49 protein-coding genes, 1 pseudogene and 1 riboswitch (1 of these 51 cut by a window edge) are annotated in these 57671 nt (G+C 63.8%); of the genes and pseudogenes, 26 read left to right on the top strand and 24 right to left on the bottom strand.

From position 1 onward, the window contains the following. Positions 1 to 71: 71 nt before the first annotated feature. Entirely contained in the window at positions 72 to 245 is a 174-nt protein-coding gene (locus tag ACFQ6Y_RS16865) for a DUF2613 domain-containing protein (RefSeq protein WP_003945488.1), read from the top strand. A gap of 43 nt (positions 246 to 288) precedes the next feature. Further along, on the top strand, positions 289 to 4608 hold the full coding sequence (locus tag ACFQ6Y_RS16860; protein WP_378635686.1) for an alpha-(1->3)-arabinofuranosyltransferase family protein: 4320 nt from the start codon (positions 289 to 291) through the stop codon (positions 4606 to 4608). 23 nt (positions 4609 to 4631) lie between these two features. Here the strand turns inward: ACFQ6Y_RS16860 and ACFQ6Y_RS16855 are convergent. Continuing rightward, a pseudogene (locus ACFQ6Y_RS16855) lies at positions 4632 to 5681 on the bottom strand (acyltransferase family protein); the annotation flags it as partial. Positions 5682 to 5897: 216 nt separating this feature from the next. On the opposite strand from ACFQ6Y_RS16855, the gene ACFQ6Y_RS16850 reads away from it, so the two are divergent. Then, entirely contained in the window at positions 5898 to 7031 is a 1134-nt protein-coding gene (locus ACFQ6Y_RS16850) for a DUF3068 domain-containing protein (protein WP_378535477.1), read from the top strand. A gap of 169 nt (positions 7032 to 7200) precedes the next feature. Beyond that, positions 7201 to 8157 carry an ABC transporter substrate-binding protein gene (locus tag ACFQ6Y_RS16845; RefSeq protein ID WP_378634834.1) on the top strand — a complete coding sequence of 319 codons (957 nt, stop codon included), beginning with the start codon at positions 7201 to 7203 and terminating at the stop codon, positions 8155 to 8157. On the opposite strand, the gene ACFQ6Y_RS16840 is transcribed toward ACFQ6Y_RS16845, so the two are convergent. Continuing rightward, positions 8138 to 9364, bottom strand: a complete 1227-nt coding sequence (locus ACFQ6Y_RS16840; RefSeq protein WP_378535473.1) for a lipopolysaccharide biosynthesis protein — start codon at positions 9362 to 9364, stop codon at positions 8138 to 8140. The two genes, ACFQ6Y_RS16845 and ACFQ6Y_RS16840, sit on opposite strands and share 20 nt — an antisense overlap. 33 nt (positions 9365 to 9397) lie before the next feature. Here ACFQ6Y_RS16840 and ACFQ6Y_RS16835 point away from each other — a divergent pair, with 33 nt between their 5' ends. Further along, positions 9398 to 11137, top strand: coding sequence for a hypothetical protein (locus ACFQ6Y_RS16835; protein WP_378634830.1), 1740 nt, complete (start codon positions 9398 to 9400; stop codon positions 11135 to 11137). On the opposite strand, the gene ACFQ6Y_RS16830 is transcribed toward ACFQ6Y_RS16835, so the two are convergent. Then, complete coding sequence (locus ACFQ6Y_RS16830) at positions 11084 to 12298, bottom strand: glycosyltransferase family 4 protein (protein WP_378634826.1); 1215 nt, start codon at positions 12296 to 12298, stop codon at positions 11084 to 11086. The two genes, ACFQ6Y_RS16835 and ACFQ6Y_RS16830, sit on opposite strands and share 54 nt — an antisense overlap. Before the next feature lie 173 nt (positions 12299 to 12471). On the opposite strand from ACFQ6Y_RS16830, the gene ACFQ6Y_RS16825 reads away from it, so the two are divergent. From ACFQ6Y_RS16825 to ACFQ6Y_RS16805, 5 genes are all read left to right on the top strand, one after another. Beyond that, positions 12472 to 13242, top strand: coding sequence for a class I SAM-dependent methyltransferase (locus tag ACFQ6Y_RS16825; protein ID WP_378634822.1), 771 nt, complete (start codon positions 12472 to 12474; stop codon positions 13240 to 13242). A 4-nt stretch (positions 13243 to 13246) separates the two neighbouring features. After that, on the top strand, positions 13247 to 14134 hold the full coding sequence (locus ACFQ6Y_RS16820) for an ROK family protein (protein WP_378634817.1): 888 nt from the start codon (positions 13247 to 13249) through the stop codon (positions 14132 to 14134). Positions 14135 to 14273: 139 nt separating this feature from the next. Next, positions 14274 to 15461 (top strand): phosphotransferase family protein, encoded by a 1188-nt coding sequence (locus ACFQ6Y_RS16815; RefSeq protein WP_378634812.1) that lies wholly within the window; start codon positions 14274 to 14276, stop codon positions 15459 to 15461. 1 nt (position 15462) lies between these two features. Then, on the top strand, positions 15463 to 16632 hold the full coding sequence (locus ACFQ6Y_RS16810) for a hypothetical protein (protein WP_378634807.1): 1170 nt from the start codon (positions 15463 to 15465) through the stop codon (positions 16630 to 16632). Between the two features lie 4 nt (positions 16633 to 16636). Then, positions 16637 to 18082, top strand: coding sequence for an aldehyde dehydrogenase (locus ACFQ6Y_RS16805; RefSeq protein WP_378634802.1), 1446 nt, complete (start codon positions 16637 to 16639; stop codon positions 18080 to 18082). A 332-nt stretch (positions 18083 to 18414) separates the two neighbouring features. Here ACFQ6Y_RS16805 and ACFQ6Y_RS16800 read toward each other — a convergent pair whose 3' ends face one another. The 5 genes from ACFQ6Y_RS16800 to ACFQ6Y_RS16780 all read right to left on the bottom strand — a co-directional run bounded on the left by ACFQ6Y_RS16800 (position 18415) and on the right by ACFQ6Y_RS16780 (position 22871). Next, positions 18415 to 19116, bottom strand: a complete 702-nt coding sequence (locus tag ACFQ6Y_RS16800; RefSeq protein ID WP_378634798.1) for a CbiX/SirB N-terminal domain-containing protein — start codon at positions 19114 to 19116, stop codon at positions 18415 to 18417. Beyond that, positions 19113 to 20174 carry an ABC transporter substrate-binding protein gene (locus ACFQ6Y_RS16795; protein ID WP_378634794.1) on the bottom strand — a complete coding sequence of 354 codons (1062 nt, stop codon included), beginning with the start codon at positions 20172 to 20174 and terminating at the stop codon, positions 19113 to 19115. The genes ACFQ6Y_RS16800 and ACFQ6Y_RS16795 overlap by 4 nt, the downstream gene beginning before the upstream one ends. Further along, positions 20171 to 20989, bottom strand: coding sequence for an ABC transporter ATP-binding protein (locus ACFQ6Y_RS16790; RefSeq protein ID WP_378634790.1), 819 nt, complete (start codon positions 20987 to 20989; stop codon positions 20171 to 20173). The genes ACFQ6Y_RS16795 and ACFQ6Y_RS16790 overlap by 4 nt, the downstream gene beginning before the upstream one ends. Beyond that, entirely contained in the window at positions 20986 to 21993 is a 1008-nt protein-coding gene (locus tag ACFQ6Y_RS16785; RefSeq protein WP_378376178.1) for a FecCD family ABC transporter permease, read from the bottom strand. The genes ACFQ6Y_RS16790 and ACFQ6Y_RS16785 overlap by 4 nt, the downstream gene beginning before the upstream one ends. A 115-nt stretch (positions 21994 to 22108) precedes the next feature. Further along, positions 22109 to 22246: riboswitch (cobalamin riboswitch) on the bottom strand. 16 nt (positions 22247 to 22262) lie between these two features. After that, the gene (locus tag ACFQ6Y_RS16780) at positions 22263 to 22871 is read right to left on the bottom strand and encodes a TetR/AcrR family transcriptional regulator (protein WP_378634786.1); all 609 of its coding nucleotides are present in this window, start codon (positions 22869 to 22871) and stop codon (positions 22263 to 22265) included. 52 nt (positions 22872 to 22923) lie between these two features. On the opposite strand from ACFQ6Y_RS16780, the gene ACFQ6Y_RS16775 reads away from it, so the two are divergent. Genes ACFQ6Y_RS16775 through ACFQ6Y_RS16765 form a run of 3 tightly spaced genes read left to right on the top strand, consistent with a single transcriptional unit; the run spans position 22924 to position 25151 of the window. Next, the gene (locus tag ACFQ6Y_RS16775) at positions 22924 to 23862 is read left to right on the top strand and encodes an alpha/beta hydrolase (RefSeq protein ID WP_378634781.1); all 939 of its coding nucleotides are present in this window, start codon (positions 22924 to 22926) and stop codon (positions 23860 to 23862) included. A 10-nt stretch (positions 23863 to 23872) separates the two neighbouring features. Further along, complete coding sequence (locus tag ACFQ6Y_RS16770; RefSeq protein WP_042452614.1) at positions 23873 to 24820, top strand: cation diffusion facilitator family transporter; 948 nt, start codon at positions 23873 to 23875, stop codon at positions 24818 to 24820. A 28-nt stretch (positions 24821 to 24848) separates the two neighbouring features. Further along, a complete protein-coding gene (locus ACFQ6Y_RS16765; protein ID WP_063314961.1) occupies positions 24849 to 25151 on the top strand; it encodes a hypothetical protein in 303 nt (100 codons plus the stop codon). Between the two features lie 58 nt (positions 25152 to 25209). Here ACFQ6Y_RS16765 and epsC read toward each other — a convergent pair whose 3' ends face one another. The 6 genes from epsC to ACFQ6Y_RS16735 all read right to left on the bottom strand — a co-directional run bounded on the left by epsC (position 25210) and on the right by ACFQ6Y_RS16735 (position 31742). Then, complete coding sequence (gene epsC / locus ACFQ6Y_RS16760) at positions 25210 to 25788, bottom strand: serine O-acetyltransferase EpsC (RefSeq protein WP_003945907.1); 579 nt, start codon at positions 25786 to 25788, stop codon at positions 25210 to 25212. Between the two features lie 5 nt (positions 25789 to 25793). Further along, positions 25794 to 26729: a cysteine synthase A gene (gene cysK, locus ACFQ6Y_RS16755; RefSeq protein ID WP_019747115.1), complete on the bottom strand. Its 936-nt coding sequence runs from the start codon at positions 26727 to 26729 to the stop codon at positions 25794 to 25796. A gap of 170 nt (positions 26730 to 26899) precedes the next feature. After that, the gene (locus ACFQ6Y_RS16750) at positions 26900 to 28729 is read right to left on the bottom strand and encodes a phosphoenolpyruvate carboxykinase (GTP) (RefSeq protein ID WP_317551408.1); all 1830 of its coding nucleotides are present in this window, start codon (positions 28727 to 28729) and stop codon (positions 26900 to 26902) included. 277 nt (positions 28730 to 29006) lie between these two features. Next, a complete protein-coding gene (locus ACFQ6Y_RS16745) occupies positions 29007 to 29345 on the bottom strand; it encodes a DUF6802 family protein (protein ID WP_378634770.1) in 339 nt (112 codons plus the stop codon). 131 nt (positions 29346 to 29476) lie between these two features. Next, positions 29477 to 30658 carry a hypothetical protein gene (locus ACFQ6Y_RS16740; protein WP_378635681.1) on the bottom strand — a complete coding sequence of 394 codons (1182 nt, stop codon included), beginning with the start codon at positions 30656 to 30658 and terminating at the stop codon, positions 29477 to 29479. A gap of 151 nt (positions 30659 to 30809) precedes the next feature. Further along, complete coding sequence (locus ACFQ6Y_RS16735) at positions 30810 to 31742, bottom strand: GTPase domain-containing protein (protein ID WP_378634766.1); 933 nt, start codon at positions 31740 to 31742, stop codon at positions 30810 to 30812. Positions 31743 to 31905: 163 nt separating this feature from the next. Between ACFQ6Y_RS16735 and trmB the strand changes: the two genes are divergently transcribed. Genes trmB through ACFQ6Y_RS16720 form a run of 3 tightly spaced genes read left to right on the top strand, consistent with a single transcriptional unit; the run spans position 31906 to position 36333 of the window. Next, positions 31906 to 32664 carry a tRNA (guanosine(46)-N7)-methyltransferase TrmB gene (gene trmB, locus ACFQ6Y_RS16730; protein ID WP_378448806.1) on the top strand — a complete coding sequence of 253 codons (759 nt, stop codon included), beginning with the start codon at positions 31906 to 31908 and terminating at the stop codon, positions 32662 to 32664. Then, positions 32661 to 33368, top strand: coding sequence for an NYN domain-containing protein (locus ACFQ6Y_RS16725; protein WP_378547578.1), 708 nt, complete (start codon positions 32661 to 32663; stop codon positions 33366 to 33368). Before trmB ends, ACFQ6Y_RS16725 begins: the two co-directional genes overlap by 4 nt. 10 nt (positions 33369 to 33378) lie before the next feature. Next, a complete protein-coding gene (locus ACFQ6Y_RS16720) occupies positions 33379 to 36333 on the top strand; it encodes an MMPL family transporter (protein WP_378634762.1) in 2955 nt (984 codons plus the stop codon). On the opposite strand, the gene ACFQ6Y_RS16715 is transcribed toward ACFQ6Y_RS16720, so the two are convergent. Together ACFQ6Y_RS16715 and ACFQ6Y_RS16710 are read right to left on the bottom strand one after the other, a co-directional pair. Further along, positions 36308 to 38185 (bottom strand): DUF2339 domain-containing protein, encoded by a 1878-nt coding sequence (locus ACFQ6Y_RS16715; protein ID WP_378634758.1) that lies wholly within the window; start codon positions 38183 to 38185, stop codon positions 36308 to 36310. The two genes, ACFQ6Y_RS16720 and ACFQ6Y_RS16715, sit on opposite strands and share 26 nt — an antisense overlap. Before the next feature lie 105 nt (positions 38186 to 38290). Continuing rightward, on the bottom strand, positions 38291 to 38863 hold the full coding sequence (locus tag ACFQ6Y_RS16710; protein WP_378535436.1) for a TetR family transcriptional regulator: 573 nt from the start codon (positions 38861 to 38863) through the stop codon (positions 38291 to 38293). Positions 38864 to 39015: 152 nt separating this feature from the next. Between ACFQ6Y_RS16710 and ACFQ6Y_RS16705 the strand changes: the two genes are divergently transcribed. Both ACFQ6Y_RS16705 and ACFQ6Y_RS16700 read left to right on the top strand, forming a co-directional pair. Continuing rightward, positions 39016 to 39543, top strand: coding sequence for a cupin domain-containing protein (locus ACFQ6Y_RS16705; protein ID WP_378634753.1), 528 nt, complete (start codon positions 39016 to 39018; stop codon positions 39541 to 39543). Positions 39544 to 39578: 35 nt separating this feature from the next. Next, positions 39579 to 40031 carry a MaoC family dehydratase gene (locus tag ACFQ6Y_RS16700; protein WP_378535432.1) on the top strand — a complete coding sequence of 151 codons (453 nt, stop codon included), beginning with the start codon at positions 39579 to 39581 and terminating at the stop codon, positions 40029 to 40031. Between the two features lie 4 nt (positions 40032 to 40035). Here the strand turns inward: ACFQ6Y_RS16700 and ACFQ6Y_RS16695 are convergent, their stop codons facing one another. Genes ACFQ6Y_RS16695 through ACFQ6Y_RS16680 form a run of 4 tightly spaced genes read right to left on the bottom strand, consistent with a single transcriptional unit; the run spans position 40036 to position 43837 of the window. Continuing rightward, positions 40036 to 40764 carry a DUF1707 domain-containing protein gene (locus tag ACFQ6Y_RS16695; RefSeq protein WP_378448809.1) on the bottom strand — a complete coding sequence of 243 codons (729 nt, stop codon included), beginning with the start codon at positions 40762 to 40764 and terminating at the stop codon, positions 40036 to 40038. 17 nt (positions 40765 to 40781) lie between these two features. Beyond that, positions 40782 to 41414, bottom strand: coding sequence for a response regulator transcription factor (locus ACFQ6Y_RS16690; RefSeq protein ID WP_047269712.1), 633 nt, complete (start codon positions 41412 to 41414; stop codon positions 40782 to 40784). A gap of 28 nt (positions 41415 to 41442) precedes the next feature. Next, positions 41443 to 42666 (bottom strand): MacS family sensor histidine kinase, encoded by a 1224-nt coding sequence (gene macS / locus ACFQ6Y_RS16685; RefSeq protein WP_378634748.1) that lies wholly within the window; start codon positions 42664 to 42666, stop codon positions 41443 to 41445. Continuing rightward, positions 42659 to 43837: an AI-2E family transporter gene (locus ACFQ6Y_RS16680; RefSeq protein ID WP_378634744.1), complete on the bottom strand. Its 1179-nt coding sequence runs from the start codon at positions 43835 to 43837 to the stop codon at positions 42659 to 42661. Before ACFQ6Y_RS16680 ends, macS begins: the two co-directional genes overlap by 8 nt. 192 nt (positions 43838 to 44029) lie before the next feature. On the opposite strand from ACFQ6Y_RS16680, the gene ACFQ6Y_RS16675 reads away from it, so the two are divergent. Beyond that, positions 44030 to 45508: an adenylate/guanylate cyclase domain-containing protein gene (locus ACFQ6Y_RS16675; RefSeq protein ID WP_021343017.1), complete on the top strand. Its 1479-nt coding sequence runs from the start codon at positions 44030 to 44032 to the stop codon at positions 45506 to 45508. Between the two features lie 9 nt (positions 45509 to 45517). After that, complete coding sequence (locus ACFQ6Y_RS16670) at positions 45518 to 46624, top strand: YbhN family protein (RefSeq protein WP_378634741.1); 1107 nt, start codon at positions 45518 to 45520, stop codon at positions 46622 to 46624. Here the strand turns inward: ACFQ6Y_RS16670 and ACFQ6Y_RS16665 are convergent. After that, positions 46621 to 47301: a FadR/GntR family transcriptional regulator gene (locus ACFQ6Y_RS16665; protein WP_378634736.1), complete on the bottom strand. Its 681-nt coding sequence runs from the start codon at positions 47299 to 47301 to the stop codon at positions 46621 to 46623. The genes ACFQ6Y_RS16670 and ACFQ6Y_RS16665 overlap by 4 nt on opposite strands. Positions 47302 to 47464: 163 nt before the next feature. Between ACFQ6Y_RS16665 and ACFQ6Y_RS16660 the strand changes: the two genes are divergently transcribed. The 4 genes from ACFQ6Y_RS16660 (at position 47465) to ACFQ6Y_RS16645 (ending at position 51800) form a co-directional block, all read left to right on the top strand. Beyond that, positions 47465 to 49201: a 2-isopropylmalate synthase gene (locus ACFQ6Y_RS16660; RefSeq protein WP_378547606.1), complete on the top strand. Its 1737-nt coding sequence runs from the start codon at positions 47465 to 47467 to the stop codon at positions 49199 to 49201. Positions 49202 to 49279: 78 nt separating this feature from the next. After that, positions 49280 to 49828 (top strand): YceI family protein, encoded by a 549-nt coding sequence (locus ACFQ6Y_RS16655; protein ID WP_019747097.1) that lies wholly within the window; start codon positions 49280 to 49282, stop codon positions 49826 to 49828. 64 nt (positions 49829 to 49892) lie between these two features. Then, positions 49893 to 50270 carry a DUF3054 domain-containing protein gene (locus ACFQ6Y_RS16650; protein ID WP_378535419.1) on the top strand — a complete coding sequence of 126 codons (378 nt, stop codon included), beginning with the start codon at positions 49893 to 49895 and terminating at the stop codon, positions 50268 to 50270. Between the two features lie 57 nt (positions 50271 to 50327). Then, positions 50328 to 51800, top strand: coding sequence for a peptide MFS transporter (locus ACFQ6Y_RS16645; RefSeq protein ID WP_378634732.1), 1473 nt, complete (start codon positions 50328 to 50330; stop codon positions 51798 to 51800). Positions 51801 to 51806: 6 nt separating this feature from the next. Here ACFQ6Y_RS16645 and ACFQ6Y_RS16640 read toward each other — a convergent pair whose 3' ends face one another. The 3 genes from ACFQ6Y_RS16640 to ACFQ6Y_RS16630 all read right to left on the bottom strand — a co-directional run bounded on the left by ACFQ6Y_RS16640 (position 51807) and on the right by ACFQ6Y_RS16630 (position 56191). Then, positions 51807 to 52544: a sulfite exporter TauE/SafE family protein gene (locus ACFQ6Y_RS16640; RefSeq protein ID WP_003945554.1), complete on the bottom strand. Its 738-nt coding sequence runs from the start codon at positions 52542 to 52544 to the stop codon at positions 51807 to 51809. Positions 52545 to 52574: 30 nt separating this feature from the next. After that, the gene (locus tag ACFQ6Y_RS16635) at positions 52575 to 54263 is read right to left on the bottom strand and encodes an NTF2-like N-terminal transpeptidase domain-containing protein (protein ID WP_378634728.1); all 1689 of its coding nucleotides are present in this window, start codon (positions 54261 to 54263) and stop codon (positions 52575 to 52577) included. Between the two features lie 107 nt (positions 54264 to 54370). Further along, positions 54371 to 56191 carry a penicillin-binding transpeptidase domain-containing protein gene (locus ACFQ6Y_RS16630; protein WP_378634723.1) on the bottom strand — a complete coding sequence of 607 codons (1821 nt, stop codon included), beginning with the start codon at positions 56189 to 56191 and terminating at the stop codon, positions 54371 to 54373. Positions 56192 to 56287: 96 nt separating this feature from the next. Between ACFQ6Y_RS16630 and ACFQ6Y_RS16625 the strand changes: the two genes are divergently transcribed. Beyond that, the gene (locus tag ACFQ6Y_RS16625) at positions 56288 to 56842 is read left to right on the top strand and encodes a hypothetical protein (RefSeq protein WP_378634719.1); all 555 of its coding nucleotides are present in this window, start codon (positions 56288 to 56290) and stop codon (positions 56840 to 56842) included. Between the two features lie 218 nt (positions 56843 to 57060). Continuing rightward, positions 57061 to 57671: the start of an ABC-F family ATP-binding cassette domain-containing protein gene (locus ACFQ6Y_RS16620; RefSeq protein WP_378634716.1), read on the top strand. It continues 991 nt past the right edge of the window; the window shows 611 of its 1602 coding nt (coding positions 1–611); its start codon is at positions 57061 to 57063; the stop codon falls past the right edge of the window.

Below are 57671 nucleotides of genomic sequence, written 5' to 3'. Positions count from 1 at the left end.
AGCAGTTCGTACGGGCCGGTAAGTCCGTCCGACCGCGAACGACCGACTAACGACCAATTGGGAGATCCGCGATGACGAAGTTCCTTGTCCCCGGTGTGGCCAGCGCTGTCATCGGTGCCGTTCTGGGTGCCGGCGTCATCTTCGGTGTCACGGCCGCCGCGTCGGACAACACTCGTCCCGAGATCGACCGCAGCGGAAACGCAGATTCTTCCGTGCTGAACCAGGTTGAGTACGGCAGCCGCTGAGAGCGCAGGCCTCGCGAGTTCCCGTTCTTCCGCCGACGCAGCGGTGTCTTCGGTAGACACCGCCCCGTCGGCAGAGCCCCTGTCGAAGCGGTGGCTGTTCGGCGCCTCCGTCGTAGCGTTTCTTCTCACTTTTCTGCAATCGCCGGGTCTGATCACCGCTGACACCAAGTACGACCTGACGCAGAATCCGTTCGGTTTCCTCGAACGCGCGTCGCATCAATGGAGTAGTCAGGCCCCGCTCGGCCAGGTTCAGAACCAGGCCTACGGATATTTCTTTCCGCACGGGCCGTTCTTCGCGCTCGGCGAGTTGGCGAACGTTCCGCCGTGGATCACCCAGCGCATCTGGTGGGCTCTGCTCCTGATCGCGGGTTTCTGGGGCATCATCCGAGTTGCCGAGGCTCTCGGAATCGGCAGCCGTAGTTCACGCGGCATCGCAGCGGTTGCCTTCGTTCTATCTCCCCGCGTACTGACCACGCTCGGCTCGATTTCCTCGGAAACCCTGCCGATGATGTTGGCGCCCTGGGTGTTGTTGCCGGTGGTTTTGGCCTTCGGCCCTGTGCGTGGAAACGGAGTCCCTGGACTCCCTAACCGCTCACGGGGGTTGAGGCGGTTGGCCGCACAATCTGCGCTCGCCGTCGCGCTCATGGGTTCGATCAATGCCGTCGCCACCGCCGCGGCCTGCCTTGTCGCGATCATCTGGTGGCTCTCGCACAAACCCAACCGAACGTGGCTGACGTTCACCGCCTGGTGGGCCCTGTTCGTCGCTCTCGGCACCCTGTGGTGGATCGTTCCGCTCCTGCTGCTCGGCAAGATCAGCCCACCGTTCCTCGACTACATCGAGTCCGCCGGTGTCACCACTCAGTGGGCATCGCTCGCCGAGATACTTCGCGGCACGGACAGCTGGACCCCGTTCGTCTCCCCCGAACGCATTGCCGGCGCCGTACTGGTCACCCAGCCCGCAGCAGTCGTCGCCACCGGTCTGGTTGCCGCCGCCGGTCTCGCCGGGCTCTGCATGCGGTCCATGCCTGCTCGCGGCAGGCTGACGCTCATCCTGTTCGTCGGTATCACCGGCCTGGCCGCGGGATACGTGGGTGAACTCAGCTCACCGGTGTCGGAGTCCGTGCGCCTGTTCCTCGACTCGGCGGGCGCTCCGCTGCGCAACGTCCACAAGCTCGAGCCGTTGGTCCGTCTGCCGCTGGTGCTCGGACTCGCACATCTACTCGCCAAAGTGCCGCTACCGGGATCGGTTCCGCTCGCCCGATGGCGACGCGCGTTCGCCCATCCCGAGCGCGAACCGATGGTCGCACTGACCAGCCTGATCCTTGTCGCCCTCACCCTCTCCACCGCCTTGGCCTGGACTGGAAAACTCGCTCCCCGCGGTGCATATCCGGACGTCCCCTCGTACTGGAACGAAGCAGCGCAGTGGCTCGAGGACAACACCTCACCCGGATCGGAAGCTGAACGTGCCCTGGTCGTCCCGGGAGCACCGTTCGGCAGCCAGGTCTGGGGCCTGACGCGTGACGAGCCGCTTCAGGCGTTGGCGAGTACGCCGTGGGCAGTGCGTGATTCGGTCCCGCTGACCCCGCCCGGCGCGATTCGCGCGCTCGATTCGGTGCAACGTCTGATCGCCGACGGACGCCCGTCGGACGGACTCGCGCAGACCTTGCTCGGGCAGGGCATCCACTACCTGGTGATGCGCAACGACCTCGACGGCGAAACGTCGCGCTCAGCCAGGCCGATTCTCGTGCATCAAGCGGTCGAAGGCTCTCCTGGAATCGAACGAGTCGCGCACTTCGGTGAGGACAACAGCCCCGAACCGATCGAAGGGCTGGTCGCGGACAGCGATCTGCGCCCCGGTTACCCGGCCATCGAGATCTTCGAGGTCACCCCGCCGGACGGCACCGCGGCGGTCAGTGGACCGTACTCCGTAGCCCTGAACCAGGTTCCGCGCGTACAAGGCGGGCCGGAATCGACTGTGCGCCTTCACGAAAGCGGGCTGGTTCCGGGGACCGGGCCGATGATTCTGGCGGCCGACGCCGAAGCTGCGGGGCTGCCGGTCGATTCGGTCACCGTCACCGACACCCCACGCGATCGAGAAACCGATTTCGGTCAGGTCGACAACCACAGTTCCGCGCTACGTACCCCCGACGACGCTCGTCGCACCTACAACTTGGTGCCCGACTATCCGGTTGCGAACACGCCTCTCGTGGAAGGCCGCTGGAGCGGCGCTTCGATCACCGTTTCCAGCGCCGCCTCAGATGCCACCCAGCTGGGCGGCACTTCACCGTCGAGCAGTCCCGCGTCGACGGTCGACGGCGATCCGGCCACCGGTTGGTTCAGCAACGGCATCGAACGCGCACTGGGTCAGTGGTTGCAGATCGACTTCGACGCACCGATTTCCAGTGGCCTGCTCCACCTGACCACCAGTGCCGCGGCAATCGGCGCCCCTGTCAAATGGCTCGAGGTCTCGACACCGAACGGCAGCACGGCGGTGAAGGTGGAGCGTCCGGGCGAGCCCATCACCGTCTCGATTCCGGGCGGAAATACGCCGTGGGTGCGAGTCACGGCGACTCACACCGAAAATGGTTCACCCGGAACACAGTTCGGCATCAGTGAACTCTCCGTCGAGGATTTCTCCGACCGCAATGCGCCGAAGACCGTACCGATCCGTTTCGACACGGTCCTGCCGAGTACGCCGACAGGCGCATCCGTGAACGCCTGGAATCTGAGCCAAGAGTTCCCCGGCCGCAATGCGTGCGCGGACTCGACGGACCGCGTGCGATGCAGCAATGCGTTCATGGCGATACCCGAAGAGCCCAGCCGTTTCCAGCGCACACTCACGGTTCCCGAAAACACCGTGGTTGCACCGGCACTGACTGTCCGCGCGCGTCAAGGAAACGCCCTCGAAGACCTCCTTTCCGTCCCCGGCCGAATCACGGCTTCGGGTTCGAGCGACATCGGCGACACCCGCGGATCTGCCTTCGCTGCCACCGACGGGGACGGACGCACCACGTGGTCGGCGCCGCAGCGCACCACCGAGCCCGGTGGCCCGAAACCGACTCTGACACTTACCCTCCCCGAGCCGACCCTGGTCACCGGACTGGACATCACGCGGGGGCTCGGCACCCTCCCGTCGCTGCCGACCAGCGTCGCAGTGAACCTCGGCAACGGCCCGCAGGTCCGAGAGCTCGAAACACCTCAGACCAGTCGAGTTCCCCTCTCCCCCTACGTCACCGACAAGATCGTCCTGAGTATCACCGGTTGGGAGCCGGTCCTCGATCAAACAGCACTCGGCTTCGCCCAGGCGCAGCCCACCGGACTCGCCGAGGTCGGTGTCATCGGGGCCGACGGAACCCCGATCGCCGATTCCGGAGTACAGAACACGGACGCACTCGACAACCGCACCGTCACCGTCCCGTGTGGCGAGGGCCCGACCATTTCGGTTGCCGGACAGCAGTTCCCCACCTCGATTACCGCGACGGCGGCGCAGCTACGCACCGGCGCACCGGTCGAGGCGCTCGCGTGCGGCCCGAACGCGTCGACGCCCCTGCCTGCTGGACAGCCCGAGGTGGTCGTCGAACCCGGCCCGGCGTTCTCGGTCGACAACCTCGACCTGACGGCGGTTGGTCCTTCAGCCGCGCAACGGAATACACCGCTCGAATCGACCGCGTGGACGGCGAATCACCGGGAACTCACCGTCACGAACTCGTCCACCGATCAGCTGATCGTCAATCCCGAGAGCACCAGCATCGGCTGGATCGCCACGGCGCCGGACGGTTCCGAACTGACGCCGGTGGTCGTGAACGGATGGCAGCAGGGCTGGATCGTGCCGGCAGGCACCGCGGGAACCGTCACCATCGACTTCCCCAGTGACCGTTGGTACCGCCTCGGCATCTTCGGCGGACTCGTGTTGCTGATCCCGCTGCTGTTCGCAGCTTTTGTCCCCGCTCGCCGAGAGTCCAAGCCCCTCACACCGCCCCGACCGTGGCGCAGCGTCGCGGCGGGATGGGTGGGCGTACTCGCGGCGGCCACCGTCATCGGCGGCGGAGTGGGAGCGGCGATCGCAGTTGTGTGCTCGATCCTCGGACTTGCCGCGCTGCGAATCTTCGGCCCGGCGCGGACCGCACGCATTCTCGTCGGCACCGCCGGCGTGGCCGCGATGATCGGCATCACGCTGCTCTCGACCGGACCGTGGCGGGCACCGGGCGGCTACTTGGGCGACTCGTTCGCGATTCAGTTCTCGATGTTGGTGGCCTTGGTCGTGACCGGGTTGGCCGCGTTGCCCTTTGCCGGTTCACCGATGTGGCGACGCTTCTCCCACCGCGTCACCGCAACGCGCGCCGGTTCCTCCACCAACGCGTAACTGGCCGAGGCCACAGCGACGCTCAGGACGACCGTGAGGGCCAGGACGTAGAAGAAGCTGCCCGAGAACGGAACTATGCCGAACACGGGGAACACAGCGTTCAGTACGGCCAGGTGCCAGATGAACAGTCCGTAGGACCAACGTCCAATTGCCAGCGCCAAGGGACTGGCCAGGAACCGATGCTGCGATTGATCGCGCAGAACCAGTGGCGCGATCAACGAGAAGCTGATGATCGCGCCAAGTGCAATCTTGATCGCGTACTGCCACGGCTCCGGCCGCACCAGACCTTCGGGCCCGGCCAGATCGGTGCACGAGAGAACGAAGGCGACCAAGGCAACAAAGGTCAGGAGTACCCGACGGTGCGCGAGGCGATGCACCCACGTCGACGGGCCAACTGCCAGCTCGGCCAGGATCATGCCGGCGCCGAACCACGGCAGGTAGCCGGGCAGCCAGTTGTCGTGGTGGATGGCGTCCGGCGTCGGAATCGGAATGAATGCCCACGTCAAGGCCAAGACCGACACCCCGAGCAGAAGCGGCAGCCGGAACCTGGCCGAGTTGCCACGGAGTCGCGCCATCAGGAAAGCGAACAACGGCAGCAGGAGATAGAACGCCACCTCGACCGACAAGCTCCACATCTGTGTGAGCCCCTCGGTGAGTGTCAACGGCACGAATACCTGCGCCAACCCGAGATTCGCCAGCCACACTTGGTAGCCCCCGCCCGCGCCGGGCAGGAACAGCAGGATCAGGACCACTGCCACCCAGTACGCCGGCAGAATGCGCGTCGCGCGGGAGATCCAGTACCGGACGGTCGACTGTGGCTGCCCGATTCCGCGAGCCTTTGCCGCGTGGGGGCGCCACAGCAGAAATCCGGACAAAGCAAAGAACACCGCTACGGCGAGATCGAGTCGGCCGAACGCGCGCCCGATCGCACCCGACTGAGCTTCACCCGTCTGGAACGCGACATGGGTGACGAGGACGCCGAGCGCGGCCAATCCACGCATACCGTCCAAAGCTGGAACGAAGCCCCGAGCCTGTGGCGGGACCGTCTGAGAGGAATTCGTGGAACTGATCATCACGGATAAGTGTGCACCCCAGGCCGATTGAGGGAAACCACCAGGGACTCGCAACAAAATGCCTGGCCAATTCATGCCCTCATGCGACAAACCGGGCCGGTGGACTGTTAGTGTTCTGCCACACATGGTGTCCATCGGGGGCCCCATGCGATCTGCGCAGCTCATATTGTGCCGGTTGGGGAACCTCGAAAGACTTAACGGGTTAGGAGTCACAGCATGGCGGAACGCTCAGGGCCGAGCCGGATACTTCCTTGCATTCTGGTGGGCCTCGGTGCCTTCCTTTTGGCCATCGCCATCCTCATTCCTACCTACACGGTAGGCAAGCTGGAGAAGACGCCACTCGACCTCGAGGTGACCACCGTCGCCACGGGCACCGGTAGCGTCCTCAACTCGGCGGCCCTCCTCGGCGGTAAGGCACAGGTTGACACCAACGTGCCGATCGTCGCTCAGCGCTACGTCACCACGCAGGACCCGTCCGACGCCGACATCATCACCGTCGAAGCCGGCCAGACGGTCCGTCGTACCGACAAGCAGGGCGACACCGGGCTGCTGACCGCAACCCTGGACCGCGTCACGCTCGATCGCGTCAGCTCGATGCCGACCAACGATCCGGTCGGAACCGTCCAGACGTCCAGCGACCAGCCCGCCGAAGAAGTTTCCCGCGACGGTCTGCAGTACAAGTTCCCGTTCAACACGGAACAGAAGAGCTACCCCTACTTCGACCTGAACGCTCGCGCCACGAAGGACATCGACTTCGTCGAAGAGACCGAGATCAACGGTCTGAAGGTGTACCACTTCCAGCAGACGATCGATCCCGTCGACTTGTCGAAGGTCGTCAACTCCCCCACCAACAAGCTGAGCCTGCCCGCCGACACCTGGGGCGTTCCCGGTGGCGCTACTCCGATCACGATGACGCGTTGGTACACCAACGTCCGTGACCTGTGGGTCGAGCCCAAGACCGGCGTTGTCGTCAAGGGCCAGGAGCAGTTGCACCAGTACTACGGACGCAACAAGGATGCCGTCGACGTCGAGGTTCTCAAGGTCACCCTGCCCTTCGACGAAGCGACCATCGAGTACCAGGTCCAGCAGGCACGTGACGGCATGGACAAGCTCTCGCTCTTCGGCCGCACCGTCCCGATCGTGGCAGGTGTCCTCGGCGTCATCGCGCTGATCGCCGGTATCTTCCTCGGCCTTCGCGGCGGCAAGGGCGGAACTCCGGCCCGCGCTGCACACGGCGGAACGAACCAGAATCCCAGCGGCCAGGCCTCGCCAGAGCCGGCTCCGGGTGAGCACGACTGGACCTCGGACGACACTCAGGTGATCCCGCGTCCGGATCTGCGCAAGGACTGATTCAGACAGTAAGTAGAGCGCCCCTTCCACACGGAAGGGGCGCTCTACTGCGTTTCGGGATGTTGTTGCCGGATCGGCGTACGGATTGGCGCGACGGATGGTTCCCTCCGCACGGTCACGGGCTTAGCGTTTTTTGGAAGTCCGGATCACCCCGAGCACGAGGAGCCACATGCCCGCATCAACAGTTCTGGGGTCGCACATCTGTGTCAGCGATCTGACGCGGCGGAGATTCGTGGTCAGTACGGCAGCATTCTCCGGGCTGTTCGCCGCCGGTTGCGCAAGGTCCGCCGGTACCGAGGGCGATGCGTCCGGGATGCGCACGGTCACGACCTCGCTCGGAACCTACGACATTCCGGTGACACCGAAGCGCGTCGTCGCCATCGACTCCCGACTCGACCTCGAACCAGCCGTTGCGATGGGCCTGCCGGTCATCGCGTACAGCTTCGACGCCGCCGAGCCGTGGGTTCCGGCCGATCCCACGGCGCAGGTGTTCGAAGCACCGGTCAACGTCGAGGCAATTCTCGCGCTGGAACCGGACCTGATCATCTGCACCGACATCGGTGAGGCCTCCGACATGTGGCCGCTGCAGCAGTTGAGCCAGACAGCTCCTGTGCTTCCGATGGACTTCACCCGTCCGTGGCGCGAGAACATCGACCAGTTGGCAAGTTGGCTGAATCGCACCGAGAACCCCGAAGTCCGTCAGGTCATCGGAGCGTACGAGGACAAGGCAGCCGGATTGAAGGAACGCCACGCCCGGAGTTTGGCGAGCAAGCAGATCGTGCTGCTGAACTACGTGAATCAGAAGGTCAACGGCGTCAACCGCAAGGGCATCTCCACGCAGGTGGCCGAAGACCTCGGCGTCCAGCTCCAGTGGCCGGTCGAGGGACAGAAGGAGATCTCCACCGAAAATCTGGTGACTTCCCTCGACTCGGCCGACGGAATGATCGTCACCACCGCGCCCGGCGTGGATCCCGTCACCGACGACCGCGCGATGTGGAACCGTATCCGCGCAGTACAAGGCGACAACGTCGTCTACACGGGCGGGAACATCAACTACGGATCCGTCTACACCGCGATGCGCACGCTCGACTACTTCGACGATCTGTTCACGCGTCTGGAGAACTGACGCCGCTGCGAGGGGCCGGCCCGGCGCGGTCGGCACTTCGCACCGCAGCGACGGACACCGCCAACGCCGTCGTCGACGCAACCACGACGGCGACACCGATCAACTCTCCCGGCGTCTTCGCCCACACCAGCATGACCGTCGCCTCCACAGCCAGCCCTGCCCATGCCAGAAGGGCCACTCGTGTGCGTTCTGACGCGATTGCGGACAGCAAAGCACCCTGGAGTACCGCCAGCGCTGCACCGTGCAGGGCGAAGGCCCACAGCATCGGAGCGACGGCGGCGTACGCGTCGCCCACGAGCATCGGCACCAGCGGGCCGGCAACCGCCGCCCCCAGAACCAAGACGGCGCCGATACCGACGAGCACCGCCAGAGCCGAGCGAACCGCCTGCGCCGAGTGCGCCGGGTTCGCCATCTTCGGGTACAGCACGACGCCCACTGCCTGCGGCAGCCAGAACGCGACCTTCGTCGCGACGGCGCCCAGTGCGTAGACACCGGCGTCGTATTCACTGAGGACGACGCGGACGATCAGCAGGTCCAGCGAGGACAACGCGATAAGCGCGAGCTGAACCTGCGACGCCGCGAGCACGGAGACGACGCCGATACGCACCGGCCGGTCCTCGCTCACCGAGACGGTTCGGTCGACCACGCGCACTATCGCCACCAGCACCGCGGTTCCGGCCGCGCCCGCGACCAATGCCGCACCTGCTCCGCCGCCGAATGCCAGAACGATCACTGCCGGAAGGACTTTCATCACCCCGGCGCCGGCGAGTACCGCACTGAGAGTGCCGAATCGACCGTGCCCCTGCAACAACCCCTGCTCCGTGGCCAGCAGAACCAACATGGGCGCGGTCACCAAGGCCGAGAACGCCGCCACGATTCCGGTGTCGAGCAGCCAGGCCATCGCCGGAGCAAGCGCCACCGCGAGGACGGCGACGATCGCCGTGCATCGATACCCCAACGACCGCAACGCATCTGTACTCTTGCCACGCACCGCCTCGCGGGCCACCACCGTCTGCAACGCCAACGCCGGAACCGCAAGTACCAACTGGGCGGCAAGCAGACTCGCGAACTCGCCGTAGCCGACCGGCCCCAACCATCGGCTGGCCAACCACGCCAACAGGTACGACGCGACATTGGCCGTCATCGATCCCACCAAAACCATGCCGACCCCGGCCGCGGCGGCGCGATCGAGTGGTTGGCGAGACATGGCAGTAATGATGCACCACGTATCGTGCGCGTCATGACAGTGCAAGCCGGATACCGCCGTTACCTGCCTGCGGCGTACAGCCTGGCGCTGGCACTGTTGATCCTCGGACCGCTGCTCGGCCCCGGCTACCTCCTGCTGCGCGACGCCGTCAGCACGCCGCGCTCGTACCTGACCGACTCGGCCCTCGGACTCACCGACGCCGCAGCCCGCGCTGTTCCCCAGGACGCGCTGATCGCAGCATTGAGCACCGTGATCGACGGCGGACTGGTGGTCAAGTTCATCCTGCTCGCGGCGCTCTGGCTCGCCGGTTGGGGTGCGGCGCGCATGGTCGCCGTTCTGCTGCCGACTGCCGGTCTCGGTCCACAACTCGTCGCGTCGACGGTGATGCTCTGGAACCCGTATGTGGCCGAGCGCCTGCTGCAAGGACATTGGAGTCTGCTGACCGGATATGCCGCACTGCCGTGGATCGTGTGTGCCGGAATCGGAGTTCGCCGAGCAACGCCCGGATCGTGGTGGGCGTTGGCCGCGTCACTGGCATTCGCGGGCCTGACACCTACCGGCGCTCTGCTCGCTCTGGCGGCTGCCTTGGTGGTGGTTGCCTCCCCAGGAGGGCGCACCTCCGCTCCGAGGCGTATCTGCGGCACTGTCGGGCTCTTCCTCGTCACGGCCTCGCCGTGGTTGGTCGCCACCTTCGTATCCGGAGCAGCAGGCGACGGTTCCGATCCAGCAGGAGTCGCGGCCTTTGCCGCCCGAGCGGAACCCGGACTCGCGACGCTCGGCAGCCTCGCCGGTCTCGGCGGTATCTGGAACTCGGCAGCGATACCGTCTACGCGCACAACACTCTTCGCATTGATCGGAACACTTCTTCTGCTAGTCGTGGTGTTCGCCGGTGTGCCCGCTCTGTGGCGACGACGCCGAAACCCTGTCGCCTCCGGACTCGGCGCGCTGGCACTGTTTGCGGTGCTGGCTCCGACCCTGGGCGCCACCCCGTGGGGAATCGACGTCGGCCGATGGTCGGTCGAGGTGTTCACCGGCGCCGGTCTGCTGCGTGACGCGCAGAAGTGGGTCGCGCTGGCCGTACCGTTCTACGCACTCGCTGCCGCCGCCGCGGTGATGTGGGCAGGCAATCGGTTCACCGTTCCCCGCCCGACATTCTCGATCGTCGCCGTCGTGGTGACGATCGTGGCACTGCCGGATCTGGTGTGGGGCGTCGGCGGCGCGTTGAAACCCGTGCACTATCCCGGGTCCTGGACCGTGGTGGTCGAGCAACTGCAAGACGAAACCGGTGACGTTGCAGTGCTTCCCGCCGGAATGTTCCGTGCCTTCCCCTACAGCGGCGATGCGCCGGTGCTCGATCCCGCACCACGCTTCCTGCCTCTCGACGTTCTGCAGACCGGCCAACTGGTGGTTGCCGGTGGTGCGGTCGGCGGCGAGGGAACCCGAGCCACCCAGGTCGAGGACCTACTGCTGGCCGGCGGAAGTCCTACGCAGTTGGCCGCTCTCGGAGTCGGATGGGTGCTGATCGAGCGCGGGACACCGGGTCAACTCGGCAACTCGGCAACCGCGCTCGACGGATTGGAACAGGTCTTCGCCGACGACGACCTCGAGCTCTACCGAGTACGGGGAGACGTTGCCACACAGGAAGCCTCGACCGGCGCCCGAACTGCCGTCATAGTTGCGCATCTCGCGTGGATACTGATGGGCGTGATCGCGCTGATCTCAGTCGGACTGAACCAGAACCGAATTCGACTCGCGCGGCGCGGCCAGTCCTGAGACCCACCGGCCGTCCTTGTGTGCAGACAGCACCTCCAGGACTCCGGTGCCGGTCTGTTCCCAGGAGAACTCACCGGACCACACGCGAGCTTTCTCACCGAGCACCGTGCGGAGTTCGTGGTCGCGAAGCAGGGTGCCGGCAGCCTGCGTCAGATCAGCGATGTCACCGTCGCCGGCATGCTCTCCGCCGACCAGAAGCCCGGTCACTCCGTCGACGATCGAATCGGTCAGGCCTTTGGAACTGCGGTAGCCGATCGTCGGAACACCGTGCTGCGCAGCCTCGATGACTGCAAGGCCCCATCCTTCTTTTCGCGAAGGCATGAGATGAATCCACGACTGCGCCAGTAGTTCATGTTTGCGAGCCTCGTCGACGTGGCCGTAGAAGGAGACGGCGTCACCGATCCCCAACTCGGCAGCGCGATCACGCAGGTTCTGCTCCCACCAACCACCACCGATGACGTCGAGATGGATGTCAGGAAGCGTCGGCCGCAGCGCCGCGACAGCTTCGAGTGCGTCCTCGATCTGCTTGTGCGGCACCAGTCGCGAGAGAACCGAAATGGTGGGACGCTCGGCTCTGGTGATCGAACCACCCGCGTCGACGCCGACGGGAAGCCGATCGGCACCGTTGCGCACCACGGCAATTCGTTCGCGCTCGACACCGAGGTCTACCAATTCTTCCGCCGAGGGAAGCGACACCGTCAGATACTGACTACGTCGATGGGTGCGCGGTGACAATCGCGATTCGACCCACCAGCCGATCCGACCGACGAGCTTGCCTGCCACCGGCCACTGTTCACGATGGCAGTGATGGACCAGAAGCGTGACCGGCGCACCCGCCACGGTCTTGGAGAAGAAGGGGATGCCGTTCTGGGTGTCGATCACCGCGTCGGGGCGAATGCCCTTCAGCGATCCGAAACCCAGACGCCCAGCGGCAATGGCAGCCAGAGCGCGGGGATACACACTGAAACGTCCACCCGCTCGGCTGATGGTGATGCCGTCACGAACCTCCGACGCGGGCGCTCCGGGATACGACGCCGTCCGCAGCGTCACCTTGATGCCGCGCTCGGCCAACTGGGATCCGACCTGCTCGAGGTAACGCTCGCTTCCACCGCCCTGGGGATGCCCGGTATCGCGCCAGCAGAGCAACAGAACCTCGCGCACGTGCGTTACTCCCTGAGTTGGTCGGTGACCACCACGATTCGGGCGATCCTGCGGGATGCCCCGCCTGACCGGCCGGTAACCCTGCCGAACACCCTAACTGTTCGAGCGTCCGTATTGCCGCGCTCGTGACGGTGTTCGTGGACCGGGCGCCCCAGTGGCTAAAGTTGCTACCCGTGACCAAGCCCGCAGTGACCCGCATTTTCGGCCGACGGGCAACCCTGAAACGCTCGTTCGGCCTGCTCAGCGACTTCCGCCACGAGCAGACCGCACCCGACATCTTCTACGGTGCGCTCGCACGCGACTCCGTCGAATTGATCTCGGACCTGCACGAAGGTCACACCGGGCGCTCCCTCGACGGTCTCACCGTCCTCGACGTGGGCGGCGGGCCGGGCTATTTCGCGGAGGTCTTTCAGGCCGCCGGCGCCCGCTACATTCCCGTCGAACCCGATCCCTCGGAGATGCACGCGGCAGGTCTGACGGTAGGAGGGGCGGTGCGTGGATCCGGTTTGGCTCTGCCGTTCCAGGACTCGTCCGTGGACATCTGCTTCTCCTCCAATGTCGCCGAACATGTCAGTGAGCCGTGGCTGATGGCCGAGGAAATGCTGCGCGTGACCAAGCCCGGCGGCTTGATGGTTCTCTCGTACACCCTGTGGTGGGGTCCGTTCGGCGGCCACGAAACCGGGCCGTGGCACGCGCTGGGCGGCGAGTACGCGGCCAAGCGGTACCTCCGCAAAACCGGACGCGAACCGAAGAACAGATTCGGGGTGTCGTTGTTCAAAGTCGGCGCCACCGACGGCCTACGCTGGGCCCGTGGAACCAGCCAGGGAACATTGCTCGCCGCGATCCCGCGCTACCACCCGTCGTGGGCGTGGTGGATGGTCCGAGTCCCCGGCCTGCGGGAGTTCCTGGTGAGCAACCTCGTCGTGGTTCTCGAAAAGCGATAGCGGCATGCGCCTCGCACTCGACATCGGTGGCACCAAGATGGCTGCCGGCGTCGTGTCCGAGGATAGCCGTGTTCCTGTGTTCGACAGCGTGCCGACGCCGCAGTCCGACCCGTGGGGAGCGTGCGCGGCGCTGCTCGAGCGAGTCGCCGACGGCCGAGGCGTCGACGGTGTGGGCATCGCCTGCGCCGGGCCGGTGGACACCGTCTCCGGCGTCGTCGCTCCCATCAACATCACCGAGTGGGCACAGGGATTCGAGCTGGTAGCGGGCGTCCGTAACCTCTTTCCCGACGCCGGAACCGCCCTCGCCATGGACGGGGCGGCAGCGGCACTGGCGGAGTTCTACCACGGCGCCGGACGCGGAAACCCGAACCTCCTGAGCCTGGTCGTCTCTACGGGAATCGGCGGCGGAATTGTTCTCGGCGGAGAGATCGCGCAAGGTCGAACCGGCAACGCGGGCCACATAGGTCACCTCGTCGTTCCAGGCTCTTCCGAACCGTGCAGTTGTGGGGGCGTCGGCTGCCTCGAGACGGTGGCCAGTGGACCGTCCGCGGTGCGATGGGCTCGTAGCCAGGGCTGGTCGGGGAACACCGGCCGTGAACTAGCCGAGGGTGCACGCAGCGGCGACGCGATCGCCGTGGACGCGCTTCACCGCGCAGGCACGGCGCTCGGTGGTGCCATCGCCTCTGCGGCTGCCCTCCTGGACGTGGACCTCGCGGTGATCGGCGGCGGTTTCGCACAGTCGGGTGCACCGCTGTGGGAACCGATGCTCGACGCGGCTGCCCGACATGCCCGTTTGTCGTTCATCGCCGGGCTCCGGATCGTTCCCGCCGAGCTGGGCGGCGCCGGAACTCTGACCGGTGCGGGCTTGCTCGCGCTCACCGCCGTTATCTGACACGCGTTCTTCCCCGATAAATCCGCAGGGAGTCCCACTAAACGGGTGCCACCTGTTCCCAATTTCTGTAACGTGTTTTAGTGTTCTGACTCACACCGTTACGGGCATTGCACGTGACGCCTACGGGAAGGAGGTGACCGTGAGCCCAGACGCTTCCTCATCTGACGTTGCCTCGACTGCTTCTTCGACCGATGAAACCGAGCATCACGCCCAGGTCGCCCGACCGAGCGATTCCCTCCGCGACACCGAAGATCTCCGTGAGCGCCTGGAACGGTGGATGGCCGGCAAGGTGCCGAGCGAATCCACTGTGACCGTCGCCGACGTCACCTTGCCCGCAGCCAACGGCATGTCCAGCGAAACCATCCTCTTCGACGCCACCTGGGACGGCGAACATCATCCCTTGGTCGCTCGGGTGGCACCGACGGAATCGACCATGCCGGTCTTTCCTGCCTACGACCTCGAATCCCAGTTCCGAACCATGGCTCAGGTGCGCGAGCACTCGGCAGTGCCCGTGCCCGCGGTGTACTGGTCCGAATCCGACCCGGACGCGTTGGGTGCGCCGTTCTTCGTGATGGAACGCATCTCCGGCGACGTGCCACCGGACGTCATGCCGTACAACTTCGGATCGTGGGTCACCGAAGCGTCTCCCGAGCAGCGAAAGACCCTGCAGCGCAGCTCGGTCGACGTCCTGGCTCAGTTGCATGCCATCGACAAACCTGGTGAGCGTTTCGACTTCCTCCGACTCCCGAATTCGGGAACGACTGCACGAGAAGCATTCACGGCACACATCGCCGAGCAGCGCGCGTACTACGAGTGGGTGGTCTCCGACGGGATCAGATCACCGCTCATCGAACGTGCCCTCGACTGGATCGAGGAGAACAATCCCGCGGACGATTCGCCGGCCGTGCTCTGTTGGGGCGACTCGCGTATCGGCAACGTCATGTACCAGGACTTCGTGCCGGTAGCCGTACTCGACTGGGAAATGGCAACTCTCGGCCCGCGGGAGATGGATCTGGGCTGGATGGCATTCCTGCACAGGTTCTTCGAGGACATCGCCGGTCTGGCGAACCTACCCGGCCTTCCCGACTTCCTTCGACTGCCGGATCTCGCGCAGACCTACGCCGAGATCACCGGCCACGCCCCACACGATCTGGAGTTCTACGTTACCTATGCCGCACTGCGTCAGGCGGTCATCATGTGGCGAATCCAGGCCCGCGCCATAGCTTTCGGCCAGTCGCAGCGACCCGAAGACCCCGACGACATGATCATGCACCGCGCTTCGCTCGCCGCGATGCTCGACGGTACCTACTGGGAGAGGTTGGCCTGACATGCTCTCACCGATGGACGACTATCCCGTTCACCAGATCGCCGAACCGATCCGTCACGTAGCCACCTCGGATCGAAACTTCTACGACCGCTACTACTTCAACTGCTACCCCACCGAATCCCCCGACGTGTTCCTCATCGTCGGACTCGGCCAGTACCCCAACCTCGGCGTCATGGACGCCTTCGCGGTACTGCGCCGCGGTGACGACCACATCGTTGCCCGTATGTCGAAGGCTCTGGGCGCCGACCGTACCGACACCACCGTCGGACCTTTGCGCATCGAAGTGCTGGAAGGACTGCAGAAGCTCCGCGTCGTCCTCGAACCGGGCAGCGAATACGATCTCTCCTTCGACATCACCTTCGACGCCACCATCCCGGCGGCGCTCGAGCCCAAGCACTTTCGCCGTCAACTCGAACGTGTCACGTTCGACACCTCGCGCTTCCTGCAAACCGGAACCTGGACCGGATCGCTCACCGTCGACGGGGAGGAGTTCGCGATCGACCCGAAGACGTGGCGGGGAAACCGCGACCGCTCGTGGGGTGTGCGTCCGGTCGGTGAAGCCGAACCGCAAGGCAGACGCGCTGTCGACGGAATCCAGAACTTCTTCTGGATCTACGCGGTCATGCAGTTCGACGAGTTCACCATCTCGGTGATCATGCAGGAAGACGAGCAGGGCAGGCGCATAGTCGAAGAGGCCATGCGAGTGTGGCCGGACGAAACCAGGGACAACGAATGGCTCGGCCGGCCCGAACACGAACTGACGTTCTGCCCCGACACCCGCGACGTCACCGGGGCGAGAGTCACCTTTCACCGGCCGGGCGGTGAAGTCCTGACCGTCACCTGCGAACTGTTGCTGGCCAACTACATCGGAATCGGCACCGGCTACGGACTCGAACAGGACTGGCGTCACGGAATGTGGCAAGGCGAACTCGTCGTACAGGGACTGCGCCACAAGGTCCACGAGATCGAACCGTTCCAACGCATGTTCTCCCCCGTCGACAATCTTGCGTCCTTCACGCTCACGGAAGGCGCGAACACCCACACCGGCACCGGCCTTTTCGAGGTAGCCGCCATCGGACCGCACGAGAAATACGGATTCACCAGTTTCACCGACACCGCACAGGCAGACGACGCGTATGCCCTCGCGGCGACCGACAACACCGAGGAATGAATTGATGACTGACTACGACAAGCTCTACATCGGTGGAGCATGGGTGGCCCCGGCCACCGACCAGGTACTCGAAGTGTTCTCTCCCGCAACGGAGGAGCGCGTCGGCAGCTGTCCCATCGCAGCACCGGCAGACATCGACGCGGCCGTGTCCGCAGCCCGCGCGGCGTTCGAGGGACCGTGGTCACGCACCACCCCCGCCGAGCGCGGAGCAATCCTCGCCAAGGCCGCCAAGCTGATCGAAGAGCGCAGCGCGGAGATCAACCAGCTCATCTCCAACGAGATGGGCCAGCCGCCCGCCATGGTCGGCATGATGCAGCAGACCCCGTCGATGGCGACGCTGGGCTACTACGCCGAACTGGCCGACAAGTTCGCGTGGGAAGAGAAGCGCACCGGCGCATTCGGGCAGACCAAGGTGACCCGTGAGCCCGTCGGCGTCGTCGCCGCCGTGCTGGCCTGGAACGTCCCGCTGTTCCTGGTGATCAACAAGCTGGCACCCGCCCTGCTCGCCGGCTGCACTGTTCTGCTCAAGCCCGCACCCGAATCCCCACTGTCCGTCCACGTGATTGCCGAGATCTTCACCGAGGCAGGCGTTCCCGAAGGCGTCATCTCCGTGCTCCCCGGCGGAGCCGAGACCGGCGAATACCTGGTCTCTCATGCGGGCATCGACAAGATCACCTTCACCGGATCCAGTGCCGTCGGCCGCAAGATCGGTGCCATCGCCGCGCAGAACCTCAAGCGCTGCTCCCTCGAACTGGGTGGCAAGTCCGCCGCGATCATCCTCGAGGACGCCGACATCGCCGCCGGAATGCCGATGCTCGTCATGTCCGGCCTGATGAACACCGGCCAGGCCTGCGTCGCTCAAACCCGAATCCTCGCTCCCCGTTCGCGTTACGACGAGGTCATCGAGGGTATGAAGACAGCCGCAGGCTTCATGACCGTCGGCGATCCGTCCGATCCTGCAGCACAACTCGGCCCGCTGATCTCCGAGAAGCAGCGTGAGCGCGTCGAGGGATACATCGCCAAGGGCAAGGAAGAAGGCGCACGCGTCGTACTCGGCGGTGGACGTCCCGCCGGTCTGGACAAGGGCTGGTACGTCGAGCCGACGATCTTCGCCGACGTCGACAACTCGATGACCATCGCACGCGAGGAGATCTTCGGACCCGTTCTCTCGGTGATTCCGTACGACTCCGAGGACGAGGCCATCAAGATCGCCAACGATTCGGATTACGGCCTCGCCGGATCAGTCTGGACCACCGACATCGATCACGGACTCGAAGTTGCCGCGCAGATCCGCACGGGTACCTACGCGATCAACTGGTACGCCTTCGACCCCGGATCACCGTTCGGTGGTTACAAGAACTCCGGTATCGGGCGCGAGAACGGACCTGAGGGCCTCGAAGCCTTCTGCGAGACCAAGTCCGTACTCATGCCGCCCGGCTACGTGGGCTGACCCACCCGGGAGTTGGCACCCTTTGCTGACAGTTGGCACCCGTTCCGACCTGCCGGAACGGGTGCCAACCCCGTGAAAAGGGTGCCAACTCCCAGCGAATCCACAGATCCACCCGGTACCGTCGAAAACGAATCAGTCATCTCACAAAGGACATTCATATGCTCACCAACGCCATCAACGCTTTCCTCGCACTCTGGGGCAGCGCCTCCGTCGGCAGCAGTGGATACCAGATCCCGCCGGGAACCCTGCCCTTCGGTTCCTGAGACAGGACAACAGAACCCGCTGAGCGCACTTCGCGCCCAGCGGGTTCTCTGCTTTCACCGACCCTGCATCTACCGGTCCAGAACGTGATCCACCAATAGATCCTCGAGACCGGACACCAACGCGTCGGCGTCTCCGGCGTCCACGTGACCGAACCAGGTACCACCGGGGTTCGCGATCACCAACGGCCCCAGGTTGCACGGGCTCAGGCAACCGGTCCCCGTCACCTTTGCCGAAGTGCCTTTGGCCGCCGCGCTCATCGCCCGGTGGAGAGGTCCTGCTCCGTACGCCATACAGCGGGGCCCCTTGCACACCAACAGATGCCTCTCGTGCGGCTCGATCACCGACCACGCCGGACTGCGGTACGACGCCGGACTCGCTGTAATCGGCTTTCCCAACGAGTCGAGTTCGTCGATCACCTGCCCGGCCACCGCACCTTCGAGCGATTCCGATTCGTGGAGCGTCACTTCCAGTTCGGCGTCGATTCGGGTTTCGCGCCAGTTCGCAACCGCCTTGCTTGTCCAGGTGAGCAGGTACCGATCCCTCGGCACCGCAACTGGAATCAACACGACCTTGCCCACGTCATCGGTACGGGCTCGATCGAGTTCCTCGTGAAGGCTCGGCGAAGCGACATCGAGGTACGCAACGCGAACGTCGACGTCGGTGCCCGCTTGAACAGCGTCGAGCATCCGGCGTGCAGCCGCCTCGTCGAGGCCACTGACCGTCGGCCGCACTACAACGATCACCCGACGCGAGCACCGGTTGTTGCTCATGCCGACGGCGCAGTTGTCCAGTCGATGCTGCTCGACGGAGCCAGCCCGAACTCTTCGATCTTCGCGCGCAACTGTTCCGCGCCGTAGATGTTGGGAAATCCGCTGGTGAACATGGCGAGCGGGAGCACGACGAAGCGGTTCTGCTTGACGGCGTCGAGGTCACGTAGGCCTTCTCGGCTCTTGATCGCGTCGATCTTGCCCTGTACTTCGTCGGCACTCTTCTTGTAGTCCATGATCACGATGACGTCGGGTTCGGACTTCGCGACGGTCTCCCAGCTCGCCTTGAACCAGGTGTTGTCGACGTCGGCGAACACATTGGTTCCCCCGGCCGCATCGATGATTCCGTTGGGGGCTCCATTACCTCCGCTGGTGTACAGATCTTCTTCACCGCTGTCGTAGATCAGCACCTTCGGCTTGTCGCCCGCATCCGGTGCCGACTCCAGACGCGCCAAACGCGAATCCAATTCGGTCTGCGCCTGGGCGGCGGTGTCCTCGGTTCCGAACAGCTTTCCGTAATTCGTCACGTCTGCACGGAGGGCATCCCACGGCCCCATCGTTCCGAGCGCGGAATCCGCTGCGGCGCTCTGCCGACAGCTGTCGGAGATCACATATGAGTCGATATTGTTGCCCTGCAGCGATTCCGGCGTCACACCGGAGGCACCCTTGAACAAGCCGCTGTACGAGCCGACCACCAGGTCCGCCTGCTTACCCAGAATCGTCTCCATCGTGATCGTTCCGTCCAGGTGTGGGACGTCGGCGATTCCAGGACCGAACATCGAATCCATGACCGCGTCGTTGTTGGTGTTCAACACGACCGCAGCGAGACGATCCAGCCCGCCGACTCGGAGAATGGTGCCGATATTGGCCGCATTGCTTGTGGCAACAACTTTTTCGATCGGAAGTTGGAAAGTGCTTTCCGTTCCGCAGTTCTCCAGCGTGACCGAAGTCTTGTCTGCTGCTTCGTCGAGGGGTGCGGTCGCTGTGCAGCCGGAAACGGCCAACAACGCTGTCGCGGCTGCGACCGCACCGAACGACGCGCGGGTCTTGACGTGTATCAAAGTGCACTCTCCGAAAATGTGAGTTGTGGTTGAGAACTTCGTGATTCGAATACGAGGTGTGAACGGCCTGTCGCAGGGTTCACGAGCTCGAAAGTCTCGACGCCGAAAACAGTTGCGACCACCGAGGTGGTGAGTACGTCGGAGGGATGACCGAAGGCCTTGGCAACTCCGTCCGCGAGCACGAGTACCCGATCGCACACTGCCGCAGCCAAATCGAGGTCGTGCAGGGCCATGATCACCGTCCGGTCCAACGACCGGACCAGATCGAGTAGTTCGAGTTGATGCCGGATGTCGAGATGATTGGTCGGCTCGTCGAGGATGAGTACGCCGGCGTCCTGTGCGAGTCCCCGGGCAAGAAATACCCGCCGACGCTCGCCGCCGGAAAGCGTGTCCATCGAAGAGAATCGGTGCTCGATCATTCCGACCTCGCCCAGAGCACGATCGACGACGGCATTCTCGTGCTTTCCGCCGACGCTCCAGGGCTTTGCGTGTGGGGTGCGCCCCAAAGTCACGTATTCGTGAACCAACAGGTCAGCGGGACTCTGCTCTTCCTGCGCCACAAAAGAAATGGCTTTGGCCCGCGAACGCGCCGACATCGCGTGCACGGACTCGCCGCCGACGCGAACGTCACCGCCGGCGATCGGTCCGAGACCGGCGAGAGCACGCAAGAAGGTCGACTTGCCCGAGCCGTTCGGACCGACCACACCCACCACTGCGCCGGCGTCAGCGACGATGTCGACGCCCTTGACGATGGTTCGACGGTCGATGCGAACAACTACTCCGGACGCAGTCAGCGGCAGTGCACGGGCGCTCACGAACTACCACCGAAACGGTAGCGCCGACGGCCGAGAAGCAGGAGAAACAGCGGGGCCCCGATCACCCCGGTCACCACGCTCAGCGGGATCTCTGTCGGCCGCAACGACGTCCGCGCCACGACGTCGACCCACACCAGGAACGACGCCCCGATCAGCGCTGCCGCCGGCAACACCACTCGATGTCTGGCTCCGACGATCATGCGTGTCACGTGCGGAATGACCAAACCTACGAAGGCGATCGCACCGGACACCGCAACCATCGTGCCGACCAACGCTGCCAGCACTCCGAACAACACGTTTCGCAGGGTTCGGATGGGAATACCGAGCGAAGCCGCGACGTCCGGTCCGGCCGCCAGCGCGTCCAGCCAACCGTGCAGGGCGAACACCGCTGCCGTCAGCAGGAACACTACGATGACCGGCGCCCACAACTTGTCCCAGGATGCCCCGGCCAAACTTCCCAGGAGCCAGAACAATACGGACTGCGCAGCCTGGGAGTCGTTGGTGCGCAGGACCAAAAAGCTCGCGATCGCCGACAGCGCGGATGCGGTAACAGTTCCCGTGAGAACCAATCGCAGTGGAGTGATGCCGCCTTGCAGCGTCGCGATGGTGAAGACCAGAATCGCAGCTCCCAGAGCTCCGATCATCGCGCCGAAACTGAGCGCCCACACTCCCGCGCCGGCGAACAGTCCGGTGGTGATGACGGCGGTGGCACCGACACTCGCGCCGGACGACACTCCCAGCAGGTGGGGATCGGCGAGAGCGTTACGGACGAGGGTTTGCACCACCGCACCGGCAACGGCAAGACCAGCGCCGACAGCCAGACCGAGCAGCACCCGAGGTGCCCTGATCCCCCACACGATCGCAAGTTCGGAACGCGTGACGGGTGGGCCCCCGAAGCGCGAGTGCACCACGTCCACCACAGTGGACACGGGGAGCATTTCGGATCCGAATGCCAACGCGCACACAGCAGAGAGCACGGTGACGACCAGCAGAGCGGGCAGCACGATACCCGGACTGAGTCGTCCTCGCGGTGCACCAGCCTTCGGCGAAGGCAGGTGGGTAGGTGGAGACAGAGCTCCGCCAACAGCATTCATGGTGTGACCGATCCATCCTCGTGGCATGACACAACGTCAACGAGGGTGGTATCTGGCTACGGTCGACGCGTGGACGACCTCACAGTGGCGGGACCGCGCCGGAATTGCACCGACTTCCCATTACCTCGATGATGACGTCAGAACCATAACGGACTGCGGTCACCATTCCCCACACCGGATCAGGATTCCGACGCGATCATCGATCTCGCCTGCCGCACGACGGCTTCCGTGCGCACCCGAAGTTCTTCCGGTGAATCCGATTCCAGCACAACCCGATGCACCTGACTGTCCACGGCAGCCACGGTCAGCCGCGAAGTCAACAACGCGTCCTGCGCACTGAATCCACGACTTTGCAACACGTCCGAAAAACGCAGTACCAGTTGCCGATTCATTCCTTCGACCTGCTCGATGAGCTCACGCGTACGAGGAACCTGGTCGTAGAGCAGGTGAAAGAACTCTCGCGGTTTACTGTTCACCGCGACCGCGGACTCCACCAACATCCTCACGGCTTCATCGAGGGAGAGTTCGCGCTCGACGATGTCGGAGAGGCACACCGCAAAACTTTCCCGCGCGGCACTCACATGACGGTTCGCCAACTCCGAGAGGATCTCGTACTTGTCGCCGAAATACTGGTAGAGCGAACCCACCGACACGCCTGCCTCGTCGGCGATCCGGTTGGTGGTCGCCGCCATGCCCTCCGAAGCGAAAACGCGAGTAGCCGCCTCCAGGATCGCGTCGTACGTGGCCCTGGAGCGCTGCTGGGAAGGCCTTTTCCGCCGAGTCGACACGGTCCTCCGATGCGAGTTGTCAGCCGCAACGCCGGTACCGAGAATTGTGTAGGTGACCAGCGCCGATTATTCGAAGTTTATGCCCGACCGGTACGCCGACCACATGCCGGCGCCGACCCCGACGTGGTGGGAGTGGAACGGCAATACCGTCCACGTCGCACGGGCGGTGGTGCCGCACGCGCCGGTTCGTGTTCTCGGCATCCACGGCGCCGGCGGCTACTCGGGCGCTTTGTGGCCGTTTGCCGGGATCGGCGTGAAACTCGGAACCGAAGTCCTCTTCCCTGATCTTCCGCTGTACGGCGACACCGTTACAGCCGATCCCGCCGGCGTCCGGTACGAGCAGTGGGTCGATCTCCTCTGCGATCTCGTCCGGGCCGAGAAGGCAACCGACGATCGGCCGCTGGTGTTGTTGGGAGCCAGCATCGGCGGTCTGCTGGCCTACGAGGTAGCCGCGCGGACCGGTCTGGCCGACGCCGTTGTCGCTACCTGCCTGCTCGATCCCTCGAATCCGTCGGCCAGAGCTGCCGCGGCGCGGTTCGCCCCGATGGGTGTCTACGGCGCTCCCCTGATGCGCCGCACCGATCGGCTGGTGGGCCGCATCCGCGTACCCATCCGTTGGGTCGCCGACGTCGCGAACATGAGCAGCAATCGGGAACTCTCGACGCTGTGTGCGACGGACCCGCGCGGCGGCGGCGTTCGGGTGCCACTCGGATTTCTCAGCAGCTACTTCTCGTTCGAGCACACCGCGCCCGAATCATTTCGCACGACACCCGTCCTGCTCACCCACCCGGCCGACGACCGATGGACACCGCCCGAACTGAGCCTGAAGTTCCTTCGCCGTATCAACGCACCCACCGAATCCGTGATGTTGGAAGGGTGCGGGCACTTTCCCGTCGAAGAGCCGGGCCTGACGCAGTTCCACGACGCCGTCGCCACACTGTCGCAGTCCGTCGCCGAGCGTCACCGCACGAAACCGTCGTCACCCGCCTAGCCTGAGAATCGTGAGCACCGAAACGGAAGCATCGGCCGACGAGAGCACCACGACGGTCGTACTGGCGTTTGCGGCGAACGCACTGATCGCCGGGGCCAAGACCGCGGCCGCCATCGTCACCGGATCTGCCTCGATGGTCGCCGAGGCCACCCATTCCTGGGCCGATACCGGCAACGAAGTGCTGCTGCTGATCGCGAACCGCCGCTCGAAACGGGTTCCCGACCGAGACCAGCCACTCGGCTACGGCCGGGAGGCCTACATCTGGTCGATGTTCGCCGCTCTCGGACTGTTTGCACTCGGCGCGGGTGTCTCGATCACTCATGGCATCCAGGAACTGTTCCATTCCGAACCGGCGTCCGACTTCGGTGTCGCCTACGCCGTCCTCGGCGTCTCGTTCATCCTCGAAGGCATCTCGTTCCGGCAGGCGTACAAACAACTCCGAAACGAAGCGTCCGCCGTGAACCGCGACGTCATGACCCAGGCACTCAACACATCCGACCCGACGACTCGGGCCGTGTTCGCCGAAGATGCTGCGGCACTTATCGGTTTGGTCATCGCGTTCGTCGGTGTTCTGTTGCACCAGGTCACCGGTTCACCCATCCCCGACGCCCTCGGCTCCATCTTCGTCGGCATTCTCCTCGGGGTCATCGCAATCATCCTGATAGATCGGAACCGCCGCTTCCTGGTCGGCGAAGAGGCCTCGCCGACGCTGCGGGCAGCAGCCGTCGAAGCTCTCACCCAACTGCCCGAGATCAACCGAATCACGTTCCTGCGTATGGAATACCTCGGGCCGCGACAGGTCTACCTGGTGGCCAGCGTCGACCTGGTCGGTGACTACGCGGAATCCCGTGTGGCCCACACGTTGCGCGAACTCGAGCGCTCACTCGAGCAGAGCCCACGTGTCGTGCGGGCGATCCTGACCCTCTCGACCCCCGAAGAACCGTCGATCACAGTCTGAACTTCCGGCCGGGCGATAGGCTCGGGCGATGCGCACACTGATCGTGATTCTGGCGGTTCTGGGATTTGTCGTCGGGGGAATTCCCCTGGTGGGCAGTCTGATCGACGTGATGACCAGCCCTGACGAGACCATCGTCTATCAGGGTTCCTACGTACCGTTCCGGGACGTGCAGATGGCTCGGGACTACGAGTCGACAATAGCCACCGCCTACGAACCCTTAGACGGACCGCGCTGGCTCGTCCTGGCCTGCTATCCCTTGATCGGAGCAGCATTGGGCGCTGCGACGGCCGTCGTACTGGGACGTCGCGGGTGGCACCTGACGCGAGCCTGAACAGACGCCGATGGCCACCCGCCGTCTACACGAGGGTGGCCATCGAAGAAGGAGTGCTTCAGATGTACATCGCAGGATCGATGTAACTGTTCGGGTCCACCAGTTTTTCCTTGGTGGTCCGTGGCCGCGCCACCGCCGGGATACCCGTCGCGATGGATTCGGCCGGAACATCTCTGGTGACAACGGCGTTGGCGCCGATAGCGCTACCTTCGCCGATGACGACGGGCCCGAGGATCTTGGCACCCGCACCGACCGTGACCCGGTCTCCCAGCGTCGGGTGGCGCTTGACCTGCTCGAGTGAGCGGCCACCGAGAGTGACGCCGTGATAGAGCATCACGTCGTTACCGACCTCGGCCGTCTCCCCGATCACGACGCCCATGCCGTGGTCGATGAAGAACCGTCGACCGATGGTGGCACCGGGATGGATCTCGATGCCGGTGACGAAGCGTGTCAGCTGCGAGAGCACTCGCGCCGGGCCGCGTAGTGCGGGGACGGCCCACATGCGATGCGCAACCCGATGTGCCCAAATGGCATGCAGCCCTGAATAAACGAGCGCGTTCTCCACATTGCTGCGCGCGGCAGGATCCTGACCGCGCGCAGCCTGCAGGTCCTCGCGAATTGTCCCGAGGATACTCACAAGTCTCAGTCCCGGATGTGTTCGAACAGCGGGGTGGAGATGTAACGCTCGCCGAAGTCGCACACGACAGCCACGATCAGCTTGCCGGCGTTTTCCGGACGCTTCGCCAACTCGAGTGCGGCCCAGACGATGGCGCCGGACGAGATGCCACCCAGGATGCCTTCCTGGGTGCCGAGTGCGCGAGCGACCTCGATGGAATCGGGGAACGAGACGTCGATGATCTCGTCGTAGATCTCACGATCGAGGACGTCGGGCACGAAGTTCGCGCCGATTCCCTGGATCTTGTGGGGGCCGGGCTGGCCACCGTTGAGGATCGGCGAGTCGATGGGCTCGACACCGACGATCTTGACCTCGGGCTTGTACTTGCGGAGGGTGCGTCCGACGCCGGTGATGGTGCCACCGGTGCCGATACCGGACACGAAGATGTCGACGGCGCCGTCGGTGTCGGCCCAGACCTCTTCGCCCGTCGTGGCCTCGTGGATGGCCGGGTTGGCCGGGTTCGCGAACTGGCTGGCCGAGACGGCGTTCTCGGTCTGCTCGACGATTTCCTTGGCCTTGGCAACTGCACCGGCCATGCCCTCGGAGCCCGGGGTCAGCACGATCTCGGCGCCGTATGCACGAAGCATCACTCGACGCTCGGTGGACATGGTCTCAGGCATGGTCAGGATGACCTTGTAGCCGCGAGCAGCCCCGACCATGGCAAGGGCGATACCGGTGTTACCGCTGGTGCCCTCGACGATGGTGCCGCCGGGCTTGAGTGCTCCGGACTTCTCGGCGGCATCGATGATTGCCACGCCGATCCGGTCCTTGACGCTGTTGGCCGGGTTGTAGAACTCGAGCTTGACGGCAACCTGTGCGTCCAGGCCCTCGGTCAGACGGTTGAGTCGCACGATCGGGGTGCGCCCGACCAATTCGGTCACGTTGTTGTAGATCCCGCTCATATCTGGTCCTCCTGAGGATCGAGTGTGTCGACCCGCTCGATTCGCTGATCACTGCTTTACGGCTGAACTGCTTTACGGCTACAGGCAAGGGCATACAGACGACCGATGCCGCATCGGTTCATCAAATTGAACCAATGCGGCATCAGGCCACTACATACGGGGGCGGTTTATCAGGCCAACCGCTGCTTCAGAGCTTCGAACTCGTCACGAATGCCGGTCGGAAGCTTCTCTCCGACGAAGTCGAACCACTCTTCGATGAGCGGGATCTCGGCCTTCCACTCGTCGATGTTCACCGCGAGAGCCTCGGTGATGTCGGCGTCCGACACGTCCAGGCCTTCGATGTCGAGTGCCGATCCGGTGGGAACGACGCCGATCGGGGTGTCGATGCCCGCAGCCTTGTGCTCGATACGCTCCACGATCCACTTCAGGACGCGAGAGTTCTCGCCGAAGCCTGGCCACAGGAAGCGTCCGTCGTCGCCGCGGCGGAACCAGTTGACGTAGAAGACCTTGGGGAGCTTGGACGCGTCCGCGGACTTGCCGAGGTCGATCCAGTGCTGGAAGTAGTCACCGACGTTGTAGCCGAGGAACGGCAGCATCGCCATCGGATCGCGGCGAACCGTACCGACCTGGCCTTCGGCTGCTGCGGTCTGCTCGGAGCCGACCGTTGCACCCATGAAGACGCCGTGCTGCCAGTCGCGAGCCTCGGTGACCAGCGGAACCGTCGTCTTGCGACGTCCACCGAACAGGATTGCCGAGATCGGCACGCCCTTCGGGTCGTCCCACTCGGGAGCCATGATCGGGCACTGCGACATCGGGGTGCAGTAACGCGAGTTGGGGTGAGCCGCATGGGTGCCCGACTCGGGCGTCCACTCGTTGCCCTTCCAGTCGATCAGGTGCTGCGGGTCGCCTTCGAGGCCCTCCCACCAGACGTCACCGTCATCGGTCAGAGCGACGTTGGTGAAGACCGTGTTGCCCTGGTCGATGGTGCGCATGGCGTTGGGGTTCGAGGACCAGTTGGTGCCGGGAGCCACGCCGAAGAAACCGAACTCCGGGTTGACGGCGTACAGCTGTCCGTCCTCACCGAAACGCATCCAGGCGATGTCGTCACCGAGGGTCTCGGCGCGCCATCCGGGGATGGTCGGCTGGATCATCGCGAGGTTGGTCTTGCCACAAGCGGAGGGGAATGCCGCCGCGATGTAGTAGGCCTTGTCCTCGGGCGAGATCAGTTTGAGGATGAGCATGTGCTCGGCCAGCCAGCCCTCGTCGTGCGCCATTGCCGAAGCGATACGCAGCGAGTAGCACTTCTTGCCCAGGAGAGCGTTTCCGCCGTAGCCGGAACCGAAGCTCCAGATCTCACGATCCTCGGGGAAGTGAGTGATGTACTTGGTGTCGTTGCACGGCCACGCCACGTCTTCCTGGCCCTCGGCCAGCGGAGCGCCGAGCGAGTGCAGAGCCTTGACGAAGAATCCGTCGGTGCCGAGCTTGTCGAGAACCTTGCCGCCCATGCGGGTCATGACGCGCATGGAGACGACGACGTACTCGGAATCGGTGAGCTCGACGCCCAGCTTCGGATCCTCGGCGTCGAGGGGGCCCATGCAGAACGGAACGACGTACATGGTGCGTCCACGCATGCAACCGCGGTAGAGGTCACCCATGAGGGTGCGCATCTCGGCCGGGTCCATCCAGTTGTTGGTGGGACCTGCGTCGATTTCTTCCTTCGAGCAGATGTACGTACGCGATTCGACTCGCGCCACATCGGAAGGATCGGAGTTGCCGAGGAAAGAGTTCGGCTTCTTCTCGTCGTTGAGGCGGGTGAAGGTTCCTGCCTCGACCAACTTCGTGGTCAGTCGGTCCCATTCTTCGTCCGAGCCGTCTGCGAAGACGACGCGGTCAGGCTGGGTGAGTTCGGCAACCTCTTGCACCCATGCAAGCAGTTCCTTGTGCTCCGTGGGGGGCGTGCCGTCAGTTCCATTGAGACCGGGAATGGTCGCTGAGGTCATCAAACTCTCCTGGGGTGAGCCGGAACCGGGTTCTCGTGACACCGGATGCGAACTGCAGCGCCCCGATACCAGTCGATCCCGGTGTCCCCCTCTCGACGGGGTCCAGCCGCGTCATCCACTCACGTGGATTTCACGGACGCCGGGTGTCCTATGTATTGAGGTTAACGCTGGCTGTTCACCTGCAGGTAATCGGGTGCGGTCAGAAATGTCACAGAAACGATTCAGTTGGTGTGTTCAGGTGCCTACCCGGCGCTCAGAGCACATAAACGGAAGCTTTTCAGAGCGCGCCGGCATCGATTTTCTGCCAGACGAGGGAGCCTGCGTCGTCTCGACGGCATTCCCAGGCCGAGTAGTCGCCGTCCGACTCGATCATCGTGAGGCGATCGGCGCTACCGTCACGATCGAAATCGGACACGATCACGACGGCGTCGTCGGAGTGAACGACGCGGCTGTCGACCGTCCCGTCACCGTCCAAGTCGAAGGCGTCGAAGTTCATTTCGCCGGCATCGACCGGTCCCGACTCGGGCCCGAAGGTCGCGGGCTCGATACGCCCAGGATCGAGCGCTTCGGATTCGTGCCCGTCGATGTGTCCGGCCGTGATCAGAAATGCATCCATGAATCCCCCAAATGAAAGTGACTGCTGCTTCGGCAACCCCTACCGAAACCGTCCGCTCAGTATTACCAGACTCGGCCGATCACGCGTGGCCGAAATTGCCGCCCTGTGGACAACCGCCCGCCCGAGAATCGTCAGAGGGCAGCGTTCAACGCGGCGAGGTCGCGCTCGCACGACGCGAGCTGACCCGATCTGGCCGCGGCAAGCTCACGAAGTTCACCGTCGATCTCCACGATTCGTGCCTGTGCCGACGCCAACTGTTCGCGACTCTCCGCCATGATCGCCGTTCCCAGATCTGCCTCCGCCTCGAGCAGCACGCTCTGTACCCGCTGCTCCCACTGAGCGCGCACCGTCGACATCGACTCGACGATCCACGATCGCGATTGGGCACGATCCGCCATCAGCCCGCGAGTTCGCGCCAACCACCACGCCGCGACGCCACCCAGTACCAAGGTCACCGGGATGCTCGCGAATTCCAACGCCGGAATCATCTCCAGCGGAGTCACCGCGATCCGGCCGAGCCCGAGGCCCGCGGACGCGCCGACGAGAATTGTCACCCGGTCTTCATTTCGCCGTCGACGATCCGGCGGGTCCTCTGGAATCCGTGGGGAAGCCACGTAGCCGGTCGCACCCGCCACCTCGACAGCTGCCGCCATCGCGGCATCGATTACCCGGGTGTGATGGTCGACCTCGTGCTGCAACCGCATCGGTACGCTGCCCAATTCGGCTCGCGAGGCCGTGTCGACCCAGGCACGTGCCCCTGCGACCGTCGCCCGGGTCGCTTCGGCGATTTGCTGTGATAGATCCCCACGCGCTCGTTGCAGTCGGCTTCGCACCTGCACCAGTCGTTCGCCTCGCCGGCCGTCGCGGTCTGCGAGCAGCTGTGATCGCTCGGCCCGCAGTTCGGCACCCGGAACGCTGTCACGAAGATTCCGGATCTCTACCTCGATCATCCGACGTGTCTGCGCTATGACGCCGGAATTCGAGTCGCCTGCATGCCTCTCGCGTGCCACCTGGCTCACGACGGCAACGAGCGTCTGCTCCTGACCAGGCGCAATCGGAACGATCGATGCCTGGGCAAAGGCGGTGCAGTGAGAGGAAAGAACCTCGGCATTGCGTCGGTGCACAGCCTGCCAGTCTCGGTAGACGTCAACGCGGGTCAACGCCACCACCACCGGCGTTCCGCTTTCTGCTGCGTCGTCGAGCAGAAGAAGATCCTCGCGACCGATCACGCTGGCAGCATCGACGACCAGAAGTACGACGTCGGCGTCCGCTTCGCGCGCCGCTATCGAACACTCGCCTGAAGCACGGAACATCTGCACGATGTCTTCCCGACCACATCTCTGTGGCCCGACAACGTAAATGCAAGTGTCACTGGATGATTCACCACTGACGAGGCGACCCGGATCGGAGGACGGGTTCCATCGTTGCACCACACGCAGAATCGAATCCGGAAGTACCGAAACGCTATTCATCGGTCACCGCCGGAGCGGAGCGATCGCCCCCGAGCTGCGCCCACCGACGCACATACCCGCGGCGAATCAGTGAGATCCTTTGTTGTGGAGCCTCTTCCGACTCGTCGACGAGCTCGCCCCACCACCGACTGCACGTGCCCGCCTCGTCAGCAGTACGAGGATCGGGAGGCTCGCCGTGACGCAGGCCTCGAATTTCGGGGCTCATCATCGCCGCCGCGGCGCCGAACAACACCGCGGAGTCCGAACTCAGATACAACTCGATCTCGTCCCTGCCCGCAGTGCTGCGCGAGGCAGATCGCGTCAGAACTGGACCGATCTGCTCGACCCGGCCCCACCACTGCGCCTCCAGGACAGGTCCGAGGGCCGCGAACAACTCTTCGACGCCGCGTCCGGTCAGCGTCTCCACCGGAACCGTGTGCACGCCGACGGTCTCCGAGATTTCCGCGGCCCGTCCCAGTGCCTCGTCCCAGCGCGGTCCGAACAGGTCGGCCTTGTTTGCCGCGACCACCGCCCGATCCGAGACTCGGGCGATCGCTCGGCGGTCGACTTCGCGGACCGCGTCGACCACCACGTAGACAACACAACGACGACCCAGATCAGGGTTCGACGTTCCGGGGACGTCGAACGCCCGCGACTCGGTCACCACAACCGGTGCACCGACAACTCTGCGCGAGAACCGCTGATCGCGCCCCAGGACCCGGACCAACGACGACCGCCCCACCCCGGCTCGACCCGCGACTACCAACTCGAGCGGCGCGGTCAGCGATCCGAGCACGGAGTGAACCGCCTCTGCGGCTCCCGAATCGATCGACGCCAGCCGGTATGCCAGAGCGCGCAACCGGTCGATCGGCTCCGCGCAGGCGTCGTCGAGCGATTCTGCGGGCAACATTCGTGACCAATTACTGCATGCAAATCCTGTGTTCATCCCCACCCCACGTCCCCATCGTGTCGGTGAGATTCTGTCAGGTTCTCGGCAAGGACGGCAGGTGACACCGCCCTTTCGCCGACTGTCCGAAGTCGGCGGATTCAGGACTTTCCGCGGAAAGTCTCAACTCAAACTTCAGACCCGTCTGCGCTAAACGGGGGTCATGCGTGACAATGGGTTCGTGAACGAAGCCGATCAGCATGCACCGCAGACCCCAGAGACGGGGCAGACGGACCACGCCAAGGGGTCCCGTCTCCATCCGAGAGTGACCAGCTTTCGCTCTCGTCGGGGTGCGCTGACCGACGCACAGCAGCAGGCTTGGGACCGTCAGTGGCCGCTCATCGGCGCCGACGTCTCGGACACACCGCTCGACGCGAACGCCTGGTTCGGACGCGAAGCACCCCTGATCATCGAGATCGGTTCGGGTACCGGTACCGCGACGTCCGCTATGGCCAAGGCAGAACCGCACGTGAACCTGGTCGCGATCGAGGTGTACCGCCCGGGGCTCGCACAGCTTCTGCAGCAGGTCGAACGCGAAGAGATTCCCAACGTCCGCGTACTACGCGGTGACGCGATGGACGTACTCGAAAATATGGTCGCCCCCGAATCCCTGACGGGCGTCCGGGTGTTCTTCCCGGATCCGTGGCCCAAAGCCCGCCACCACAAGCGTCGCCTCCTGCAGGGGCCGACGTTCGCGCTGATCGCCAACCGCCTCAAGCCTGGCGGAGTGCTGCACGTGGCCACCGATCACGCCGAATACGCAGAATGGATCGAAGAAGCCGGTAATGCCGAGCCGCTGCTGACCGCACTCGACTGGGAGTCTCCGATGACCCACGAGCGTCCGGTCACCAAGTTCGAGGACAAAGCCCATAAGGTCGGAAGTGCAATCACCGAGCTTATATGGGGGAAGATCAGAGCATGAGCGTCAGCGAACAGCTATCCGACGACGTGGCGTCGTCGGAATCTCCTCTCGACTTCGGTCGTGACTCCCGCCACCCCAAGCGGGTGCTTCTGGTCTGGGACGCCCCCAACCTCGACATGGGCCTCGGCGCCATCCTCGGTGGCCGGCCTACTGCCGCCTACCGGCCACGATTCGACGCACTGGGCCGCTGGCTGCTCTCCCGCACCGCCGAACTGTCCACACAGAACAGTGGCACGCTCGAGCCCGAAGCGACGGTCTTCACCAACATCGCCTCCGGCAGCGCCGACGTCGTTCGTCCTTGGGTCGAAGCCTTGCGTAACGTGGGTTTCGCGGTGTTCGCCAAGCCGAAGGTCGATGAAGACAGCGATGTCGATTCGGACATGCTCGAGCACATCGCGCTCCGGTACGGCGAGGGCCTCGCCGGAATCATGGTCGCGTCTGCCGACGGCCAAGCGTTCCGCGAACCTCTCGAGGACATCGCAGCAACCGGCATCCCGGTCCAGGTTCTCGGGTTCCGTGAACACGCCAGCTGGGCTGTGTCGTCCGATATCTTGGATTTCGTCGATCTCGAGGACATCCCGGGTGTCTTCCGTGAGCCTCTGCCACGGGTAAGCCTGGACACCCTGCCCGACGAGGGCGCCTGGTTGCAGCCGTTCCGACCGCTTTCTGCCCTGCTCATCGGGCGAAAAAGTGTTGCCGAGTAGGAGTTGATCAGTGTTCGCCAGCTGGGGAAGCATCGTCTATCGAGCCCGCTTCACCGTCATCGCTGTCATGGTGGCGGGGCTCCTCGGGCTCGCTGCGTACGGCCTGAGCCTGCAGGATCATCTCAGCCAGAGCGGCTGGGACGATCCGGGGTCGGAATCGGTAGAGGCTGCAAAACTCGCTGACGGCACGTTCGGGCGCAGCACGACGGGTGACGTTCTGGCGCTGTACACAGCGCCGGAGGGCAAGACGGTCGACGACCCCGAGTTCCAAGCGAAGGTCATCGACAATCTGCAGCGGCTCGTTGCCGACAACCCCGACCAGATCATGAAGATCAACGGCTCGTACTTCAAGGTCGACAACGGTCTCTCGGTGGCGGCACTGGCGGACAAGACCAAGCAACACGCGGTCACCAGCATCGCGATCGCCGGCGACAACGACACCGCGGTATCGAACAACTTCCGCGACGTCGAGTCGCAGTTCTACATCGACGGCGTCGACGTGCAACTCGCCGGCCTGCAACCTGTCGCGAATTCGCTCAACGACACGATGGCCAACGACATCAAGCGCATGGAAATGCTCGCAATTCCCGCTGTCGGTGTCCTGCTGTTCTTCGTCTTCGGTGGCGTGGTCGCTGCCGCCCTCCCGTTGATCGTCGGCGGACTGACCGTCATCGGCGCCAACGGCATCATTCGACTGATCACCAACTTCACCGAGGTCAACGCGTTTGTCGCGCCCGTGGTCTCTCTGGTCGGTCTGGGCCTCGCGATCGACTACGGACTGTTCATCGTCAGCCGTTTCCGAGAAGAGATAGCCGAGGGGTACGACACCCCGACCGCAGTACGCCGAACAGTCATGACGGCAGGTAGAACGGTCATGTTCTCGGCGACCATGGTTGCCGTCAGCCTCGGCGGTCTGCTGTTGTTCCCGCAGGGCTTCCTCAAATCGGTGGCCTACGGCGCCATCGCTGCAGTCATGCTTGCCGCGATCTCGTCCATCACGATCCTTCCTGCGATTCTCGGCATTCTCGGCAAGCGGATCGACGCACTGACCTTCAAGAAACTGCGCCAGACCAAGACCAACGAGGAAATCGAGAACGGTTTCTGGGGCAAGCTGACCCGCTGGGTCATGCAGCATCCGCTCAAGGTCGCGGTCCCGATCGTCGCGGCTCTGCTGCTGATGATCATTCCGCTGACGGGCATCAAGTTCGGCGGTATCAACGAGACGTACCTGCCCCCTGACAGCCCCACTCGTGTCGCGCAGGCGCAGTTCGACGAACTCTTCCCGGGCAATCGGACCGAGCCCGTTCGACTCGTCATCGAGGGAGCCGACAACACCACTCTCGGTCAGATTTCCAAGACCGCAAACGCTGCGCCGGGTCTGGTCGAGAAGTTCACCCCGGAAGTTGCGACCAAGGACGGTGTCAACGTCCTCAAAGCCGGTCTGACCGAGCGCAACGAGGCACGTCCCACCATCGACTATCTGCGATCCGCGGATTGGCCCGAGGGCACAACTGTGCTGGTCGGCGGCACTCCGGCCATCGAGCAGGACAGCGTCGACGCGTTGCTCGATCGTCTGCCGCTGATGGTCGTATCCGTCATCCTGCTGACGACCCTGCTGATGTTCTTGACGTTCGGTTCGCTCGTCCTGCCCATCAAGGCTGCGTTGATGAGTGCGCTGGGACTGGGTTCGACGCTCGGAATCCTGACCTGGATCTTCATCGACGGGCACGGTTCCGGTCTGTTGAACTTCACACCGGGACCGATCATGTCTCCCGTCCTGGTGCTGATCATCGCGATCGTCTACGGCCTGTCCACCGACTACGAAGTGTTCCTGCTCTCCCGCATGGTCGAAGCGCGAGCGCAGGGCGCGAGTACCACCGAATCCATCCGAATCGGCACGGCACATACCGGCCGAATCATCACCGCTGCCGCACTGATCCTGATCGTGGTCACCGGTGCATTCGGCCTGTCCGATCTGGTGATGATGAAGTACATCTCCTACGGCATGATCTCCGCGCTGATCATCGACGCGACGCTGATCCGAATGTTCCTGGTCCCCGCCACCATGAAACTGCTCGGCGACGACTGCTGGTGGGCTCCGGCCTGGATGAAGCGGATCCAGCAGAAGATCGGGCTGGGTGAGCCGATCCTCGACAACGAGCTGGTACTCGCGAACGTCCCGCAGATCGCGCCTGTCGGTGCGATCGCCGGACCGGGTCAACCGCGCAAGATCGAAGCGGCCTCTCGGGTCATGCCGCCGCCTGCCCCGGCTGTACAGCCGGACAGCGGACCTCGTGTTCCCGATCCACTCACCGAGCCCATTCCGCTCAGCGAAATGGCGATCAAGGCACCGAACACGGATACACCTGCCGCGGAGAAGCCTGCACCGCGACGTCGTCTCGATATCGGGAGTGCAGCCAGCGCCCCCCAGAACTTGATCGAGGCACCGGTCCCCAATCCTTCGTACCGACCGCAACCGAACGCCACCGACAAGTGCAGGAACCCCGCGCCCGCTGCGCCGGCCGAGCGTCCCATCGAAAGCTGGTTGTCGGACTTGCGGGCCCGGGAACAGACTCCCCCGGCCTCACGGCCGCTGCCGGTGGTGCGGACGCCTTCGCGTACAAACGGTTCGGCGACCAACGGTGCTGCCAGCAGCGCTTCAGGCACCAACGGCTCGAGCCGGAACGGCTCTGCAAACGGTGCTGCCACCGGCTCTGCAACAAACGGTTCCGTAACCAACGGCTCAGTCCCGACCTCGGTGGAGGCGACCCCCCAGTCGCCGCCTCCACCGACCGCTCCGGAGCGTCGCAACGGGGTTTTCACGGATGCGCCTTCGCCTACCGACGAGCCCCGAGTTTCGGACGCCACCCCCGACGGCGACGACAACGCCACCGGCAGGCACCGACCTGACGATGCCGGCGCCATCAGCGTGAGCGAGCTCATCGCTCGCCAGAAGCGGAGCTGACCTGCTCCTGCTCCTGCTTGGCGAAGGCTCGTGCATAACGTGTCCCGACCAGCAGGAGCAGCAAGCCGACCACCAGGAAGGCGACGCTGCGCACTAGCCCACTGAGTGTGGCCAGGTCGAAGAGGAACAGCTTTGCCACTGCCGCACTGGTGAGAGCAAGCCCGGCTCCGAGCAAGACGCGAGCGTGCTGGCGGTTGTTCAATCCGAGCACCAGCGCTGACGTGGCGGCAAGCATCCAGACGATGGTTGCAACGCTGTGCCCGGCAACGAATCCGGTTGCACTGTCGAAAATTTCGACGCCGGATGAGACGAGCGCGCACGTCACCGCGTAGAGGACACCGAACCCTGCGACTGCCCAGAAGACCGCTGCGTTGGAATCGGCGACCAACTTCAGTCGGTGAATCGCCCACACCAGCATCACCAGTGCGCCTATCGCTGTCAGGCTCGAAAGTGCCGTGATCGCACCGAGTTGCATGGATGCGGCACGGGCGGTCGTCAACGCTTCCGGCGGAACCGTCGTGAGGTATCCGATCGATCCGATTGCCGCAAAGGCGGTTCCGAGCGCGAAGACGAAGCGCGAACCCGCATACAGCGAGACTCCGAGGAAGATCATTCCGACCGTGAGGATCAGCGGCACGACCAGAGATTCAGTCGCCCCGGAGAAGCAGCAGAGCAACAATGCGAGGGCGCCGGTTGCGCCCAGTCCGAATCGCAGTTGCGTCGGCAAAGGCTTGGCCGCCGCTGCAGCCGAAAGAAGTAGTGCCGCAGTAATTCCGTACAGCACTGCGGATTCGGTGCGCCCGAGCACGGCTCCGACGCTCATCAGCGGAAGGGTCGAGACAACAAAGGTAGCGGTGGACCACGCCCCTGCAACTCCGCCGCGCGAGGGCCAACCCGTCCACTGCATAGCCATCGCGCAGCCGGCGCCCACGATTGCAACCACGCTGGCACTGATCACCAATTGCACTGCACTGTTACCGGATTCGTCGAAGATGGACTCCGACGCTATCGCGATGAGCAGTGCGAGAACCACCGGTACGGTGCGCGCCATACCCAGGTACTTCCAGTCACGACCGAGCTGGGCGGAGAACGTCGCCGATTGGATCGCAAACAGGAAACCGATGAGGGTCAACGATATTCCCGACGTCAGTACGGGAGCGAGCACCGCTGCGCCGAGAACGATCATGAGCGCCAGTGATTCGGAATCCCATTTGACGGCGAGGGCAACGCCGGCGGCGGCAATTCCGAAGGTAATCACCACCGCGAGCGGCGTCGTCACCCAACCGTAGAGAACGGACGCTGCGACGACGTCGAGGTACATCCCTGCGAAACCGGTGGCAGCCAGGGCAATTGCCCCCACCTTGCCCCCTGGGCGTCCGTGCACCCGCACCCCGGCAAATACCAAGGCGCCGGAAAGAAGTGCGCCACCGAGCACCCGCAGCGGCGGCCCGAAGAACCCGGCCTGCGCTGCAAGTACCAGCAGCATCACGACGCCGATCAGTGTGACGGCAACACCTGCCGCGGCCAGGAGTCGACTGATGACACCGTCGCGTTGCCACCAGGGCTGGCGAGGTGCCGCAACCGGATACGTCGGCGGCTGCCACGAGGGCACGCTCTGCTGAGGGCGGACCTGCTGCATCGGCTGTACCGGGGCTACCTGAACTACGGGAACAGAAGCTACCGGAGCCGGAACTACCGGCGCGGGCGCCGGCACGGCGGTCGAGGCCAGCTGAGTCTGCAGAATCGACAGGTTCTGGCCCATGTGACGCAACTGCCGGCCGATGCTGTCGCACTCGGCCGAGAGGGCGATCACCAGTCGCGGATCGACGGCGGGAGAGCTCGGTGTAGTCATGAATATGAGCTTGCTGCTCAGCCGAACAGATCAGATGAGTAGTACTACCCGATCAGCGTGGGGACTTCTCGTATTCGACTGACAGCACTTTCGACTGACAAGGCACTATCGCCGAGCTGCTGCGTTCCGCAATCGTTCGGACAGAAGCCGACCCGAAGTGTGAAGCGGAGCGGGATCCTGACGCGCTCGCGCGAGCACCAGCGCACCCTCGAGTGCAGACAGAGCGAGAATGGCCTCGGACTCTGCGTCCTCGCGGGACCAGCCGTCGGCTTCGAGGCGCTGAGCCAACAGAGCAAGCCAGGAGTTGTAACCGTCCGCGCAAGCACCACGGATGACGTCGGATTCGGTTGCGGCATCCAGCGTTGCCGTAGCCAGAGCACATCCACGTTCGTAGTCCGAATCCGACAACCGAGCAGCCAGCGCGGCGGCGAATGCCGAGATCGCGGTGGCGGCATCGGGTGAGCTCTCCAGCAGATGCCGGATGAAATCGGCCATTGCCTCGCCACGACGCCTCAGAGCCTCGCCTGCGAGTTCTTCCTTGCCGCCCGGAAAGTGAAAGTACAAGGAACCTTTGGTAGTCGCACTAGCCGAGAGAACTTCCGACACACCCGTTCCCGCGTAGCCCTTCCGCTGCAGCAAATCGGCAGCGGCATCGACCAACAAATCCCTCGTAGACATAAGTTTAATATACCGATCAGTACACATATCAACAACACTTGAAGTGCATAAACTGCCAAAACCTTGCATCACTAGACCGATTGGTACATGATTCGGAAATCGACAAACCGGAGCGCGGCCAACGACGCTCACGATGGCAAAGGATCGAATCGATGTCCCCGAATCCCACAAACCGCACCACGCCGACCGTCCTCGGACCGGACGAAGATCTCGCCGCGACTCTCTCGGCCACCGGCGTCCGGATGATGGTTCGAAGCAAACAGACCGAGGGAGGATTCTCGCTTGTCCAACACCGCATCGCTCCGCATTCGATGACCTCGCCGGTCCATCGCCACAGCCGGGAAGACGAGTACACGGTGGTTCAAAGTGGCCGCGTCGCAGCGATGGTCGGAGACGAGGTCGTCTACGCGGAGACCGGCGCCATGATCTTCAAACCACGTGGCCAGTGGCACGCAGTGTGGAATCCCGACGACATTCCAGCCCGGATTCTCGAAATCATCACACCAGGAGGGATGGAAGACCTGTTCGAACTGATGCCGAAGCTTCTGGCCGAAGCAGGTGCCGCAGCGGAATCGGTTGCAGCGCGGGTAGAAGCAGACTTCGGGATCGAATTCGATCTCATGGCCACCGCCGAGATCGCACAGACACACGGTGTGGGATTCGGCATCGAAAGTCACTGACCGACTGTCAGCACCTACCGATCGAAGGAAAATTCATGCTTGTACTCACCGGAGCAGAAGACCTCACCGCCAACCTGAACCAAGAGTTGGGTGTCAGCGACTGGCACGAGGTCACTCAGGAGTCCATCGACGAGTTCGCCCGCGTCACCGGCGACGATCAGTGGATTCACGTCGATGTTGATCGCGCGAAGGAGTCGCCGTTCGGCGGAACCATCGCGCACGGCAACTACACGCTCTCACTCGGCCCCAAGTTCTCGTACGCGATGTTCTCGCTCGAAGGTTTTGCGTTTGCTCTCAACTGTGGATTCGACAAGGTCAGGTTGCCTGCTCCGCTACCGGTGGGCTCTCGTGTCCGCATGCGTGCGACGTTGAGCAAAGTCGAACCGATAAACGGCGGCGTCCAGATCACGGTGACGCAGACGTTCGAACGAGAACACGGTGACAAGCCCGTATGCGTCGCCGAGATGTTGACCCGCGCGTATCACTGAAAGGTCAGGAGCCGAACATCTTTCGGATCGTGGTACCGAAGGGATGCTTCGCGGTGACACTGCCGAATCGCACCTTGCCGTGAACCACCAGGTGCAGCGGCCCCATCTGTGGACCGGAGCGAACCTTGTTGGACGCGCTTCCTCCGACTGCCTCGACACCGTTCATGTCCACCGTCGCCTCTTCGGGAACGATCAGTGAGATTGAACTGGCGTAGTCGTCGATCGAGATGTTCACGACCTGCGTCTGCATCACTGCACGCGTGAAATCGATGGTCACACTGGACATTCTGGTGTCGACCACGACGGCTGGAGGAACGATCCATGCACCGTTCCGCGTCACCGTCGCCATTCGTCCGCGGATCACGGCAGCATTCGCCGCGCCGTACGCACCGACAACCGGAGCCCCGACCGGAGCGCGGTAGGGCGGGCTCGGGTGAACCGGCGGTGGCTGATGCGGCTGGGGTTGGTAGGTCGGCGCCGGATAGGGCTGGCCTTGGTACATCGGCTGACCCGCATTGGGATACGCGGGCGGATCGTAGTCGGAGATCAGTGTGATGCCCGGAAGATCCGTGAGTACCGAGTTGAGTTCACCTCGCGTCTTCGCGGCCAAGGCCGTGTCCATGCGCTCGGTGAACTCACCGAGCGAGAGCATCCCTTGACCGACAGCTTTCTGCAGCAGCTCGCCGACGTGCTCTCGTTCGGCATCGGACACGCGTAGATTCCTGGCCTCCATGATTTCCAGGATAAACGTTATTCGAGACCTTGTTCTATTGCGTATCGCGTGAGTTCGACGCGATTGGCCAATTGAAGTTTCCGAAGCGTCGCCTGGACGTGGTTTTCGACGGTCCGGTGGCTGAGCGAGAGCCTCGTGGCGATCTGTTTTGCGCTCAGCCCCTTGGCGACAAGACGGAGCACTTCAGTCTCACGGTCGGTGAGCCGAGGCAGCTCTGGTGCACGATCGTCGGCCGGTGCCGTCGACATCCGGCGGTACTCGCCGAGCACCAATCCGGCGAGGCCGGGTGTGAAGACGGCTTGTCCGTCGAAGGTCGCTCGCACGGCCTCGAGCAGTTCCGCCACGGAAGCACTCTTGACCAGGTAACCCGACGCTCCGGCTTTGACCGCGTCGAGGACGTCGTCACGCTCGGCGGAGGCCGAAAGCACGAGTACCTTGCTCTTCGGCGAAACCTCGAGCACCGCAGTGGTGGCGTCGGCGCCGTTTCCGTCCGGCAGGTTCATGTCCATCAGAACCACGGCGGGTTGCACGGCGGCGGCGCGGCGGCGTGCACTCTCGACACCCTCCGCCGTCGCACTCACCGTGAAACCGGCGGCCTCGAGGTCCCGGGAGACACCGTCGCGCCACATCGGGTGATCGTCGACGACCATCACCGTCACCGGATTCTCGCCCTGTTCGTCAGCCACGCTCACTCTTCCCCTTCGGAACGTTGATCTCCCATTCGGTGCCCTCCCCTGGCCCCGTTTGCAGGACTGCAGTTCCGCCGAGCACCTGCACTCGGCCGAGAATGGACTTCGATACTCCCATGCGGCCTTCGGCTTCGGCTTGCGCCAAGCGACCCTCTGGAATTCCGATTCCGTCGTCGCGGACGCTGACGATCACCTCGCCCGGCAAATCTTCGAGCAATACGTATGCCTTCGCCGCGGGCCCGGCGTGCAGCCCGACATTGGACAGGGCATTGTCGACGATGGCTGCCAGTTCGATGGCTCGATCACGCTCGATCACGACGGGGTGCGCGGGCGTCGACACCGACACCGACGTGCTTGCCTGCGTGGTCAACAGCGGACACAGGTCCACTGTCTGTCCGCCGACGTCAGCCGCGGCACCCGAAACCTGCTCGGAGATCAGCATTCTCAAGGCGACCTCCTGCTCACCTGCCAGAGCAGCCAGTTCAGCTGCCTCGCCGCCGAGTGCCGCTCCTCGCCGGCGCACCATCGCCAGGACCTGCAGGACTCCGTCGTGTACTTCGCGTGCCAAGCGTTCGCGCTCTTCGGTGGCCGCCGCCAGACGTACGGCCTGCTCGAGTTGTCGATGCGAGCGCCGAGCGGTGGTGGTGGCCAAGCCCAACGCCAGGCCGACCGATACGAGCACGGGAGCCGTCGCATCGCGCCAGAGGTCCAGGTTGACCTGGTCGCGGATGATCGCGCTGGCCGCCGAGATGACGACTCCGGACGCCATGCCGAGCCACGGCCCGCCGAGAATTGCCGCGGAGATGACAGCGTTGGTGGCCCACAGCGTGGTGGGGAGCGTCTGGTGATTCTGATACCACTCGTGGTCGGAGACCAGCCTCGTCGACGCCATCAGCAAGACGACGACCACCTGATCGGCAATCACCACCTGATATCTCGGCAGCTTCTTCCCGAACAAAGCACCGGAGGTCCCGAGCAGCAGTGCCGACACCCCGGTCCACACGGCCATCAGAGCGACGAAGAACCAGCTGAGCCGGGAGTTGGTGTAGTCGGAGGCCGAAGCGAACTGGTAGCTGATCGCGTACACCAGCGTGACGAGCCGAAATGCCTGCGCCGCCCGCCACAGCGGGGCATCAGGGTCGGTGTCGATGCCCGACGCCTCGCGAACGGTCGGCTGATAGTGCAGCCGACGACGGCGGGTGGGCTCAGTCATCGGGAGGGGTGGGGTTCACGATGCGAGGCTCGGCGCGCGGCTCGTCGGGTTCGGCGGGGAACAGTGGGGTCTCCGGATCTTCGACGTGCAGTTCGGCGTACGCGATGTCCGGGTCGTCAGCGAGGAGGGAACGAATAGCGGTATTCAGGACCGCGACGATCGGAACAGCCAATAGCCCGCCGACGATTCCAGCGAGAACGATGCCCGTCGTAATGGCGAGAACGACTGCCAGCGGATGCAGGCGAACAGCGCGACCCAACAACAGCGGTTGCATCACGTGCGCTTCGAGCTGCATGACACCGATGATGATGCCGAGGACAATCAGCGCCGTCAGGAAACCCTTCGTGACCAGAGCGACAAGCACCGCGAGAAAACCGGTCAGAAATGCACCGACGATCGGAATGAACGCGCCGATGAACACCAACGACGCCAGCGGCAGGGCGAGCGGCACCCCGAGGATCGCCAGGCCGGCACCGATACCGATCGCGTCGGCTGCGGCAACCGCGACCGTGGCGCGCACGTAACCGATCAGCGACCCGAACCCCGCAGAACCGGCGATCCGCACGCGACGTCGAGCGTCGGTGGGAACGATGCGGGTGACGAACTGCCAGATCTGGTCGCCGCCGTAGAGGAAGAAGATGAGAGTGAACAGCGTCAGCAATGCCCCGGTGAAGATCTCACCGATGACTGTCGCCGTGGTCAATGCGCCGCTGGTCAGGGACTCACGATTGGATTGCACCGACTTGACGACCGAATCACCCGCTTGGCGGATCTGATCCTCACTGAAGTGCAACGGTCCGCTGGTGAGCCAGTTCTGAATCTGCGTGACGCTAGCCGTGAACTGGTCGGTGAGCTGCGGCAACCCGTCGATGAACTGCTCGACGACAAACGTCATGATTCCCGCGACCAGCCCGATCGAGCCGAGCAACACGACGATGACAGCTGCCGAGCGAGGAACACCCCACACCTGCAGCCGATCAACCACCGGAATCAACAGAGCCGATGCCAAAAGAGCCAGCCCGACTGGGATGAGCACGGTTTCGAGACGTAGAACGACATACCCGAGAACCAACAGTCCAGCGAAGATCACAATGAGGCGCCACGACCATTCCGCCGCTATGCGCACACCCGGATGCACTGCCCGAGCGTCGGCGGATATGGGTCTGTTCATCCTCGAAGCTCGCTCCGCACGCCCCCTGTTTGCGTTCACATCGCGAGCCTAACCGGACCGGCCGACACAGGTGAGCGGACGAATAATCGGACGCGCGTACCAACACTTCGACCTCTGCCAGCTAAATTGAACCCTGTGCGGGCCTCATACAGAGCAATAGCGGTGACCATCCGCAGCCGGTGGCCTCTCTATATGCTCTCCATGCTCGCGGCCAACCTGATCGGCGCGGTACTGGTCTTCGCCTTCGTGCGGTACGGCGTGCCGATCCAGGAGTCCGACGCAATAGTTGCCGACCGGGTCCGCAACTTCGCGATCTTCGGCGTGTACCTCGCGTTCGCCGGTGCCGTCAGTCTCACTGCAGCGGCCATGATGTTGAAATCGGTCATCCGTTGGCGGCTGCGCGGGGGTCCGCCGACAAGGTCAGAGCAGATGGCGGCACTCCACGCGCCGCTTCGCCAGGCCATCGTCCACCTGGTGCTGTGGATCTTGGGCGGAATCATCTTTGTGTTCCTCACCATCACCGAGATGCCCGGACTCGCGATCGCGGTGATCGTGACGGTGTGTATGGCCGCGACCACGACCTTCGGGTTCACCTACATGCTCGGTGAGCGCATCTTGCGTCCGGTCGCCGCCCAGGCCTTGAGCGAAGGCGAATTCGATCGGACCATGGCGCCGGGCGTCGGCACCCGGCTGGCGATGACCTGGGGACTCGGCACGCTGATGCCCGTCGCAGGCATCATCTTGCTGTGCTCGACGCAGCTCACGACGAATCTCGAGTTCTCCCCCGACTCACTCGCGTGGGCGATCCTGCTCATCTCGATCATGGCGATCGTGCAGGCGTTTGCGCTGTCGATGCTGACGGCTACTCAGATCTCCGATCCCATCCGCCAACTGCGTCGGGCCATCGAGCGGGTGCAGCGCGGCGCTACCGACGTACGCGTCGAGGTGTTCGACGGCAGTGAGATCGGCCGGCTGCAGGTCGGCTTCAACCGCATGATGAAAGAGTCCGACGAGCGTCGTCTGCTGCGTGAGCTGTTCGGTCAGCACGTCGGCGAGGACGTGGCCCGGCGCGCGCTGAAGTTCGGTACCGAACTGGGCGGCGAAACTCGATTCGTGGCAGTTCTGTTCGTCGACATGGTCGGATCCACCGGCGCCGCGGCCGAGCGCCCGCCGGGTGAAGTGGTCGAGCTGCTCAACGAGTTCTTCCGTGTGGTCGTCGACGTCATCGATCGTCACCACGGTTTTGTCAACAAGTTCATGGGTGATGCGGCGCTCGCCATCTTCGGTGCACCACTCGATCGACCCGACGCTCCGACGGCAGCCCTCGCTGCGGCTCGCGAGCTGCGGTTCAAGCTCAACGACATCACCGGCCTGGACGTCGGGATCGGCGTGAGCGCGGGTCTTGCGGTCGCCGGCAACATCGGTGCTGCCGAACGTTTCGAGTACACCGTGATCGGCGATCCGGTCAACGAAGCGTCACGGCTCACCGAGCTCGCGAAGCTTCGGCCCAGCCGAGTGCTGGCGTCGACGAGCGCGCTGTACTTCGCCGACGAAGAGGAACAGGCCGAGTGGGAACTCGGCGAGCAAGTTCAACTGCGTGGACGCCGACGACTGACGCATCTGGCGTGGCCCGAAAAGTATCCAGAGGTCGATCCGGATCAAATTGGTTAGGGTGAGTCGATGGCTCAGCCTGGAAACACCCCACGGCGACTGAGACGACCACGCTCGCCCGTGGCCGAGACCAGTCGGGCCAGAGGGCGCTTCTGGTGGCTGAAGTGGCTGCTCGGGGTGGCGCTCGTCGCCCTTCTGATAGTCGAAGGCGCAATTCTCTGGCCCAAGCTCAGTGAGTCCTGGCGGGCCCTCACCGAAATCCATTGGGGATGGGTGGCCGCCTGCGTCGCGGCGCAACTCATTTCACTCAGCGGTTACGCGTCCGTGCAGCAACGTCTTCTCAATGCCGCCGGCGTGGTTGCCGGTCATCTGAAAAACCTCTCGGTCATTTATGCCAGTACGGCGATGGCGCTGACGCTACCTGCGGGCCAGGTTTTCTCGACCGCGTTCACGTACAAGCAGACTCGAAAATGGGGCGCGACACCGGTGGTCGCGTCCTGGCAGTTGGCTGTGTGTGGAGTGATCGCTGCTGCGACGCTGGCACTCCTCGGCGCTACCGGCGCAATAGCATTCGGCACCAAGGTCAGCCCCATAACGCTGACGATCTCGATCATCGGCATGGCAGCACTGTTCCTCGCGTTGCGATACATAGCCCAGAACCCCGGCAGTATCGAGCGGATCGGGCATCGAGTCCTGGCCCGATACAACCGAATTCGCAAGAATCCACTCGGCCGCGGAATGCGACGCTGGTCCGAGATCCTGAAGCAACTGGATTCGGTCGAGCTCAGCCGCACCGACTCGGTCATCGCATTCGGGTGGTCAGCCATCCATCGCGTCGCCGATGTCGCCTGTCTGGGTTTTGCATGCTGGGCGGTTGGCGCGGAGCCCTCTTTTGCGGGGCTCCTCATTGCCTTTACTGCCGCCAAAGCAGTCGGCAGCATTCCGCTGGTTCCCGGCGGACTGGGTTACGTGGACACGGCCCTGATCACAGCGCTGACGATCGCCGGAGCCAGCGGGGCGCAGGCAATCGCGTCGGTGTTCGTGTATCGAATGGTCAGCCTCGTTATGGTCGCTGTCGCCGGTTGGATCGTCTTCTTGATCACTTTCCGTGCAACCCACCACGAAGATCTCGAGATGGACCTCGAATTCGAACGTCGAGAACAACCCGGCGTCTAGCGTCGCAACGCTGCTGCCATGTCGTCGAGGTGTGCCCGGCTGATCCGTACGGCTGTCTCCGCGTCGCCGGCTTCGATGGCGTCCACCAACATTCGATGCTCGTCGGCGTCGGGCTGGCTGTGTGGATGTAGATCCAGAACCGCGATCAACTCGATCAACGCGGCCCGCAGACGGGGCACAAAAGTCTCGAAGAGCTCCGACAGCACCGGATTGTGTGCCGCATCCACCACCGCCCGGTGGACCGCGATGTCAGCGTCGACGAAGGCTGCGTCCCCGGAATGGGCGGCAGCAGTTCTACCGTCCAACGCTTGCCTCAGAGCCGCGACATCGACGGCATCGCGCCGCTGCGCTGCGAGGCGAGCCGCTTCGATCTCGACCGCGTTGCGCACCTCGATGACGTGAAGGATCGCCTCGGCTTCGAGCACTCGGGGCCACTGATCCGGTGGCGTCGTACTCCGTAGAAAGACGCCGGCTCCCTGTCGCGATTCGAGCATGCCGAGACCCGCGAGAGTCCGCACTGCTTCCCTGATAGTGGACCGCCCGATACCCAACTGCGCGGCAAGAGTGGTTTCACCTGGAAGTTTGGCGCCGACTTCCCACTCACCGTTCACGATCCGCGCTCGCAGCAGCTCCGCGGCCTGGTCGGTGAGCAGCCGACGCTCGACGATCGGTGACACGTGAACTCCTCAGGTTGTCTGATAAGTGATTTCGTTCTAGTGTAGCCCGCATGGCTACAGGAGCACTCCTTCTCGACTGCCGCGGCGGGGCCTGAAAGACCGGCACCCCTCCGCGGGGTTTCGCCATGCCGGTCTTTCGACTCGACCGCAGGAGAAACCGAAGATGAGTACAACCCGCTCCAACCACTGGAACAACCAGAAGCGCTCACCCATGCCGTCCGAGCGCTATCGCGCAGCCTGGGACCGCGTCGACATTCCGACTTTCGAGCGGACGTGGCCGTCCAATCGCACCACCGTGGCACCCCTCTGGGTGCCCGTCGATCTGCGCGACGGCAACCAAGCCCTCGCGGAACCGATGGACCCCGAGCGCAAGCGTCGAATGTTCGAACTGATGGTGGCGATCGGCTACAAGGAAATCGAGGTCGGCTACCCCTCCGCGAGCCAGACCGATTTCGATTTCGTTCGAGACCTGGTGCGCTTCGATCTCGTTCCCGACGACGTCACCATCGTCGTATTCACCGCCGCGCGTACGGATTTGATCGAGCGGACGTATCAATCGATCGAGGGACTGCCGAACGCGGTCGTCCACATGTACACGGCGACGGCGCCGACGTGGCGAAACGTGGTTCTCGGCAAGGAACGAGAAGAGTTGCACGACATGATTTTCCGCGCCGCACAAGATGTCGCTCGCGGCGGCGAAGGCCACGACGGATGGCGATTCGAGTTCTCCCCCGAGGTCTTCAACCTCACCGAGCCCGACTACATCCTGCAGGTGTGCAACAGCCTTACCGAACTCTGGGACGCCAGTCCCGATCGCCCGGTCATTCACAACCTGCCTGCCACAGTCGAAATCGCCACCCCCAACATCTATGCCGATCAGATCGAATACATGCACCAGAACCTGGCCCGACGCGATTCGGTGATCCTCTCGGTCCACCCGCACAACGACCGCGGCACCGGGGTTGCATGCGCCGAACTGGCAGTGCTGGCCGGTGCGCAGCGCGTCGAGGGGTGCCTGTTCGGCAACGGCGAGCGCACAGGCAACGTCGACCTGGTAACACTGGGGCTGAATCTGCATGCACAAGGCGTCGATCCGGAAATCGACTTCTCCGACATCGACAAAATCCGTCGAACGGTGGAGTACTGCAACAGAATTCCCGTCCACGAGCGTCACCCGTACGGCGGCGATCTCGTGTACACGGCATTCTCCGGCACCCACCAGGATGCGATCAAGAAGGGTTTCGCCCATCACTACGAGAGCGCGAAGGCCGCGGGCGTCGATCCGGGATCGGCGCCGTGGGCAGTCCCCTACCTGCCGATCGACCCCGCCGACGTCGGTCGTGACTACCAGGCGGTGATTCGTGTGAACAGCCAGTCGGGCAAGGGCGGAATCGCTTATCTGGTGCAGACCGAGTACGGAGTCGAACTCCCCCGGCGTCTGCAGATCGACTTCGCTTCGCGGGTGCAACTCGAGACCGACGACTCGGGCACCGAAATGACGGCCGATCAGCTATGGAACCTGCTGCTGCGCGAGTACGGGTACAACGGAGGAGTGCGTCGGTACTCGCTGGAACACACCGCCGACGGTGATCAGTTGTTCGTCGCCATCGATCGTGACGGGCGCGAGGTCACCGCCGCAGCCAGCGCGTCCGGACCGGTCGAGGCATTGAGCAAAATCCTGACCGAACAGGGTTCGGCGGTCGAGGTCGTCTCGCTCACCCAGCATTCACTGCCCCGCAACCCGAAATCTTCCGGGAGTGCGAATTCGGCAGTCACCATTGCAGAGTGCGTGGTGAACGGTGAAGGGCGCTGGGGCATTGCGGTGCATCAGTCGGTGACGGCGTCGGCGCTTCACGCGGTCTACGCCGCTAGCACACGAACTGTGATGCAGCTCACATGATCTTGCGGAAGGATTTCCGGGGGTCCATAGTTGAAGCTACAAGAACTTGAACATTCAACTACTTCTTCAGGAGCTTCCATGACCACCGCAACCTTGCCCACATTGACCGCCGGAACCTGGGTCATCGACACTGTCCACTCCACCGTCGGATTCTCGGTTCGCCACCTCATGGTTTCCAAGGTTCGTGGAACGTTCGACGAGTTCTCCGGAACGATCACCGTTGCCGAAGACGGAACCCCCGCCGTCGAGGCCGAGATCTCCGTGGACTCCATCAACACCAAGAACGAGCAGCGCGACGGCCACATCAAGTCCGCTGACTTCTTCGACGTCGAGAAGTTCCCGAAGGCAACCTTCAAGTCCACCGCAGTGCGCTCCAAGGGCAGCGACTTCGTCCTCGCCGGCGACTTCACGCTCCACGGCGTCACCCGCGAGGTCGAGCTGAATCTCGAGTTCAACGGCGTCAACCCGGGCATGGGCCAGGGCCCCGTCGCCGGATTCGAAGCCACCACCGTCATCAACCGCAAGGACTTCGACATCTCCATCGAGATGCCCCTCGAAGGCGGCGGAGCAGTTGTCGGCGACAAGATCACGATCACCCTCGAGATCGAAGCCGGCCTCCAGGCCTAACCTCACTGTGCGCCTTTATTAACCGCCCGCGGTTAATAAAGGCGCACAGTCGTATGGTGTGAGCGTGAAGAAGTACGCACCATTCCTGCTGATCGACGCCATTCTTGTCATAATCTTCTGCGCGATAGGGCGCCGTACCCACGAAGAAGCCAATGCGCTCGCCGGTCTCGCGAAGACATCCTGGCCGTTCCTGACCGGCCTGGCAATCGGATGGGCCGCCACGTTCGCGCTGTACCGCGACAAGTTCAACCCCGTTCTCCTGCTCCCCACCGGCATTGCCGTTTGGCTCGGCGCCGTCGTCATCGGCATGGTCCTGCGAGTGCTGAGCGGTCAAGGCACGCAGTTCAGCTTCATCGTCGTCGCGACTCTCGTCCTCGGCGCGTTCCTGCTCGGCTGGCGCGCACTCGTGCCGTTGGTAGCGAGGATTCGCACCAAGTCGTAACCAAATTCCACGGCTCGGAACCACCCGAAATGCCCGAGGACGTAGGACACTTTTCGGATGAGCAACACTACGGAGCCCGTCGAACGTAGCGAAAAGGAAGACCGGGGGTTCTTCGGACAGCCCTTTGCGCTGGCGAACGTGTTCGGCGTCGAGATGTGGGAGAGATTCTCCTTCTACGGGATGCAAGGCATCCTCATCTACTACCTGTATTACAGCGTCAGTGACGGCGGCCTCGGCATCAGCCAGGCAGCAGCGACCAGCATCGTCGGCGCGTACGGCGGCACCGTCTACCTGTCGACGATTCTCGGCGCGTGGGTGGCCGACCGACTTCTCGGCTCCGAGCGCACCCTCTTCTACAGCGCTTCACTGGTGATGGCCGGCCACATCGCACTGTCGGTTCTCCCCGGCATGTGGGGTGTGGGTGTCGGCCTGGTCATGGTTGCCTTCGGCAGTGGTGGTCTCAAGGCCAATGCGACCTCACTGGTCGGAGATCTCTATTCCGAAAAGGATGTCCGCCGCGACGCCGGATTCTCCATCTTCTACATGGGCATCAACATCGGCGGGCTTGTCGGTCCGCTGCTCACCGGTGCCGTCCAGGACGCCTGGGGATTCCATGCCGGTTTTGCTCTCGCCGCCGTCGGTATGGCGCTCGGTTTGATCCAGTACACGCTGGGCCGCAAGCATCTTCACGGAATCGGAGCCGAGCCAGGCAACCCGTTGCCCGCGGACAAGCGCGCACTCTACATCGGGATCGGCATTGCCGCGATCGTCGTCGTCGCGGTCGCCTCCGTCACCGGTTTGATCACGGCGGACAACATGTCCGACGTCGTTGTCGGACTCACGATCGTCGCGTCGGTCGGTTACTTCCTCCTCATGCTCACCAGCAAGAAGGTCACCAAGGTCGAACGCAGTCGAGTCTTTGCATTCATCCCGATGTTCATCGCGAGCGCGGCCTTCTGGTCGCTGTTTCAGCAGCAGTTCACCACCGTGCCGGTGATCTCAGACAAGCTCCTGGACCGCAATCTCTTCGGTTGGGACTTCCCGCCGACGTGGGTACAGTCGATCAATCCGGTGTTCATCATCATCTTTGCCGGTGTGTTCGCAGCGATGTGGACCAAACTCGGTGACCGTCAGCCGTCGTCGCCGATCAAGTTCGCGCTCGGTACCGGCACGATGGGTCTGGCGTTCCTGGCGTTCATCCCGATCACCGGGGGCGGACCGAACAGTGCACCGCTCCTCGGCCTGGCCGGTGTGCTTCTGCTCTTCACCTTCGCGGAACTCTTCCTGTCCCCCGTCGGCCTTTCCCTTGCAACCAAACTCGCGCCCGAGCACTTCCACACTCAGATGGTGGCGTTGTTCTTCTTGTCCGTTGCATTGGGTTCTTCGATGGCGGGAACCTTGGCCGGTTACTTCGACATCGACGACAGTCGCCCGTTCTTCCTGATCATCGGTTTCTCGTCGATCGGAATCGGAGTGATTCTTGCTCTTGCCTCGCCGTGGATCAAGAAGCTGATGCAGGGCGTGAAGTAGACGGGCTCACTTCACCCACAACCACAGAGCCAACACGAATCCCGCTATCGCTACTGCCACACGCAGTACCGATGGCGGGATTTTCTTGACGACGGGCGGGCCACACCAACCTCCGGCCAACGCGCCGAGCGCCATCGCCAACGCGGCCACCCAATGCACCTGTCCGGAGAAGGCGAAGATGAGTGCAGCCACAAGATTGGCGATGCCGAGAAAGAAACTCTTCAGGATCGTTGCACGCCACACCGTTTCGGAAGTGAGGATGAGCGTCGCAGCCAGGAAGATGACTCCGGCACCGGCACCGAAATAGCCGCCGTAAACCGCGACGGCAAACAGTGCTGCCGAGTAGATTCCGGGGCGGTCACCGCCGCCGGACAACTCACGAATCTTCGGTTGCAGCAGCAGCGCGAGCGAGGCGAACACGACCATCGCCGGCACAACGGATTCGAACGAACCTTCCGGTGCCAGCCACAGGATGAGGGCACCGATGATGCCACCGGCCGCCGAATAGAGAGACCAGCGAACAAGTTTCGGACCGGTATCGGCAACTTCACGGGACGAGTTCGCCAATGCTCCGACGCCGACGGCCACCAACGCAACAGTATTGGTCATGTTCGCGCTGACCGGTGAGAGCCCGACGCTCAGCAAAGCCGGATACGAAACGATCGATGCAAGACCAGTGACAAAACCGACAAGACCGCTGAAGAATCCCGCTACGACGAGGAAAAGGAAATCGAGCAGGTTCACGAACCAGGAATCTACTCGCGGTGCCCGGTACTACTTGTCGGCAGGCTTGCCGAGTTCCTGGAAGAGCTTGTCCGTCATCTGCATTGCTCGATCGCCGCCGTCGGCGTCTGCGACGAACACTGCGAATGCGAAGTCTCCGCGTGATCCGTAGAACCAGCGATCGTCACCGCTCGCCGCACCGGCCGCCATCATGTCCGGGTACCCGGCCAGACCGCCGGCCCCTCGCATGGCGTCACGCAGACGATTGTTCACATCGCCGGGCAATGCCGTCGGGGCGACGTCGGCGGTAGCCGGTTGTCCGAAGACCATCATCGGAAGCGGGGCACTACCGCGGGCGATCGACGCCGCCAGCATCGCCATCCCGAATGGAGTCACCGTCGGCGCACCCGAGTCGTTGGACGTCTTGTTGGCCATCACGTTGTTCATCGCCTGGTCCACGCCGGGGCGGTTCGCGGCAAGCACTGCAGTCTGCTGTTCGAGCCCCTGAATATGGAAGCCGTTGCCCAGTCCGAGTTGCTGCCCCGTGTCGGCCAACTGCTCGGCTGACACTGCTCCGGGGTCGACGCCGTTCTGCATCGACGATGCGAGACGGACCAGATCGAGGGCGCCGCCGGCCGGGCGCAACCCGGTGAAAGCGATGGGCCCCTGTTCGATGGCCTGATTGTTCTGTGCTGCAGCCAGAATTGCGCCGTCCGACGGGCGGATCGCGACGATGGCCGCAGGAGTACCCGCACTGACGACGGCTTCGATCGCGGCAAGTTGAGCGTGCGAGTCGAGAGTCGCGGCGACGTCGGGGCCGGGAGGTCCCTGGAAGCCGGCTTGCTTGATCGGGAACCCGTTGGACTCGACCAGGTTGACCGCCCAGCCGGCGGTGGCGTCACGATTGGCCTGCCACACGGTTCGCAGCGGATCGAGCAACGGCGAGTTGATGCGACGGTCGGAGGCGATCAGCTTGGGTGTCTTGACCACGACGACGCCGGGGATCGCAAAATCGCTTTCCAGGTAGGCGTAGTCCGGATCGCGGAGCAGTACGGCGGTGACGGGCTTGCCGGGGTTGGCGGGGTTGGCGGCGAGGTCGGCCAGCATCGACTCCGAGGTGACCAACGGCGCGACAGGTTCGAGGACCGTGGCGAGGCGACGGGTGGTGTCGACGGGGTCCGGCATGGTGGCCGGGTCGAGAGTGATCGCGTTGATGGTCTGCTCGTTCATGAGCAGGGTGCCGGTGCTGTCGACGACCTTCGGCGGCGCTGCGTCCGTACGGGTGTACGAGACGGTGCGACCGTTGCCGAGGTCGGGGACGAGGACCGACGGGTCCCAGGACACACGCCAGCCGACGGACAGATCGCGAACCTCACCCTGCGACTGGTAGCTCCAGTCCTTGCCTTCCCCGAAATTCCAGGACGCGTCGAGTGTGAAGAGTCCGGAGTCGCTACCCAGATCCATGACCTGAGCGACGTCGAAGTCGGTGGACTTGGCGGCAAGTCCGTCGAACATCTGCTGGATCGACGGCCGTGCCGCGTTGGGGTACGACGTGAGCGCCGCGGCAGCTTCGGCGTCGTGGTTGTTGAGGGCGGTGACGAAGTCCTCCACCACCGAGGCGGCGTCGGATTTCTTCTCCCCACCGATGACACACGACGCGAGCGCCACTGTCAGAACGACAGCAGTTATCGACGCAACGACATATTTTCCACGACGGTTGTGCTGTCCTCCGGGCCCCATGCATGTAACTCTTTACTTCTGTCACACGAGTAACAAGCACGGGATGCCTACGAACGTGTCACGGTTGAGCTACGACGGTGTGATCCAACTGCAACGGAAAACAGGTTTCAGCGCAGAAAAGTGCCCGCTACCTGCACTGCAGGTGAAGAGCTGTCCGCACCCGCGATGAATACCGCAAATGCGAGGTCTCCCTTGATTCCGACAAACCACCCATGTGCCGGGCCACCCTCGGTTTCGGCCGTGCCGGTCTTGCCGAGAAGCCCCGGAATGTCCTGCAACGACGTCGCAGTACCGCCCGTGACGGTCTCGCGCATCATCACCCGCAACTGTTCGGTCACCTCCGCGGGAGCAGGTGCGACCGTCTGATCCGCCACGCCGGCCTGTCCCTTGACCAACATCGGCGACGGCGTGGTTCCGTTGGCGATCGAGGCCGCCACGAGAGCCATCCCGAAAGGCGTGGCGGTCACGGTGCCCTGGCCGATCGCGGACTCGACGCGCTCGGCGGGAGTGTTCGCGTCGGGGACGTTGCCCGTCACCGTCGTGAGCCCGGGGGTCACGTAGTCGACGCCGAGCCCGAACTGCAATCCCGCATTGTGCAGGGCATCCGCAGGCAGACCGACGGCCATCCTCGCCATGGTGGTGTTGCACGACTTCGCGAATGCCGTGTGCAGCGGAACCGATCCGAGGTCGAACTCGTCGTCGTTGGGGATCTGACGCCCTTCGATGTTCTCGGTACCCGGGCACGGCAGAACTGTGTCCGGTGTAGCGACGCCGGCTTGCAGGGCCGCGGACGTCGTCACTGTCTTGAACGTCGAACCCGGTGGGTACAGGCGGCCGGTCAACGCGATCGGGCCCTGTGCGTCTGCGGGGGCGTTCTGGGCCACCGCCAACACCGCTCCGGTTGACGGCTGCAGCGCAACGATCGCCGCCTGTTGCGTCACCCCGGCCAGTGCGTTCTCGGCCGCGAGTTGCAGCGGTCGGTCGATGGTTGTCGCGATGTTCGGAGCAACCGGCCCGTCTTGGCCGGCGACTGTGGTGACGGTTCCGTTCTGCTTCACCTGCTGTACCGCCCAGCCTGCTGACTTGTCCTGCCCCTCCTGCCACAGATCGGACAACCCACTGAACGTCGGCGACGCCAGAGTTTTGTCCACCGAGAGCAACCGCGCCTGCGGTGCCAAGCTCACTCCGGGAATCGCCGCCAACCGCTCCTCGATCGGTGCAAGATCCTCGGCCCGCAAAGTGATTGCGGTGACCGGCTTCCCACTTGCCGACGCAAGATCGCCGCTCAGCGATGCCGCCGTGATCGTCGGTGCGATGGGCGAGAGAAGGGCCGCCACGGCTGCCGTGTCCACCGGGGGCACCGCGGCGGAATCGAGATTGACCAGCGTCACCACCTGCTGCTCCATGATCGGCTGGCCCGCAGCGTCCAGCACCGACGGCGGAGCACCGGTCGTGGGCGTGTAGCGCAGGGTCGTCGAGGAGGTCAGGTCCGGCGCCAACAGCGCCGGGTCCCACTGGATCAGCCAGTTGTCCCCGCTTTTCGACGCGTTTCCCTGCGTCGAGTAGTTCCAGTCCTGACCTTCACCGAACTTCCACGCCGCATCGAGTGTGAACGTCCCCGCAGAATCACCGGGCTCGGTGGCGTCGGAGACGGTGAACGTTCCCTCGTCCTTGCCCAGTCCGTCGATCAGGGCCGAAATTGCAGTCGACGCCGCCGCCGGGTCGGTGGTGAGGGCTGCCGCCGCTTGCACGTCATCCGCGGTGAGCGCGGACGCGAACTCCTCTGCCACTGATTTCGGCTGGTCAGGGCCAGAACTGCAGGCAACTACCGATCCTGCGGCCAATACCCCCAGAGCTACGGCAGCCACGGGACGACGGAAAGTTCGGAAGCTCTGACGAGCGTGTGAAAGGCGCACGACTCCGATCATGCCCGAATTTGTGGCGCCAGTTCGACTATCGGTGTAATCATGTAATCAGTGCAATAAACGCACGCCACACTCCACCAGCTCTCCGAGGAGAACGCCATGAAGAACTCACAAAACTCCGGCGACCGCAGGTTCGGCCGTCCCGGAGGTTGGCAACAGGCGTCGGTTCCCGACGCGAGTGATGCGTCCGACTGGTTTGCCGGTCGACTTCCCGACGATTGGTTCACCGGCACCGCCGACGTCCAGGTCGACCGCGAAGAAATCGTCGTGATTGGTGAACTCCCGGCAGTCGACGGCGGCGAGGCAGCCACGGACGGAAGGATCTCGCGCTTTCGCGAAACCACGCGCGCCGACCGGATGCGCATCGCCGACGAGGCCGAGGCTCGCTACGGACGCAAGGTCGCGTGGGGCGTACGCCTGGACGAAAAGACTGTCCTGTTCACACATCTCGCGGTACCGGTCATGACACGACTACGCCAACCCGAACGCAAGGTTCTCGACACTCTGGTGGACGCGGGTGTCGCTCGTTCGCGAGCGGATGCCCTCATGTGGACAGTTCGGTTGGCGGGCAAGCACAGCGAACAGTGGCTCACTGAACTTCGCGAAGCGATGTCGAAGGTCGACGATCTCCGATCCGAAGGCCCGAAGATCTGAAGGCCAGAAAATCTGAGCACCGAACACTGACGAGACCGACAGCACAGAATAATTCGATTGCACGGGACCGTTCGAGTGTTCTAACCTGGAACACGAATCATTCCCGACAGAACAGGAAACGGGCCGTTGCTCCTCTAGAGGTTCATCACGCGAAGGCACTCGCACCCATCAGCACTTGCTGAGCCGGGCGCACAGTCCAAGCACCCTCTGGAGTACTCATGACCCAATCCCATCTTTCTCTGTCGCTCTCGGATCTCACCTTCATCTGGCCGGACGGCGAATCAGTCTTTTCCCGCACCAATTTTGTATTCCCCAGTGGCCGTGTCGGTCTCGTGGGACTTAACGGGTCGGGAAAGTCAACTCTGCTGCGATTGATCGCGGGAGAGCTCTCACCGGAATCCGGATCCGTGACCGCCTCCGGCGAGGTCGGCTACCTCCGCCAAGACATCACACTCGATCCGAGCGTTCGGGTGGATGACATCCTCGGTATCCACGAACTACGAAACGCATTGCACCGCATCGAAACCGGCGACGGCTCCGAATCCGACTTTGCGCTCGTGGACAACAACTGGGATATCGAGGAGAGCGCTCTCTCCACCTTGCATCGACTCGGCCTCGAGAAGGTAGTTCCGGATACCGCAGCATTGAGCCGAACCGTCGGTACCCTCTCCGGCGGAGAGACCGTCCTACTCGGCCTGACCGCAACGCTGCTGAAGAATCCGCAAATGCTACTCCTCGACGAGCCGACCAACAACCTGGACCGCGACGCTCGATCACGAGTTCATGCTGCAGTCCAACAGTTTCCGGGAACCGTACTGATCGTCAGCCA

Source organism: Rhodococcus sp. NPDC056516, assembly GCF_042794655.1.
GTDB lineage: Bacteria > Actinomycetota > Actinomycetes > Mycobacteriales > Mycobacteriaceae > Rhodococcus_F.
This window is presented reverse-complemented; position numbering and strand designations above follow the sequence as displayed.

What these genes read in the sequence shown, in the direction of transcription:
- ACFQ6Y_RS16865 (WP_003945488.1), top strand. Translation starts at nt 72, where the DNA reads ATGACGAAGTTCCTTGTCCCCGGTGTGGCCAGCGCTGTCATCGGTGCC.
- ACFQ6Y_RS16850 (WP_378535477.1), top strand. Translation starts at nt 5,898, where the DNA reads ATGGCGGAACGCTCAGGGCCGAGCCGGATACTTCCTTGCATTCTGGTG.
- ACFQ6Y_RS16845 (WP_378634834.1), top strand. Translation starts at nt 7,201, where the DNA reads ATGCCCGCATCAACAGTTCTGGGGTCGCACATCTGTGTCAGCGATCTG.
- ACFQ6Y_RS16840 (WP_378535473.1), bottom strand. Translation starts at nt 9,364, where the DNA reads ATGTCTCGCCAACCACTCGATCGCGCCGCCGCGGCCGGGGTCGGCATG.
- ACFQ6Y_RS16835 (WP_378634830.1), top strand. Translation starts at nt 9,398, where the DNA reads ATGACAGTGCAAGCCGGATACCGCCGTTACCTGCCTGCGGCGTACAGC.
- ACFQ6Y_RS16820 (WP_378634817.1), top strand. Translation starts at nt 13,247, where the DNA reads ATGCGCCTCGCACTCGACATCGGTGGCACCAAGATGGCTGCCGGCGTC.
- ACFQ6Y_RS16810 (WP_378634807.1), top strand. Translation starts at nt 15,463, where the DNA reads ATGCTCTCACCGATGGACGACTATCCCGTTCACCAGATCGCCGAACCG.
- ACFQ6Y_RS16805 (WP_378634802.1), top strand. Translation starts at nt 16,637, where the DNA reads ATGACTGACTACGACAAGCTCTACATCGGTGGAGCATGGGTGGCCCCG.
- ACFQ6Y_RS16800 (WP_378634798.1), bottom strand. Translation starts at nt 19,116, where the DNA reads ATGAGCAACAACCGGTGCTCGCGTCGGGTGATCGTTGTAGTGCGGCCG.
- ACFQ6Y_RS16765 (WP_063314961.1), top strand. Translation starts at nt 24,849, where the DNA reads ATGCGCACACTGATCGTGATTCTGGCGGTTCTGGGATTTGTCGTCGGG.
- cysK (WP_019747115.1), bottom strand. Translation starts at nt 26,729, where the DNA reads ATGAGCGGGATCTACAACAACGTGACCGAATTGGTCGGGCGCACCCCG.
- ACFQ6Y_RS16750 (WP_317551408.1), bottom strand. Translation starts at nt 28,729, where the DNA reads ATGACCTCAGCGACCATTCCCGGTCTCAATGGAACTGACGGCACGCCC.
- ACFQ6Y_RS16745 (WP_378634770.1), bottom strand. Translation starts at nt 29,345, where the DNA reads ATGGATGCATTTCTGATCACGGCCGGACACATCGACGGGCACGAATCC.
- ACFQ6Y_RS16740 (WP_378635681.1), bottom strand. Translation starts at nt 30,658, where the DNA reads ATGTTCCGTGCTTCAGGCGAGTGTTCGATAGCGGCGCGCGAAGCGGAC.
- ACFQ6Y_RS16735 (WP_378634766.1), bottom strand. Translation starts at nt 31,742, where the DNA reads ATGAACACAGGATTTGCATGCAGTAATTGGTCACGAATGTTGCCCGCA.
- trmB (WP_378448806.1), top strand. Translation starts at nt 31,906, where the DNA reads ATGCGTGACAATGGGTTCGTGAACGAAGCCGATCAGCATGCACCGCAG.
- ACFQ6Y_RS16725 (WP_378547578.1), top strand. Translation starts at nt 32,661, where the DNA reads ATGAGCGTCAGCGAACAGCTATCCGACGACGTGGCGTCGTCGGAATCT.
- ACFQ6Y_RS16715 (WP_378634758.1), bottom strand. Translation starts at nt 38,185, where the DNA reads ATGACTACACCGAGCTCTCCCGCCGTCGATCCGCGACTGGTGATCGCC.
- ACFQ6Y_RS16710 (WP_378535436.1), bottom strand. Translation starts at nt 38,863, where the DNA reads ATGTCTACGAGGGATTTGTTGGTCGATGCCGCTGCCGATTTGCTGCAG.
- ACFQ6Y_RS16705 (WP_378634753.1), top strand. Translation starts at nt 39,016, where the DNA reads ATGTCCCCGAATCCCACAAACCGCACCACGCCGACCGTCCTCGGACCG.
- ACFQ6Y_RS16700 (WP_378535432.1), top strand. Translation starts at nt 39,579, where the DNA reads ATGCTTGTACTCACCGGAGCAGAAGACCTCACCGCCAACCTGAACCAA.
- ACFQ6Y_RS16695 (WP_378448809.1), bottom strand. Translation starts at nt 40,764, where the DNA reads ATGGAGGCCAGGAATCTACGCGTGTCCGATGCCGAACGAGAGCACGTC.
- ACFQ6Y_RS16690 (WP_047269712.1), bottom strand. Translation starts at nt 41,414, where the DNA reads ATGGTCGTCGACGATCACCCGATGTGGCGCGACGGTGTCTCCCGGGAC.
- macS (WP_378634748.1), bottom strand. Translation starts at nt 42,666, where the DNA reads ATGACTGAGCCCACCCGCCGTCGTCGGCTGCACTATCAGCCGACCGTT.
- ACFQ6Y_RS16680 (WP_378634744.1), bottom strand. Translation starts at nt 43,837, where the DNA reads ATGAACAGACCCATATCCGCCGACGCTCGGGCAGTGCATCCGGGTGTG.
- ACFQ6Y_RS16675 (WP_021343017.1), top strand. Translation starts at nt 44,030, where the DNA reads ATGCTCTCCATGCTCGCGGCCAACCTGATCGGCGCGGTACTGGTCTTC.
- ACFQ6Y_RS16670 (WP_378634741.1), top strand. Translation starts at nt 45,518, where the DNA reads ATGGCTCAGCCTGGAAACACCCCACGGCGACTGAGACGACCACGCTCG.
- ACFQ6Y_RS16660 (WP_378547606.1), top strand. Translation starts at nt 47,465, where the DNA reads ATGAGTACAACCCGCTCCAACCACTGGAACAACCAGAAGCGCTCACCC.
- ACFQ6Y_RS16655 (WP_019747097.1), top strand. Translation starts at nt 49,280, where the DNA reads ATGACCACCGCAACCTTGCCCACATTGACCGCCGGAACCTGGGTCATC.
- ACFQ6Y_RS16645 (WP_378634732.1), top strand. Translation starts at nt 50,328, where the DNA reads ATGAGCAACACTACGGAGCCCGTCGAACGTAGCGAAAAGGAAGACCGG.
- ACFQ6Y_RS16635 (WP_378634728.1), bottom strand. Translation starts at nt 54,263, where the DNA reads ATGGGGCCCGGAGGACAGCACAACCGTCGTGGAAAATATGTCGTTGCG.
- ACFQ6Y_RS16630 (WP_378634723.1), bottom strand. Translation starts at nt 56,191, where the DNA reads ATGATCGGAGTCGTGCGCCTTTCACACGCTCGTCAGAGCTTCCGAACT.
- ACFQ6Y_RS16625 (WP_378634719.1), top strand. Translation starts at nt 56,288, where the DNA reads ATGAAGAACTCACAAAACTCCGGCGACCGCAGGTTCGGCCGTCCCGGA.